At 37.4% G+C, this 57,671-nt stretch carries 41 protein-coding genes and 2 pseudogenes (1 of these 43 cut by a window edge); 24 read left to right on the top strand and 19 right to left on the bottom strand.

Translation table 11 applies throughout. The features are described from left to right. The 9 genes from recO to rpoZ form a co-directional block, all read right to left on the bottom strand. On the bottom strand, positions 1-102 hold the beginning of the coding sequence (gene recO / locus ACFILY_RS01945; protein ID WP_273791097.1) for a DNA repair protein RecO. It extends 645 nt beyond the left edge of the window; the window shows 102 of its 747 coding nt (coding positions 1-102); it begins with the start codon at positions 100-102; its stop codon lies off the left edge, out of view. A gap of 26 nt (positions 103-128) precedes the next feature. Next, positions 129-1,034: a GTPase Era gene (gene era / locus ACFILY_RS01940; RefSeq protein WP_273791098.1), complete on the bottom strand. Its 906-nt coding sequence runs from the start codon at positions 1,032-1,034 to the stop codon at positions 129-131. Beyond that, positions 1,027-1,734 carry a ribonuclease III gene (gene rnc / locus ACFILY_RS01935; protein WP_273791099.1) on the bottom strand — a complete coding sequence of 236 codons (708 nt, stop codon included), beginning with the start codon at positions 1,732-1,734 and terminating at the stop codon, positions 1,027-1,029. Before rnc ends, era begins: the two co-directional genes overlap by 8 nt. Further along, positions 1,715-2,527 (bottom strand): signal peptidase I, encoded by an 813-nt coding sequence (lepB, locus tag ACFILY_RS01930; protein ID WP_273791100.1) that lies wholly within the window; start codon positions 2,525-2,527, stop codon positions 1,715-1,717. The genes rnc and lepB overlap by 20 nt, the downstream gene beginning before the upstream one ends. A gap of 80 nt (positions 2,528-2,607) precedes the next feature. Further along, positions 2,608-3,009, bottom strand: a complete 402-nt coding sequence (gene acpS / locus ACFILY_RS01925; RefSeq protein ID WP_273791101.1) for a holo-ACP synthase — start codon at positions 3,007-3,009, stop codon at positions 2,608-2,610. A gap of 27 nt (positions 3,010-3,036) precedes the next feature. Next, positions 3,037-3,645: a DUF2062 domain-containing protein gene (locus ACFILY_RS01920; protein WP_375630786.1), complete on the bottom strand. Its 609-nt coding sequence runs from the start codon at positions 3,643-3,645 to the stop codon at positions 3,037-3,039. Between the two features lie 95 nt (positions 3,646-3,740). Next, positions 3,741-4,319, bottom strand: coding sequence for an orotate phosphoribosyltransferase (gene pyrE / locus ACFILY_RS01915; RefSeq protein WP_273791120.1), 579 nt, complete (start codon positions 4,317-4,319; stop codon positions 3,741-3,743). Between the two features lie 16 nt (positions 4,320-4,335). Next, on the bottom strand, positions 4,336-6,561 hold the full coding sequence (locus ACFILY_RS01910; RefSeq protein WP_375637391.1) for a RelA/SpoT family protein: 2,226 nt from the start codon (positions 6,559-6,561) through the stop codon (positions 4,336-4,338). Positions 6,562-6,689: 128 nt separating this feature from the next. Further along, on the bottom strand, positions 6,690-7,088 hold the full coding sequence (gene rpoZ, locus ACFILY_RS01905; RefSeq protein ID WP_273791104.1) for a DNA-directed RNA polymerase subunit omega: 399 nt from the start codon (positions 7,086-7,088) through the stop codon (positions 6,690-6,692). A 568-nt stretch (positions 7,089-7,656) separates the two neighbouring features. Between rpoZ and ACFILY_RS01900 the strand changes: the two genes are divergently transcribed. Next, positions 7,657-8,325, top strand: a complete 669-nt coding sequence (locus ACFILY_RS01900; protein ID WP_375637435.1) for a uracil-DNA glycosylase — start codon at positions 7,657-7,659, stop codon at positions 8,323-8,325. Between the two features lie 48 nt (positions 8,326-8,373). Here the strand turns inward: ACFILY_RS01900 and smpB are convergent, their stop codons facing one another. Continuing rightward, on the bottom strand, positions 8,374-8,850 hold the full coding sequence (smpB, locus tag ACFILY_RS01895; protein WP_012231306.1) for an SsrA-binding protein SmpB: 477 nt from the start codon (positions 8,848-8,850) through the stop codon (positions 8,374-8,376). An 18-nt stretch (positions 8,851-8,868) separates the two neighbouring features. Then, the gene (gene dapA / locus ACFILY_RS01890) at positions 8,869-9,753 is read right to left on the bottom strand and encodes a 4-hydroxy-tetrahydrodipicolinate synthase (RefSeq protein ID WP_273791105.1); all 885 of its coding nucleotides are present in this window, start codon (positions 9,751-9,753) and stop codon (positions 8,869-8,871) included. A 250-nt stretch (positions 9,754-10,003) separates the two neighbouring features. On the opposite strand from dapA, the gene ACFILY_RS01885 reads away from it, so the two are divergent. Further along, the gene (locus tag ACFILY_RS01885) at positions 10,004-12,094 is read left to right on the top strand and encodes a lytic transglycosylase domain-containing protein (protein ID WP_375637392.1); all 2,091 of its coding nucleotides are present in this window, start codon (positions 10,004-10,006) and stop codon (positions 12,092-12,094) included. A 1,040-nt stretch (positions 12,095-13,134) separates the two neighbouring features. On the opposite strand, the gene ACFILY_RS01880 is transcribed toward ACFILY_RS01885, so the two are convergent. Then, entirely contained in the window at positions 13,135-13,905 is a 771-nt protein-coding gene (locus ACFILY_RS01880; protein WP_273791122.1) for an energy transducer TonB, read from the bottom strand. 244 nt (positions 13,906-14,149) lie between these two features. On the opposite strand from ACFILY_RS01880, the gene ACFILY_RS01875 reads away from it, so the two are divergent. From ACFILY_RS01875 to ACFILY_RS01855, 5 genes are all read left to right on the top strand, one after another. Next, a complete protein-coding gene (locus tag ACFILY_RS01875) occupies positions 14,150-16,330 on the top strand; it encodes a TonB-dependent hemoglobin/transferrin/lactoferrin family receptor (protein ID WP_375630794.1) in 2,181 nt (726 codons plus the stop codon). A gap of 271 nt (positions 16,331-16,601) precedes the next feature. Further along, positions 16,602-17,645, top strand: coding sequence for a hemin-degrading factor (locus ACFILY_RS01870; protein WP_273791108.1), 1,044 nt, complete (start codon positions 16,602-16,604; stop codon positions 17,643-17,645). A gap of 18 nt (positions 17,646-17,663) precedes the next feature. Beyond that, a complete protein-coding gene (locus tag ACFILY_RS01865; RefSeq protein ID WP_273791109.1) occupies positions 17,664-18,566 on the top strand; it encodes a hemin ABC transporter substrate-binding protein in 903 nt (300 codons plus the stop codon). Between the two features lie 5 nt (positions 18,567-18,571). Then, a complete protein-coding gene (locus ACFILY_RS01860; RefSeq protein WP_375630798.1) occupies positions 18,572-19,669 on the top strand; it encodes a FecCD family ABC transporter permease in 1,098 nt (365 codons plus the stop codon). Beyond that, entirely contained in the window at positions 19,666-20,499 is an 834-nt protein-coding gene (locus tag ACFILY_RS01855) for a heme ABC transporter ATP-binding protein (RefSeq protein ID WP_375637393.1), read from the top strand. The genes ACFILY_RS01860 and ACFILY_RS01855 overlap by 4 nt, the downstream gene beginning before the upstream one ends. Positions 20,500-21,626: 1,127 nt before the next feature. Here the strand turns inward: ACFILY_RS01855 and ACFILY_RS01850 are convergent. After that, positions 21,627-22,601, bottom strand: coding sequence for a tail fiber protein (locus tag ACFILY_RS01850; protein WP_375630802.1), 975 nt, complete (start codon positions 22,599-22,601; stop codon positions 21,627-21,629). A 3,322-nt stretch (positions 22,602-25,923) separates the two neighbouring features. Here ACFILY_RS01850 and thiC point away from each other — a divergent pair. The 9 genes from thiC to ACFILY_RS01805 all read left to right on the top strand — a co-directional run bounded on the left by thiC (position 25,924) and on the right by ACFILY_RS01805 (position 37,629). Continuing rightward, a complete protein-coding gene (gene thiC, locus ACFILY_RS01845) occupies positions 25,924-27,759 on the top strand; it encodes a phosphomethylpyrimidine synthase ThiC (RefSeq protein ID WP_375637394.1) in 1,836 nt (611 codons plus the stop codon). Further along, complete coding sequence (locus tag ACFILY_RS01840) at positions 27,756-28,706, top strand: FAD-dependent oxidoreductase (RefSeq protein WP_375637395.1); 951 nt, start codon at positions 27,756-27,758, stop codon at positions 28,704-28,706. Before thiC ends, ACFILY_RS01840 begins: the two co-directional genes overlap by 4 nt. A 3-nt stretch (positions 28,707-28,709) precedes the next feature. After that, on the top strand, positions 28,710-28,907 hold the full coding sequence (gene thiS, locus ACFILY_RS01835; RefSeq protein WP_273791115.1) for a sulfur carrier protein ThiS: 198 nt from the start codon (positions 28,710-28,712) through the stop codon (positions 28,905-28,907). A 4-nt stretch (positions 28,908-28,911) separates the two neighbouring features. Next, positions 28,912-29,685 (top strand): thiazole synthase, encoded by a 774-nt coding sequence (locus tag ACFILY_RS01830; protein WP_273791116.1) that lies wholly within the window; start codon positions 28,912-28,914, stop codon positions 29,683-29,685. Next, the gene (locus ACFILY_RS01825) at positions 29,682-30,287 is read left to right on the top strand and encodes a thiamine phosphate synthase (protein WP_273791117.1); all 606 of its coding nucleotides are present in this window, start codon (positions 29,682-29,684) and stop codon (positions 30,285-30,287) included. Before ACFILY_RS01830 ends, ACFILY_RS01825 begins: the two co-directional genes overlap by 4 nt. Then, on the top strand, positions 30,278-31,036 hold the full coding sequence (locus ACFILY_RS01820) for a hydroxymethylpyrimidine/phosphomethylpyrimidine kinase (protein WP_273791118.1): 759 nt from the start codon (positions 30,278-30,280) through the stop codon (positions 31,034-31,036). The genes ACFILY_RS01825 and ACFILY_RS01820 overlap by 10 nt, the downstream gene beginning before the upstream one ends. 445 nt (positions 31,037-31,481) lie before the next feature. Continuing rightward, a complete protein-coding gene (locus ACFILY_RS01815) occupies positions 31,482-32,321 on the top strand; it encodes a uracil-DNA glycosylase family protein (RefSeq protein ID WP_273791211.1) in 840 nt (279 codons plus the stop codon). Between the two features lie 73 nt (positions 32,322-32,394). Continuing rightward, the gene (gene pepN / locus ACFILY_RS01810) at positions 32,395-35,022 is read left to right on the top strand and encodes an aminopeptidase N (protein ID WP_273791212.1); all 2,628 of its coding nucleotides are present in this window, start codon (positions 32,395-32,397) and stop codon (positions 35,020-35,022) included. A 285-nt stretch (positions 35,023-35,307) separates the two neighbouring features. Then, entirely contained in the window at positions 35,308-37,629 is a 2,322-nt protein-coding gene (locus ACFILY_RS01805) for an ATP-binding protein (RefSeq protein ID WP_375630809.1), read from the top strand. Here the strand turns inward: ACFILY_RS01805 and ACFILY_RS01800 are convergent. Continuing rightward, positions 37,626-38,150: a methylated-DNA--[protein]-cysteine S-methyltransferase gene (locus tag ACFILY_RS01800; protein ID WP_273791214.1), complete on the bottom strand. Its 525-nt coding sequence runs from the start codon at positions 38,148-38,150 to the stop codon at positions 37,626-37,628. The two genes, ACFILY_RS01805 and ACFILY_RS01800, sit on opposite strands and share 4 nt — an antisense overlap. Positions 38,151-38,968: 818 nt before the next feature. Here ACFILY_RS01800 and carB point away from each other — a divergent pair. The 3 genes from carB to ACFILY_RS01785 all read left to right on the top strand — a co-directional run bounded on the left by carB (position 38,969) and on the right by ACFILY_RS01785 (position 44,431). Further along, the gene (gene carB, locus ACFILY_RS01795; protein WP_273791215.1) at positions 38,969-42,454 is read left to right on the top strand and encodes a carbamoyl-phosphate synthase large subunit; all 3,486 of its coding nucleotides are present in this window, start codon (positions 38,969-38,971) and stop codon (positions 42,452-42,454) included. A gap of 245 nt (positions 42,455-42,699) precedes the next feature. After that, a complete protein-coding gene (locus ACFILY_RS01790; protein ID WP_012754908.1) occupies positions 42,700-42,909 on the top strand; it encodes a cold-shock protein in 210 nt (69 codons plus the stop codon). Positions 42,910-43,228: 319 nt separating this feature from the next. Beyond that, a complete protein-coding gene (locus tag ACFILY_RS01785) occupies positions 43,229-44,431 on the top strand; it encodes a pyridoxal phosphate-dependent aminotransferase (protein WP_375637396.1) in 1,203 nt (400 codons plus the stop codon). Between the two features lie 1,158 nt (positions 44,432-45,589). On the opposite strand, the gene ACFILY_RS01780 is transcribed toward ACFILY_RS01785, so the two are convergent. Next, positions 45,590-46,495, bottom strand: coding sequence for a LysR family transcriptional regulator (locus ACFILY_RS01780; protein ID WP_273791217.1), 906 nt, complete (start codon positions 46,493-46,495; stop codon positions 45,590-45,592). Positions 46,496-46,537: 42 nt separating this feature from the next. Beyond that, on the bottom strand, positions 46,538-47,494 hold the full coding sequence (gene trxB, locus ACFILY_RS01775) for a thioredoxin-disulfide reductase (RefSeq protein WP_375637397.1): 957 nt from the start codon (positions 47,492-47,494) through the stop codon (positions 46,538-46,540). A gap of 310 nt (positions 47,495-47,804) precedes the next feature. On the opposite strand from trxB, the gene ACFILY_RS01770 reads away from it, so the two are divergent. Continuing rightward, positions 47,805-49,199, top strand: a complete 1,395-nt coding sequence (locus ACFILY_RS01770; protein WP_375637398.1) for a TrkH family potassium uptake protein — start codon at positions 47,805-47,807, stop codon at positions 49,197-49,199. A 1,221-nt stretch (positions 49,200-50,420) separates the two neighbouring features. Here the strand turns inward: ACFILY_RS01770 and ACFILY_RS01765 are convergent. Beyond that, a complete protein-coding gene (locus ACFILY_RS01765) occupies positions 50,421-51,479 on the bottom strand; it encodes a glycosyltransferase family 4 protein (protein ID WP_273791220.1) in 1,059 nt (352 codons plus the stop codon). 17 nt (positions 51,480-51,496) lie between these two features. Continuing rightward, complete coding sequence (greA, locus tag ACFILY_RS01760; protein ID WP_007347010.1) at positions 51,497-51,970, bottom strand: transcription elongation factor GreA; 474 nt, start codon at positions 51,968-51,970, stop codon at positions 51,497-51,499. 338 nt (positions 51,971-52,308) lie between these two features. On the opposite strand from greA, the gene ACFILY_RS01755 reads away from it, so the two are divergent. The 3 genes from ACFILY_RS01755 (at position 52,309) to ACFILY_RS01745 (ending at position 56,606) form a co-directional block, all read left to right on the top strand. Next, positions 52,309-52,623, top strand: coding sequence for an SH3 domain-containing protein (locus tag ACFILY_RS01755; RefSeq protein WP_375637399.1), 315 nt, complete (start codon positions 52,309-52,311; stop codon positions 52,621-52,623). Between the two features lie 257 nt (positions 52,624-52,880). Next, a complete protein-coding gene (gene uvrB, locus ACFILY_RS01750) occupies positions 52,881-55,190 on the top strand; it encodes an excinuclease ABC subunit UvrB (RefSeq protein ID WP_273791222.1) in 2,310 nt (769 codons plus the stop codon). Positions 55,191-55,817: 627 nt separating this feature from the next. Beyond that, positions 55,818-56,606, top strand: coding sequence for a BA14K family protein (locus tag ACFILY_RS01745; protein WP_375637400.1), 789 nt, complete (start codon positions 55,818-55,820; stop codon positions 56,604-56,606). 69 nt (positions 56,607-56,675) lie between these two features. Here the strand turns inward: ACFILY_RS01745 and ACFILY_RS01740 are convergent. Continuing rightward, a pseudogene (locus ACFILY_RS01740) lies at positions 56,676-56,987 on the bottom strand (MBL fold metallo-hydrolase); the annotation flags it as partial. A gap of 4 nt (positions 56,988-56,991) precedes the next feature. On the opposite strand from ACFILY_RS01740, the pseudogene ACFILY_RS01735 reads away from it, so the two are divergent. Then, positions 56,992-57,612: pseudogene (locus ACFILY_RS01735) on the top strand (sensor histidine kinase); the annotation flags it as partial. Between the last annotated feature and the right edge of the window lie 59 nt (positions 57,613-57,671).

The raw sequence follows: 57,671 nt of genomic DNA, 5'->3' as shown, positions 1-57,671 counted from the left end.
TCCCATATAACGACCATGTTCACGTGTCATAATCTCAAGAATAACACTTGTTTCACCATATTGGCGCGTACCAAGAATAACGGCTTGTTCTTTCCACTTCATTTTACTTTAATTATTTTTTAAAAATCTTATTTTAAAAAATCCAATCCCATTTCGCGATAACGTTCTGGATCGGTATCCCAATTATCGCGCACTTTCACAAAGAGAAAAAGATGAACCTTTTGATCCATAATTTCCATGAGTTCTTTACGTGCTGCTTGTCCAATCGCTTTAATTGTATCGCCTTTTGCTCCTAAGACAATTTTTTTCTGACTCTCACGCTCGACATAAATAACTTGATTAATTTTAACGGAACCATCTGAACGCTCTTCCCAGCTTTCTGTTTCAACCGTTGAGGAATAAGGAAGTTCATCATGAAGACGAAGAAAAAGTTTTTCACGCGTAATTTCAGCAGCAAGATGACGCATGGGCATATCAGAAATTTGATCTTCCGGATAATACCATGGCCCCTCCTGCATCATATTACTCAACGCATGAAGTAAATCCTTGCAACCAGAACCGTTTAGAGCAGAAATCATAAATGTTTGCGCAAACTTTACACGTTCATTTATTTTAGTGGTTAACGCTAGAAGAGATGATTTAACAACTGTATCAACCTTATTAAGAACAAGAACTTTTTCTTGTTTCAGATTGTTTACAATATCTAACATCATATCAACTTCATCCGAAAGACCATTTTGAGCGTCGATTAAAACGAGTAGAACATCAGCGCTCTTAGCCCCTCCCCAAGCAGCAGAGACCATGGCTCGTTCTAAGCGCTTATGGGGACGAAAAACACCCGGTGTATCGACCAACACAATTTGCACATCATCATGAATGACAATACCGCGGATTAAAGTTCGTGTTGTTTGTACCTTATGCGTTACAATTGAAACCTTTGTTCCAACCAATTGATTAACCAGTGTCGATTTACCGGCATTAGGCATCCCAATAAGCACAACAAATCCAGAACGCGTTTTCATAACGTCACTCATGATCATTTTTTCCCACTGTTTTCCATACACCCTCTCGTCGCAAAATTTTTTCAGCTGCCATTCTTTCGGCATATCTTTTGGAGCTTCCCTGCCCAATCTCTGAAGCAAACCCAGAAATACTGACCTCTACCATAAAAACAGGATCGTGATCGGGACCTGAACGTTTGATAACCTGATAATGTGGTTGTGCATTGCCTTGGATATGCGCCCATTCTTGTAATTCTGTCTTGGCATCACGTCGACCAGCATCCATTTTCTTTGCCCGACTTTGCCAATATTTTTGAATAAAAGGGCGAACACTTTCCAATCCTCCATCGAGATATATCACGGCAATCAAAGCTTCCACGACATCTGCATGCATATTGATAAGTCGACGCCCCTCGAAATTTTTCATCTCAAAACCAACACGGATCATATCAGGAAGCCTCATTTCACGCGCAATATCAGCACATGTCTGCGCATTGACAAGATGATTCAAACGGACTGATAATTCACCTTCACTTGCCTGAGGAAAAAGTTGATACAGCATTTCCGCAATCAAAAGCCCTAAAACCCGATCCCCTAAAAACTCTAGTCGTTCATAATTTCCCTGTTCCGAATCTTGTACACTCGAATGTGTTAATGCCTTCGTTAACCTCTCTTCATCTTTAAAACGATGCCCCGTCAGCTTGAAAAGCTGATCAATCATGAGACGTTTCATCGTTGTTTCCTTGCTTGATAAGCGGCAAATCATGAACCGTATTTATGAAAGAAAACAAACGTTTCCAACGCACATCAAATGGCCAGCGCCAAATCTGCCAAGCACTTGAACCGTTACTGATAGAAAAGAAAATCACGCTCGCGCGACCAATAAGATTTTCTTCTGGAACATAGCCTACATCTAAACGACTATCATCTGAATTGTCGCGGTTATCTCCCATCATAAAGTAATGTCCTTGAGGAACTTCAAAAACTTTTGTATCATCAACTTTCGGGATGAAAGCTAAATCAAGTGTATCATAACTGACACCGTTAGGCATTGTCTCGCGATAAACCTCAACAGGATAGTTAACCTCTGTTATATCAGAATTATTAATCTCCCCCATAAAGTGACGTGAAACAGCCTCATCATTAATATAAAGAACACTTTGACGGACTTGTATACGATCACCTGGTAGCCCAACAACGCGTTTTATATAATCAATCTTCGGATTACTTGGTAAGCGAAAAACGACCACATCTCCACGTTGAGGTTGAGATGCCCAAATCCGTCCAGAAAAAAGAGGGGGAGAAAAGGGGATGGAAAAATGAGAATACCCATATGCATACTTAGAAACAAACAGATAATCTCCCACCAACAAAGTAGGACGCATTGAACCGGAAGGAATACTAAACGGCTGAAAAAAAAGTGTCCGAATAAACGCTGCTAAAAGCAGAGCCTGTACTAAAACAGAAATAAATTCACGAATCCCACCTTTTTTTTCTTTTTTATGCACTTTATCTTTTTGGATCATCACCAACTGCCTTCTCATCACAGATATAATTTTTTTTCATCATAATATTCAAATAACAAAAGCACAATCTCTCACGCCATCTATCCACGTGGAAGTGCTTCGATAATAATAAATGCCTGTGCCCAAGGAAAATCATCTGTTATGCTAAGATGAATAACTGCATCATGATGAGGAGGTAATAACTTTTGAAGTTGCATTTGCGCACGATTTGTTAATTGCATTATTGGTTTACCAGATGGCAAATTAACTACCCCCATGTCTTTCCAATTGATACCACAAGCGATTCCCGTTCCTAAGGCTTTAGCACATGCTTCTTTAGCAGCAAATCTTTTTGCATAGGAAGAGGAGCTTTTTTTGAGATTTTCAGATCTATTTTTTTCAATATCCGTAAAAATACGTTGGATAAAACGCTCACCATAACGAACCAACATTTTCTCAATACGTCGTATATCAACCAGATCATTTCCAAGACCAATAATCATAAGATATTAACCCGATCTTTCTCAAATTTATTTCTGTTTTAATACAGGCGATGAACGCTTCTTTAAACGCCTTTTTTTTATAATCTTTTGATATCGCTTTTGTTTAAAACGAACCGTTGCTCTGTAAACACCTATATAAGATAAACCACCAAAAACAATACCTAAAAGAGTTCCACCTAAAATCATAGGACTCATAATTGTGTCCCATGCGCCTTTAAAGAGGAGAGAGAGATTTGACAATGTCAAACCATTAAATAGAGCACGAATTTGCGAAAGAGAAATCTCTTTGACATCGCTAAAAAGTGATAAACAAAAGTACCCTACTTTATAATCAGCCATGATAATCAATAAAAATGTGAGTGGATTAGAAAAAATCGTCCCAATGATTGCGGCAGCAAAGTTTGCACGCAAAAGCCAAGAAAAAAATATTGCCAAAATAATATGCAGCCCAAAGAAAGGGGAACAAGCTAAAAAAATGCCAACAGCAACCCCTAATGCTACCTCATGCGGTGTTGCTGATATACGCAAAATACGTTTATATATGTAGCAAAATGAGCGAGAAAATGAACGACGTGGCCATAACCAAAGTCGAATACGCGTTACAAAATCTATTGGTTCTCGACGACGAAAAAGCATATGACTCTCAATATACATCTTTTGATAATGAAATAACCTATATCATCCAAATTAATCTTTTTAAGCTTTTGCACAAAAAAAAAATAGAAAGACAATTAAATATTTCGACTGCCTGGTTTAATCGCTGGAAGAACAGAAAGCTCTGCAGGAAGAGCATCACTAGCATAAGAGGTTATCTCGTATTCAGCAAGCGCAATCAATGGAACTCCAACATTGACCTTACCACCAGAACGATCAAGAATACATGCACTGGCCAATACCTCTGCTCCTGCTGCAACAAGCGCTTCAACAGTCTCACGAATGGAAAGACCCGTTGTCACAATATCTTCAACAATAACAACCCGTGCACCCTTCTTGATTTCAAAACGACGCAATTCAAAGATGCCATTTACACGCTCTACCCAAAGAGAAGGAACACCAAGGTGACGTGAAGTTTCATAGGAAGGAATAAGACCGCCAATTGCGGGCCCAACAACATAATCAATTTTTTCCTCGATAGATTTTTTGATTTTTTCAGCCAATCCACGACATAACTTTTCTGTCAAGTCAGCATGCATGAATACTTTCGCTTTTTGCATATAAGTCGCACTATGGCGCCCCGATGTTAAAATAAAATGCCCTTCTAGAATAGCATCTGCTTGTTTAAAAATATCAATGACATCTTGTGTATTCATTGCTAAATCTTTCTTTTTATCCATGAACCCGCCGTACTGTACTTACTGAACCTGCCTTTTTTAATTGAGAAAAAATACGATTCAAATGTTTTAAATCCCACACTTCCAAATCAATCATAATTTCTGTAAAATCTGGTGCTGTACGGATAAAAGATAAATTTTGGATATTGGCATCGTTAGCAGAAATTATTTGTGTAATTTCAGCCAAAGAACCAGGACTATTTACAACCAAAATATTCATCCGTGCAGGAAAACGTTCATTCATTTGGGCATCAATATCCCAGCGAACATCAATCCATCGTTCTGGCTGATCATCATACGCCATCAAAGCTGAAGACTGTATTGGATAAATAACGATCCCAGCTCCTGGCTGCATAATACCAACAATCCGATCTCCAGGTACTGCTCCTTCCGGTGAAAAACGTACGGGTATATCTCCACGGGTTCCTCTAATAGGCAATGCTTTAGATTGATGATTCTCGACCTTTGCATTCTTTTCATTTTCTGGAACTTTAAAAATCATACCTTGAGCATTTTCAATATTAAACCAACCTTCTTCCCCAGGCCTAAAAGATGACTTTTGTACCACACGGTGATCTTGATAATCAGGATAAACCGCTTTAATCACATCAGCGGAAAACAGCTCTCCACGCCCAACAGCAGCCAATACATCCTCTACATCTTTACGTGCTAAACGTGGCAAAACTTTCTTCAAAAGGTCTTTTGAAAATTGCTTTCCCATATATTCAAATGAACGCTCGAGAATACGATATCCTAAACCCGAATATTGTTTACGTACCGCTGCACGACTTGCTCGTCGAATAGCTGAACGTGCTTTACCTGTGACAACAAGAAATTCCCATGCTGCTGGCGGAATTTGAGCGTGTGAGCGAATAATATCAACCTCATCACCATTTTTTAATTTGGTCATTAAAGGCATAATACGACCATTGATTTTTACACCCACACAAGAATCACCGATGTCTGTATGGACGGCATAAGCAAAATCAATAGGCGTAGCTCCTTTAGGAAAAGCAATTAATCGACCTTTCGGCGTAAAACAAAAAACTTGGTCTTGAAAAAGCTCAAGTTTTGTATGTTCTAAAAACTCTTCTGGATTATCTCCATCAGACAAAGATTGTATCGTTTGACGCAACCATGCATAGGCATTCGTTTCACTTGATAACTTCACAGTCGAATAATTGGAACCGCGCTCTTTATATATGGAATGAGCAGCAACCCCATATTCAGCAACTTCATCCATAGCAGCCGTTCTAATTTGCAACTCAACACGTTGTCTTGAAGGGCCAACAATTGTTGTATGAATAGAACGATAATCATTTTGCTTTGGTATAGAGATATAATCTTTGAAACGACCAGGAACCATTGGCCATGTCGTATGAATGACACCAAGAGCACGATAACAATCATTCACGGACTCAACAATCACACGAAATCCAAAAATATCCGATAATTGTTCAAAAGATAATGCTTTACTTTCCATTTTGCGAAAGACTGAATAAGATTTTTTCTGACGGCTTTTAACATCTGCTTTAATGCCATGCTCCAAAAAAAGTTTTGTCAATTCATTTTCAATTGTGGAAAGCAAATCACGGTTGTGTTTCAATAATTCAGAAAGTCGATTGGTAATCGTACGATAGCCTTCTGGATTTAAATAAAAGAAAGAGAGATCCTCTAATTCCTCACGCATATCCTGCATACCCATACGGCCTGCAAGTGGCGCATAGATATCCATCGTCTCTTCAGCAATTCGCCGACGTTTATCATCACGCATAACACCAAGGGTACGCATATTATGAAGACGGTCAGCAAGTTTGACTAAAAGAACACGAACATCATCAGAAATAGCAATAAGAAGTTTACGAAGATTTTCTGCCTGTACGGCTTTCTTTGATACAAGATCAAGCTTATTAAGCTTTGTAAGCCCTTCAACCAACTTCCCAATTTCAGAACCAAAAAGCTGATCAATTTCTGCTCGTGTAGCGCTTGTATCTTCAATTGTATCATGCAAAAGAGCAACAGCAATCGTTGCCTCGTCCAACCGCATATCTGTCAAAATAGCAGCAACTTCTAAAGGATGAGAAAAATAAAGATCACCTGACGCACGCTTTTGATGCGCATGCTTTTTCATTGCATAATCATAGGCCCTGTTTAAAAGAGCCTCATCTACGTCAGACTTGTAACGTTGAACACGTCCAACAAGCTCACACTGACGCATCATACGAGCATATCCTTTATCTTTTCACACCCCTAATCTTTATTGAACACGTCCTATTAATAAAAGACACGAAAAATAATTGCTCCTCACATGACAAAGTATCTTTACTCCTGTAACATAAATTGCTGCAATTAATAATCGTCACTTTTTTCTGGAACAACCAAACCTTCAATACCCGCTAAAAGCTCTTCTTCTGACATATGATCAAATGAAGTACCTTCTTCTTGCGATGACGTATTAAAAACACTTTCAGCTTCACCTGAATGGGTAATAAATTCACTTGCCATTTCTGGCTCATCTACTTCCACATGCTTTTGCAGCGAATGAATAAGGTCTTCCTTTAAATCAGCAGGCGACAATGTTTCTTCTGCTATTTCACGCAAAGCAACAACTGGATTTTTATCATTATCGCGATCAACCGTAATCTGCGCTCCTTGTGAAATCTGACGCGCCCGATGACCTGCTAAAAGTACCAACTCAAAGCGGTTGTCAACTTTATCAATACAATCTTCTACCGTTACGCGGGCCATTTATGCCTCTTTCTCAAATAAAAAAATTTAATAGCGGATAAAGGAGTATATACAATAATCAAAATAAAACACAAGAAAAACAACACAAACTTTTATATTTTTTGATTAAAGAACTTATTTAAGAAAATTCTTGGAAAATTTATAAAAATGTATAACCTATTCATGCTCGTTATCAAAGTTTCTCGTAAAAGCATTCCAATAGATTGACTTCAAACAAAGGACGGTCTTTCTTGATAAAATGTTTGTCTGGAGTATTCATCCTTTTAAAAGGAATACCAGCTATTTAAAATCCTTTGCAATAACGGCAGCCTTACGCATACTTTTTATGATAATATCTTTATCTAAAGAGAAAACTTTTTTTCTTTGAACATCATGTGTATTGCACTCTTATTCATCGAATAAATTACTGAAAGATGACCTCTTACACAATAATTAGCAATAAGTTTATATTAAACTTTCTTCTAAAAAAGTTTATTTATATTCATTATAGATTGTTTATCAAAACATAACCCGTCATATACGCTATAAAAGACTCAAAAAAATAGAAAAACGATTGATGCCTAACACCATGAATAGCCAATTAACATCACTTTGCCCAGAACCACCCCAAAATTGCAATTTATGTCCTAGGCTTCATCAATTTATCGCTGGCTGGCGTGTAAAAGAACCAAGTTGGTATAACGCACCGGTGCGCCCATTCTTTCCTCATAAAGGGCCCGACACAACACGCCTTCTTATTGTTGGGCTTGCTCCTGGATTGCGCGGAGCAAATCGAACTGGACGTCCATTTACTGGTGATTATGCTGGGCACTTACTTTATTCAACTTTAAAAAAGTTTGGTTTTGCCCAAGGAGCCTTTGAAGAAAGAGCAGACGATACTCTTGAACTTATTGATGCAGCAATCGTTAACTCTGTTCGTTGCGTTCCACCAGAAAATAAACCCACCGGTGCAGAAATTAACACGTGCCGCTATTTCTTCTCACCTCTTTTAACAAATCTTCCCAAACTTAAAGCCGTTATCACCTTAGGCACCATTGCGCACCATTCAACGATACGTGCCCTTAATGCAAAAGTTTTATCTCACCCTTTTGGACATGGTGAAATCAATAACATCGGCAGATTACGCATCTTTTCGAGCTATCACTGTTCTCGTTATAATACAAATACTGGGCGCTTGACAGACGCCATGTTTCACCAAATCTTTCAAGCAGCAAAAACATACTTAGATCAATGCTAAAACTGTTTTAAAAAGTGCTATAAATAAAGAATATCGAAATTGCATCCATCATCCATATCTTTTTAAAAGTCTTGCTTTTTCACGTCCCCAATCACGTTTTTTTTCCGTTTCGCGCTTATCATGAAGCTTTTTCCCCCGCGCTAGAGCGATCTCCAACTTAACGCGCCCTCGTTCATTAAAATAAAGTTTGAGAGGAACAAGTGTCATTCCTTCACGAGACGTTGCATTAAAAAAACGTGCCATCTCACGTTTTGAAAGTAATAATTTGCGCAAACGTCGTGGTTCATGATTAAAACGATTAGCCTGCGTATATTCAGGAATATAGCTGTTTACTAACCATAATTCCCCATTCTCAAAACTCGCATAGCTTTCAGCAATATTGGCATGATTAGAACGTAAGGACTTCACTTCCGCTCCCTGAAGGACAAGACCAGCCTCGAGATTATTAAGGATTTCAAAATTAAAACGTGCTTTACGATTGTCAGCAATTATTTTCCGTACGGGCGCGTTCTTTTTTTTATTCATGGCTTTGTCAATATCATTTTATGCTTTTAAAAGACCAGCATGACTGAGGGCTGCATCAATAATCTTCTTTGTTCTTTCTGTTAATGGAACAATAGGAGAACGCACAGTATCACCACAAAATCCTAATTTTGCAGCAGCATATTTAATACCTGCTGGACTAGGTTCAATAAACACAGCACGATTAAGAGGCATCAAGCGATCATTTAATTCTCGTGCTGTTTTATAATCACCACGAAAACAAGCTGCTTGAAGTTCTGCACAAAGCTTCGGAGCAACATTGGAGGAAACTGAAATACACCCCATACCTCCATGTGCATTAAAACCTAACGCCGTACAATCATCACCGGAAAGCTGCACAAAATCTTTTCCACACTTTTCACTTTGTTCACTAACGCGCTCAATTCTGCTCGTTGCATCCTTAACACCAATGATATTGTTAAAATCTTGATAAAGGTCTTTCATCGTTTCTACAGCCATATCGATAATAGAACGACCAGGAATATTATAAATTATAATCGGAATAGAAACAGCTTTGGCAATGGAAGAAAAATGCTTGTATAAACCAGATTGATTTGGTTTATTATAATAGGGAGTGACAACCAAAACTGCATCTGCACCCGCTTTTTGCGCGTATTGTGCAAGCTCTACAGCCTCGCTTGTGCTATTTGATCCCGCTCCAGCAACAACAGGAACACGCTTTGCAACCTGCTCAACACACAATTCTATAATCCGCTTATGTTCTTCATGACTTAACGTTGCTGATTCACCTGTTGTCCCAACAGGGCTTACACCGTTAATCCCTTGTGTGATCTGCCATTCAACAAAATCACAAAACGCCTTCTCATCAATTGCGCCCTTGTTATCAAACGGTGTGATAAGCGCAGTTATAGCTCCCTTGAGCATGATAAACTCCCTATAATGTTTGCTTTTATTTTTTTATAATCGCCTTTTATAAATTTTAAATAGAGCATAATCTTGCTCTATCATTGAAGCAAGATGAATTTCAAAAAAAGCCCTCATAAGATGAAAATGCCCCTCCTTAAATGTTGAACAGTTCTTTAAAATAAGCCGTCTATATTAACGCGTTTTTCACGCTTGTGTTCTATAAATCCTTAAGTTTTTACAAAAAGCAAGGTCTCAAGGTCTTTTCTCTATGCGTGTATTCTCCACCTCTCTTTTCGTATCAACCTTTACTGCACTTATACTGGCAATAAGAATTTTATTTTCAAGTGCATACGCGCAAACACCCCTTTTGCAAGGGAAAGCGCCAATCCCTTTGGTTCGCCCTACTCCCTTTACCACAAAAGAAGCTCAAGAGCCTCTTCAACAGATACACACGACATCACACAATACTGCTACACTTCAGCAACTGAAAGCTGGGCTAGATGCACTAGCAAACAACAATATTGCAAAAACAATAAATCTTCGTAATTCAATGGAAAAACATAGCCTTGATCGTCATATTTTGACATGGGCGCTGGGGGTATCAAACCAAGCGAATATACCAAGTTCTGAAATATTTAATGCAATCAACATGCTAAAAGGATGGCCAGGTATAGAAACGATGCAACGCAATGCTGAACGTGCTTTTCTTAACGAAACCAACGTTACACGCGCAATCATCCAAAAATTTTCTCATCACCCGCCCCAAACAGCACAAGGGATGGCTCTCTTCGCTAAAGCACTTATCGAAACCAGACAAACCACTCGTGCTCAACACATTATTGCTCCATGGTGGCATAAAACACAACTCAGTGCAAAAGAAGAAGTATTTGTTCTTAAAAATGCAAGCGCTGCATTAAAACCTATTGATCATTTGAAACGCATGCAGTTTATGCTGTATGCACATCGTTTTGATTCAGCAGCACGCGTTGCAAAATTAGCCCATGCTCAATCTCTTTTTAATGCTTTTGTGGCCGTTGAAAAAAATGATCCTAGAGCTACACAAAAATTAAAAGCTGTAGAGAGATCATGGCAAAAAGATCCTCTTTTTCAGTTTGCTCGAATACGCCATCTTCGACGAACAGAGCAATATGATGCGGCCGCAGCACTCATGATGAAAACATCAAACGATGCATTTCGCCTTATGAACCCTCATTCATTGTGGAAAGAACAACGCGCCCTTTCTCGTGAAATGCTCGATTTAAACAAACCAAAAATTGCTTATCAACTCGTTGCAACGCACACTGGTATAACATCTGCATTAGCCGTCGATGCTGAGTTTCATGCAGGATGGTATGCACTACGGTTTCTTCATAACCCTAAATTAGCAATGCAGCATTTTTCACGTATTCCTCAACTCTCTTCTTTACCTTTTTATGCATCACGTGGATATTACTGGATGGGACGAACAGCAGAAACGCTAAAAGAACATCAAAATGCCCAGCAATACTTTCATCGCGCTGCTCATTTTGGTGCAACTTACTATGGTCAATTAGCCGCTGAACGACTCAACCAAAAAAAGCTTAAAGTTTTCTTTCCCAAACCAACAACCGCTGAGCGACAACATTTTAGTGCACGAAAAGCGATCAAAGCAATTCAACGTCTTGAAGCAGCCGGCTATGCTGATTTTGCTAAAATTTTTTATAGAGAGCTCGGAAAAAGAATAGAAAGCCCCGGTGAATTAGCTCTTCTGGCTGTTATGGCAGAAAAAAATGGAGACTATTATACCAGCCTCAAAATTGGAAAAATGGCTGCTTTTCAGGGAAAAAATGTTGGTGCACTCTCTCATCCTCTGGGAGCTATACCAGCTTCTGCTAATATTTCTGTAGAAGAAAAATCGCTTATCTATGCCATTGCACGCCAAGAAAGCGAATTTAATCCAACAGCCATATCAAAAGCAGGTGCACAAGGTATACTCCAATTGCTTCCTACAACAGCAAAAGCACTGGCAAAAAAATACTCAATCGCATGGTCTCCTAAAAAATTTAGCAGTGATGCTCATTATAATGCAACATTAGGTGCCCATTTTCTCAATGAACAATTAGAACGTTTTAATGGATCCTATATACTAACTCTTATTGGCTATAATGCGGGTCCCCGTCGAGTCAATGAATGGATAAAACGTTATGGCGATCCTCGAGGACAATCTCTCGATAACGTCATTGATTGGATTGAACGTATTCCTTATACAGAAACACGTAATTACGTGATGCGTGTCATGGAAAATTATGGTGTCTACAAAGCAAGACTCACTGGGAAAATAGATATAAAAACCGACCTGCTTTCTGGTCGACGGAAATAATATGCCTTAACTTCCCAAATAGCATTTGAAAGCATTCATAAGAAGTGTTTTTATTCCTTTTTAAATAGTACCCACATACCAGCCTTCTTATGATGTATAAGCAAGTAATTTTAATTGATTCAGTATCAATAAATTCAAAATAAGAAAACCCTGCGCTATTCGGGTCTTTTATTCTAAATACAAAATGATGAATTATCATTATAAATCAACATGTCATACAAATAGTTCATTTCTTCTCAACATAAACGACAATATCATAGAGATTACAAATATAAGAGAAGAGTGAAACAAATAGCTCATCCTTTTACTGTTGCTTATTAGTCAATATTCAAATCTTGTGAAACAGCATATTTTAAAACTATTTTTTTCTGCTTATAACATTTCTATACCAAATAGAGAGTAGGTTGTTATATATATCGTTTGGATTATCTCTGATAACAGAAAGACAGACTCATTGAGTTAGAAAGCCTTAAAGACAAACAATTTTCTTCTGCCCCTTCCCTTTCATTCGGTTTTACGACTTTTAAATATGTCAATATCTTTTAATGATGAAGATGAAGCTTTGCTTTTTGTTTTTCTCATTTTTACATATAAGTTCACATCCTTCACACAAAAACAGAGCATCCCAAAATAGTATGTTTTTCTTATTGATATTCTTGTTTTATTTTAATGTTTCTAAGTCTATTTCACAACGGTGTATCTGGAAAGTACTTACGAAAATCCTCTCACGAACGGTATAAAAATCGATTAGACACGATTAACCTTTACTTAATTACTTAATAAAAGCTATAGCTCTATCATCCCATAACTCCCAATGTTGCAACAACCCTTTCATTTAGAGTATTCATAAGAAGTATATTCGCTGCTTTTTAGAAGTTTTTATTCATGCTCCCCCCCTCAACTTATATCATAAGTAAGCGAATGGTTTTGATTAATTCAACGTCAAAAAAATTAGAACAAACTATATTTTAACTTTCATTAAAATTATAAACAATCATTATAAATCAATATATTATAAGAAAAGCGCCCCGCATAAGAAATCAGCTAAATATTAGGGATACTCTGATTGTTTTATTCACTTTTGATGGTGGTGGTGGTGGAAAAGAACCAATGCGTTGAAGTGCCGCCATCGCTAATCGATCAAGTTCCGGATCACCAGCAGAGACTGCTACACGACTAGAAAAAATACTCCCCTGCTCATGTACCATAAATTCTAACTTCACCGTTCCTTTTGTATGACTGGTACGCTGTCCCACAATATAATTTTTTTGCCTTTCTAATTGTGACTGTACCTTTGCTAACCACTCCATTAACAACATATCTTCAGTCCCTGCTGTACCACCGCCCTTATTGGTGGAAGAAGAACGTACCGCCTTTGTATTGGAGCGCTTTACTACAGCCTTTGGCATCGGTATTGTTTTTTTGATAAACGCTTTATGCTCCACTTTTTGAGGAAGGGGGTCTTCTAAAGACTTTAAGTCATCCTGTTTTACTATATGCTGAGGTTCTTGCGATTGAACTTCATCCACGGATTGCAATCCTTCTAACTCCTGCTCTAGGAGATCAGACTGTAATACTTCTGGCTCTGTATTAATATCCGACTCTGTATGAATATCTGGCAAGTCTGTATCAACATCCGGATATACAGTTTCTTGCGCAAAAGTCAGCATAATCTCCGACGAGAGCAAGCCATTACTTACACCAATACTTTGAAAATAAAACTGCGCTCCCAATAATACATGCAAAAAGAAAGCTCCAACAAATGCACCAATCCAAAGAGTTAATAATTGCTTCGTATTTGCAAAATTCATCGTTTTTTCTGCCACTATTTTAAGCTTAATATTGGTGTTCAATCTCATTAAAACAGGCTATTTTGAAATTGCAACTTTTTTCTTGACTGATTTTGTCATGTTTAATATGGTTTTCCAGTGATTTTGTGTTGTTTTCAAAATCATTTCTACTTGGCTGGCAAGTTTTAATCAGCGGGTCCAGCCTTTTTGTATGTAAATAAAATTTCAAAACAGAGAGGGGACGTTAAAAGGGTTGTGATGTGTTATGCAAATAAGACGAAAAAATATCTATAAAAGCTGTGTGATTTTAAGTGCATTATCGGTCTGTATACCTTCATTTGTTTTCGCACGAAGTAATGATGGAGCTTCTGTCACTGAACTCAAACCAATTGTTATTGAAGAGAAAAAAATAGGGACGGCCTTGGATTCGGTCACTATTTTGACGAGTCGAAAAACCGCGAAAGATATTCGTGAAAAACAAATAACTGATGCCTATGATATTAATCGCCTTGATCCATCCGTATCCTATAACCCAGGGAATAACAGTTTTGTCATTCGTGGTTTAGAGGCAAGCCGTATTCTTACAACGATGGATGGTATCGTTCTTCCATGGTTGGACGATATATTCCGCGGAAATAGTGGTAACACAACGTTTGATTTTGGTGCACTTTCCACACTTGATATTATTCAAGGATCGGATTCTAGCCTTTATGGATCTGGTGCGCTAGGAGGAATTGTTGCTTTGCGTACCCTTGATCCTGAAGATCTTATCACAGAAGGAAAAAATTGGGGTGGTCTTATAAAAGGTGGTTATCATTCTGTTGATAATAGTTGGCACGTAGATCAAGCTGTTGCAATGCGTGCTCAACAAACGTTTTTGCTTTTCCAGGGTTCTTATGCGGAAGGTCATGAGCGCAAAAATATGGGAACCTTAGAGGGCTATGGAGAGCGCACACGTAAAAACCCTGCTCATTTTGATCAAAATAATTTGCTCTTTAAAATTCACCAATACCTTGATGATAATCACCGACTTGGTTTTACCGCCGAGCGTTTTGGTCACACCATTGATACACATTCATTGAATGCTTCTGAGAGATATTATGCCCCTAGTTCTGTTTATGATAAGGACGACAAACTCCGTGAACGCCTTTCTCTTTCTTATGACTATAATGGCAATGAAGATGCACTTTTTGATGCATTTCGTGGGCAGATTTATTGGCAAAGACAGTCAAATCGTCATATTCTGACCGGATTTCGTGTTAGGGCCCCCAAAGGGGATTTTTTGAGAGATAATTTTTTGCGTAATACTAATTATGGTATCAATGCTAACGCTCTCAAGAAAGTTCATATTGGCACTGTAGATCATACGTTAAAGATTGCCACTAATGTTTTATCATCTAAATTTCATCATTATTTGTTAGGGAAAGATAATTGTCATTTGGCGGAAAATGCACGGGGCTGTCTCTTTGTACCCGCTAATCGGTCAGATTCACCAGATGCGAATGGCTATAATTTGGGTTTTGTTTTCGAAGATGAAATTGGCTTTGCTGATAACCATTTCCGTATAACACCTGGAGTTCGTTATGATTGGTTTAAATATATCCCTCAAAAAACGTCCTCTTATGAGAAAGCTCTGATTTCTGACAAATTTCCTCCAGAAAGAAATGGTTCACGTTTTTCTCCCAAATTACGTATGGAGCTGGATGTTCGTAATCAAGTAACACTTTATGCTCAATGGGCGCAAGCTTTTCGTGCACCACGTATTCCAGAACTTTATGTCTCTTATATAAAACCCTCTGCTTATTATGTGAAGGGAAACCCTGATCTTAAAGCAGAAACAAGCAATGGATATGATGTTGGTATAAGGTATGGAAATGGAAATTTCGGCGGTTCAGTCAGTGCCTTTTTTAATCAATACAAGGACTTTATAGATACTATAGATAAAGGGCCATCAGAGGAATTCAAATTTGCGCGTCGCCATTACATAAATCGTGCGAATGTGCGTATTTATGGTGCTGAAGCCAAAATACATTTGGCTCTTAATGGTGGATTCCATAGCAATTTTGCTCTTGCCTATTCGCAAGGAAAAGATCTTGATAAAGATGAATATCTTAACTCAATTCCAGCTTTAAAAGCGATTGTTGGGATCGGATATGCAAAAGAAATCTGGGGAGCAGACGTTGTTCTTACCTCATCTGCCAAACGCGATAAAGTTGCTAAGGAATCGGACTATCAAAAAATTCCAGGTTATAATATTATTGATGTGTCAGGTTGGTTGAAGCCATTTGGTGAAAAGGGTCCTGTTATAAGGGCTGGTGTTTATAATCTGTTCAATCAAAAATATTGGAATGTATCAGATCTTCCTTCCGGTGAAAGCTCAACGCCGAAGGATTATTATACTCAGCCTGGTCGCAACTTTAAAGTTTCGTTCGTGCAAAAATTTTAGTTACTTTTGTTAACCATTAGATCAATTAAAAAGGTTAGATCGATAAAGAATAAGTCATTGTGTTTCTGTTCTTCTTGTTCTCTAAACAACAGATTTTGAGGTTTACGCTTTAGCTTTTTGCAATTTATCGGTTTTTATTGTTCTACTGTTAATAAAAAAAGGGCTTATTTGGTAGTAGGTTGAACCATTAGTTGATAGTGGTTCGACTTACTGTCTTTGAGTTGAAAAATTAAACAATTAACCCTCAAACAGGTAACATAAGGATAAGCCCATGTCATACACAGCCGAAATGATTATTCGCTTGCGTGAAGAAAAAAAAGAGATGCGTAACCGCGATTTCGCGGACTCTATTGGTATATCTGAAGCAGAACTCATTGCGGCTTATTGTACAATTGGAAAAGCAAAAAAACTACGCGCTGATGTCGCTACTCTCTTGGAAAATGCTCCTAAACTTGGCACAGTTATGGCATTGACACGGAATGATAATGCTGTCCATGAAATAACAGGATGTTTTGAGAAAATTGTTCAAAGCCAGCATATCCCGATAACACTCGGTGAAATTGACTTGCGTGTTTTTTCAAAAAAATGGAAGTTTGGTTTCGAGCATGATGTGATTATTCTCGGAACACCTATGAAAAGTTTGCAATTCTTTGATCAATATGGCATTGCCATTTTCAAACTCTATTCTAAAGACGCAACAAATATGGAAGAATGGGCTGCACTTGTTGAAAAGTTGCTTCATGACGATCAATCACCTGTACTTGATATTTCTCCCGTTCTTACTCCAGTACAATGTGATACGACAAAGCTGGATGTTGAAAAGTTCCGAGATCGTTGGCGCCAGATGACTGATGTGCATCAACTTCATGAGATTATTTCTGAACTGAAAATTAATCGACATGATGCTGTAAAACATGTCGGAAATGAGTTTGCCGATGAGTTAAAAATAGAAGCTGTTGAAATGATGCTCAGACAAGTTGCACAACAAGAGTTACCAATTATGTGTTTTGTTGGTAATAAAGGATGTATTCAAATTTTCACTGGGCAAGTAAAGAACATTAAGCAAATGGGACCTTGGCTTAATGTTCTCGATCAGAAATTTCACCTCCATTTACTCGTTTCTGGATTTTATAAGGTATGGCGTGTTCGCAAGCCTACGATTGATGGGTATGTCAGCTCACTTGAAGTTTTCGATAAAGCTGATGAGATGGTTATTCAATTCTTTGGCGTACGCAAGGAGGGACAAAAAGAACGTGACGATTGGCGCTCTTTATTGAATAGTTTGCCATCATGCCAAGAAAACAGCAGTAACTAAGATAAGGTAAGGTTGGACATGTTCATATCTCTTTTACATAGGTTATCAAACCTTTTTCTTATGTGTTTACTGCTCTCTCTTACTTGTTTTTCTAAACAAGTAATTGCTGAACCTGCAACGCGTTTTCCTGAAAATGCTCGAATTGTTTCTATCGGCGGAGCACTTACAGAAATTGTCTATGCATTAGGAGCCCAAGATCAACTTGTCGCCCGTGATAGTACAAGTGTCTACCCACAAGAAGCGCTCAAGCTTCCTGTGCTTGGATATATGCGTGCTCTTTCACCTGAGGGTGTTTTATCACTTGCGCCAGAGGGTATATTGCTTGTTGAAGGAAGCGGTCCCGCTTCAACAATTGATATTCTCAAAAAAACATCGATACCTCTGGTGATCATACCAGAAGACTACTCCCGTGAAAATGTGATAGAAAAGATTCGCCTCGTTGGTCAAGCCATTCATCGGGAAGTGCAAGCCGCGGCGTTAATTGAGAAATTGAAGCGTAATTTTTTAGACAACGATGCGCTTTTGGCGAAAGTAACAAGACCAAAGCGTGTTCTTTTTGTTTTCTCTGTGCAAAATGGACGCGTCATGGCATCTGGAACAGGTACTGCAGCTGATAGTATGATAAAACTTTCAGGCGCTATCAATGCTATCACCGATTATAAAGGATATAAACTTCTCAACGGCGAAGCGTTATTGAAATCAGATCCCGATGTTATCTTACTTGTAAAACATGGTGCAAGATCAACCAGCATTGATAAGATTTTAGCCATACCGGCAGTTCAAGCAACAACTGCAGCAAAAAATCATGCCATAAAACAGATGGATGCCATGTATTTTTTGGGATTTGGTCCACGCACTGCAGACGCATCAAGAGAGCTTATTGAGATACTTTATGGTGCAAATCAAAACGGTAAGAGCTGATAAAAATGGTAGACGGTACATCCATGATGCATTTACCTGAAGCAAAAGAAGGTAAAAAAATAAGCCGTTCAAAGCAGGGGAAGATTTTATTATTAAGCTTAATAATCTTCCTTATCTTCAGTATTTTTGGTGGGCTCTTGAATGGTGCTGCAAAAGTTTCTTTCGTTGATCTCCTCCATGTGATGCTTACACAAGATTTTTCGGTAAGTAGTAAAACGCGTGATTACCTCGTGCTCATAGACATAAGGCTTCCCCGTGTTATCTTGGGATTATTGATTGGAGCAGCTTTAGCTGTCTCCGGTGTTCTTATGCAAGGGCTTTTTCGTAATCCTCTTGCAGATCCCGGAATTGTAGGTGTATCAGCAGGTGCTGGACTTGGAGCAGTCTTAGCAATTGTTGTCGGCATTGCTTTTCCTGTTTCATTTGCACCTTTTCTAGAGCCTTATAAAGTTATCATAGGTGCTTTTTTTGGTGGACTTTTATCAACGATTATTCTCTACATAATAGCAACGCATAATAGCTTTACCTCTATTGCAACCATGCTGCTTGCTGGTATTGCTCTTGGTGCATTAAGCAGTGCAGTTGTCGGAACATTGATTTTTGTCGCAAATGACCAACAACTGCGTGATATCACTTTTTGGAGTCTTGGCTCTCTTGCGGGCGCTACATGGTTAAAAGTATGGCTCGTTCTTCCTTTTATCGTTATTGGTCTTCTTTTCTCTCCCTTTTTATCACGAGCACTTAATGCCCTTGCTCTTGGAGAAGCTGTTGCTGGCCATATTGGTTTCCATATTCAACGCGTCAAAAATATTGCTATTCCCCTTGTTGCTCTTATGTGTGGTAGTGCTGTTGCTGTCAGTGGTGGTATTGGTTTTATTGGTATTATTGTTCCTCATATTTTACGTCAGCTCATAGGTCCTGATCATCGCTATCTCATTCCTTGCTCTGCTCTCCTGGGAGCAGCATTACTTATTTTTGCTGATATGTTTGCACGCTTAATTGTTGCCCCCGCAGAATTGCCGATTGGGATTGTAACAGCACTTTTTGGTGCACCTTTCTTTCTATGGATCCTTATATGCAAACGAGGAACAGACTTTTCATGATTGAAGCGACAAATATTTGTGTTCAGCGCGGAAAGAAGAAGATTCTTAAACACATTAATCTTCAAGCTAAAAGTGGCGCTTTTACCATTATTATTGGTCCTAATGGATCAGGAAAAAGTACTTTTATCAAAGCTCTGAGTGGTGAAATTCCTTACAGTGGAAAAATAACCTTAAATGGTTATAATGTATGCCAAACAAAAACTCATGTAATGGCAAAAATGCGCGCTGTACTACCACAATCAACAACGCTCGTATTTCCATTCTTAGTCCATGAAGTTGTAGGACTTGGTCTTTCTGTAAACCAATTTACCTTTGCCACAGCCGAATTGCAAAATCTTATCCAGAAAGCTTTAGAGTGCGTTGACCTTTCTGATTATGGCAACCTGTATTATCACCAATTATCAGGCGGAGAACAAGCTAGAGTACAACTTGCCCGTGTACTTTGCCAAGTCTGGAAACCTGTTCATAATGGGATTCCTCGCTGGATGATATTAGATGAACCTATTGCTAGCCTCGATATTCAACATCAAATCATCGTTATGGATATTGCTAAACAATTTTCCTATTCTGGTGGCGGCGTTCTTGCTGTTCTTCATGACCTCAATCTCGCGGCACATTATGCAGATAACATGATCTTGCTCAAGGAAGGTGAGATTTATTGCGAAGGAAATGCAACTAATGTTTTGACAACACAAAATCTCCGCAATGTTTATCATTGTTCTTTAAACGTTTCTGAATTACCTAAAGAAGATATCCCTTTTATACTCCCTCAAACGGCATCCTCCTATGAAATTAGATCTCTAAGCTGTCGGCTTCAATCTAAAAACTAAAGTCCATAGCAAAATAAAACACGCAAATATTCAAGAATCTTTTTTATTTTTATATGAACTCCTTTTTGTCATCTATCATTAAAAAAGAAGACCAAGCACCCTAAAGATATTTTTTGAAAAAACTACCAGTTTAAAATCTTTCAAGATTTTACGTAACTAAAAACATGTGAAGTTTTGTTTTGCTATCAAACTGTTAGATAATACGAATTTATACAACATAAATATGCGTTTTCCTACTCTTTCTATCACTTTTATCTTTATAAAAATGATTCAAGAAATGCGTACAAATGCCTTTGTTATAATAACGGGTGTATTATTTATATCTTCTAAGGACCATATAGAAATCAAGTACTTTTCTCCCCTCCACAAAAGATTTGTTTGTAGCTTTAATAGTAACATCTTCTTTATAACACATATACTTTAACTTTTTTTATAAATAAATATTAATTTATACTAATATTTTTTACTTTTCTCTTTCTATTAAAAAATTGTTTATTGGCATATCACAAAGAATTAACCTATTGAATAAAAACTTTAAAATAAACTCAATAACGCTTCTTGTAAGCCCCCCTAATGCAAAAACAATGCGAAATATAGGGATGAGGAGAGAGTATAGAAATAGCGTTTGTCTTCTGCTTCACAAGCATAATGATGATTCCACTCAAGGAGTACTATCATTTACAGATAAAGCCTCCACCATGGCAATGCAAAGAAATGAAATCGACAACAAGGTGAGAGATATCTTTATAAGATGAATTAACTCATACGGGGGTATGCTGTTTTTGCACAAAAAAACGTTAAAATATTGTACTTTATTTATGCCTCAGGTTGAATAATTTTATCACCTTACCCCCTATCAAAACACCTTATGAAAAAATGTATCTCTAGATCACTTCACGGTACAGTTTAAATGATTTTTACATATTTTCCCTATATTATCATACAATTATAAAATAAATTATATCCTCAACTCTTTCTTTCAATCATTTTTAAATTGTTTTTTGACTCTCTCAAGTATCCTATTAACAATATAGATTTCCTCTTCATATGCATAGAAAATAACGCGGAATTGCTCCGCGTTAACAAAATTATCAAGGTCTATAGATTATTTATGGACCCGACCATACTCATGATTTTATAGCATAGACAACGGTTGTATTAACAGGGCGCGTTTCTGCCTCACCTGTATGGGAAAGAGTTACCTTGTGTGTATGTGCACCAGCAGAAGCTGTTCTCCCTTTCAGGGTCGTATTATAAGTATAATGATTCGGGAGTCTTCCAATATCACCAACGGGCCAGCCTACCCCTTGATACTCAAAATTGTGTGCATGCTCGCCTGCGTTTTCAATGCTCCCAATATGCGTATGCGATTTTATGCTATCTTGTTGTTCATCCGCAAACTTTCTACCACCATCTAAACCCCGACCATTATCAAAGCCGCGTAAAAACATGCCTCTAAAATCAGGAACTTTAAAAGTTTTATTGCTGTCTTTTCCCCATTTATCACCTATTGCATTGAATAACAGCGGATAATCTTCACGCTTATAGGCCTTACCATCACATAAAAGCCAACCATTTGGCACATTTTGCATAGCAAATGTTGCAATGAATCCAGCGGGAAAACTTTCTATCTTTGGTGGTGTAGGATTTAATAAATACCAACCCTCATGCTCTTTTATTAAAACACCATTATTGTATACCATTTCATAAATGCCATCTGTTTGAAATTCTCCACCTTCTAATGGTATAACCCCCACATCAGTGGCTTTATAGATAAGCTTTTCTCCTATATTATTAACAGTTATGGTTGTCGCGCCAATATTTACACCACAAGCTTTAAAACGTATGACGATATCATTGTTGTATTTCTTTATAGGCGAAACTGTCTTTAAAGTAATTAATGTTGTTTTATCATCCACATTTACTGTAAAGCTTGAATTAATAGATCCTCCATTATCTGCAAGATATTCACGTACGCGCTGCATCATCGCCCGTGCACTATCATTAACAGAACTAGGCGGCTGACCTTCTGCCCAATTAATGATACTATCTGAATAAGCATTTTCATCAGCCTTTAGAGACCAATCGTAAATATTAGACATTTTAAATCCCCCATTATTTTCATAGTTTTTCTAACAATTTCTCGTTCTGTGCACTAAAATGTGCGGCCGCTGTTGATTGGTACATCATAACCACTGTACCATCCGTATTTACGCATTTTATCTCTCTTCACTCCTTCCAATTTTATAACCTAAATTCACCAGACGCTTTTCATAACATTAGTATTAATGCTTTCTCTTCTAATGTGTAATGTAACCACCTCATTTGAGGTTACTCAGTATCTTGTTTTGTTGTTTTGCTGTTGTTATATAATTATTTCTCAAATCTTGCATCTTGTTGCAAAATTTATAAATACTGTTCAAAATTTTTCTTATTATGGATTTCATATAACCATTACTGAATGTAATAACTTATCACCCACATAGAAAGTTTCTGACTTAAACATTATCTTTTTTTATTTTTTCAATAGTTTAAATCTATCTCGTCGATATTTTATACCATATATTTTAAACAAAGAAATTCTATCTTTTAGCTATCATTTGTATTAAAATTTTAAAATTAGCTTCAAATTTTTTGCATGCTTCATTATGTTTTTATTCACATGCAGATACTTTGTTCTATTTTATTCAATTTATTCCTGAAATTGTGTTACAGGATTATCACCAATGTTTTTTTGAACAAGCTTTTGTTCAATCTAAATACATCATAGAGAATATATTCAATATGGCTATTTCCTCACGCTTTCATTGAACTGAAAAGAAATACTTTGAAATACTAAAGAAACACTACACACCTTCACAAAATTTGAAGGTTGTATCCGATCCGGAAAAAATTAAAAAGCATAACCTAGCACCCTCCCCCAATTTTTATGAACAATATCCTTGTTTTTTAAACGCCCCATAACCAACTTTTCCCCTCCCACACTTAGCACATCTGCCTCTATATATTATTATATGTATATCTTTTTTGCAAGAATAATAAATCATTCTAAACAACATCTTGCAATTATTGGTGTTCTTCTTAATTCATGACAATATCAAAAAGCATTCTCTAAACTGTTTTTCTAACTCATCTGCTTCATCAATCCAAACAAAAAATACGCTCCATCGATTTAACACTTGCTATACCCTTAACTATCAAAGAAAACACCTTACAAAATCTTGCATAAGTAGCCAGACAATTGGACTATCCATGGCTTGTCTTTTCCAAATAAAATATCCCCTCCACTCATTACCGACTTTATTTTCAGTGTTCTCTGCACCTTGAACTTCTATCTTCCCTTTAAAATATACATCATTTATTAGCTACACCCTTTACCAGCTCTCGATGGGGTTATTTTTACTGTTTTTGAAGTTATTGCTATATTTTCTAATGTCAGAAACATTTTCTTTAGGTAATAAAAAACTCAGAAATTCCAGACTTTTTACATACATAACGCTAATATATAACCTTACAATACATGAATAAAATGTGATCTATTCTACAAAAATATAATACGTATTGATGAATCAACAAAACCAACACTCAAAAAGAAAGATGGGAATATGAGTTTTGGAGATCTTATCGTATGCAGTATATTAGGATTTTTGTTTACAATCTTTTCATTGGGGGGGGGATGCTTAAAATCGTTACAGTAGAATTAAAAAAAGAATATTTTAGGTGTCCTTTTCTATTCCTTCCAGCATTTACCTCACTATTTAGTATAATTGCACTACTTAAATATGATCTTTTTAACAAGATTTAAAAGATAAGCTGTTTTTATATCATTCATAAGGTGCATAACGAGTTTTATGATGTGAGTAGGGTAATGCAAAGCGATTATAGAATGCTATGATACTGCAGATAAAGAATTCACTAACGAATTTATTTATGAATCTCTTGTCAACACATTTGTCTATCTTTGGGGTGCACCAATCATCACTGGCTGTATAGCTGCAGCTTTTATATGGCTACCATTTATAATACTGTTAATAATAGTAATATTTGGTGGGAATTTGGTTACTCTTCCTCATAATTCCCTACTTATTCAAAAATTGGTTTTCGGCTTTATTAATCATCATCATAATAATTATTTGTTTGCGTTTATTTTAATTATTAATAACCATTTATAAAAAAATACTGTAGCGTTTCATATGGAATTTATTGTCTATAAAAATATTCTATTTTGTTTATTTCCTCTTTTATTGTTTAAAAATTGTTTTTCCGTAAATTTATTCAATTTTTATATTGTTTCATTATAATAATTATAATAGAATTACATTACAAGTAGTATTTTTTATTGCATATAAAACATAATTAGTTATTTTTTATATGTAAATATTGTTGCACGATATCATATGGCTCTTAAATGAATTTACGTATACTTTTGTGCTGAGATACATCCTTTTGCTTTCCTCTCTCTTCCAACTATTTAAAATTGTTGATGAAATTTCAAGATAAAAAGCCTTTGTTCATTTTCATCATCATTTTTTAATTCAGCTTACGATTTTCAAAACATTCAAAACAATATTATTTTTAATAATAAAGATTAGGTATTGTTTCACGCTTTTGTTTATCGCATTCTTAATGGGAACATCCCCCTCATGAAGAATAGAATGCTCCAAACAAAATATAATGATATTGCATATTACGCACTTTTTAAAGAAATATTGCTCAAAATATACTCCTTTTATTTTACGACAGCGCACGTCAATAATAAAATAGTAAGCCATTATAGATCATCAGCGTTAAGCTTTTGAAGATACAAGCTGGAACCCATTATACATTTTACTGTCCCCCACGTTTTGACAGCCTCACATCTTAGAATGTTCATTAAATGACATTTGGCTTCCTTTCTTCAAGTGTTTTGCCCCATACGCCCCCACTTATGACGTGCAAGGAAGTGATTTTATATGAAAAGATGTATGATGAGAGAATCTTATGGTATTCTGAGTTATTATTTTAATATGAAAAAAATCTCAATCAGAGCCATAAACTATCTACTTTTTCCCTGATAATCCGTTTTTAACTTTATTCTGGTTTATAAAAGCTTCAATATCATAGTTTATCACTTCATAATATCTATTTACACTCTTAAAAACACACCAAAATCGTTTAAAATATATTTTTATGATTGACAATATAGATATTTAAGCCAACCATATTCGTATTAACAAAAATACTTCAAGTGGGAGGAGGCATGAAAATATTAGAATAGATATTGTATCAATTTTCAAAATAACTTTTCTTGAGCTGTATTGGATTTTCTTTGCTACAAAGCAATATTATTCCTATTCACCCGAATGCTCGTGATTGATAATTTGAATACATCTCCATTAACATCGCAACCTATTTTTGAACTCTGTGTCTATAAGGAAAAAGTTTGTGCAGAAAAATACTCCATCAATCAGTTGTAGCCCCTTTCCCTCTTCACGCAAAATTTATCAACAGAGCCTTCTCTTTTCTGATGTGCGCGTACCATTGCGTGAAATTTCACTGACTGATGGCAGTGGTGAAAAACCTTTAAACGTCTACGATACTTCTGGCCCCTATACAGATAAAGATATGATCATTGATATTACAAAAGGCTTGCCAGCAATTAGCTTACCTTGGCTCTCTAAGCGGGATGATACTGAAACTTATCCTGCACGATTAGTTAAACCTGAAGATAATGGATTGACTTCTGATAACAATCTTACACCAGCCTTTAAACAAAAACGTCCTATTTTACGAGCAAAAAATGGCAAAGCAATTACACAAATGGCTTACGCACGCGCAGGCATTATTACCGAAGAAATGGAATATGTGGCTATACGAGAAAATGAAGGATTAGCAGTAAAAGAACGGCAGAATGTACCATCAAATGAAACATTTTCTGGATCAATACCAGAAATTTATACTGCCGAATTTGTTCGCAATGAAATTGCTTGTGGACGCGCCATTATTCCACAAAACATTAATCATCCAGAGTGCGAACCCATGATTATTGGGCGTAATTTCCGTGTTAAAATTAATGCCAATATTGGTAATTCAGCAGTAACGTCATCTATGGAAGAAGAAGTTGATAAAATGGTTTGGGCCATTCGCTGGGGAGCAGATACAGTTATGGATCTCTCTACAGGACGAAATATTCACAATATTCGTGAATGGATTATCCGAAATTCTCCTGTGCCCATCGGAACAGTCCCTCTTTATCAAGCACTCGAAAAAGTACAGGGTATTGCCGAAAACTTAACATGGGATATTTTCCGTGATACCCTTATTGAGCAAGCAGAGCAAGGTGTTGATTATTTTACCATTCATGCAGGATTAAGATTACCATTTATTCCTATGACCATTGATCGTGTAACAGGTATTGTTTCACGAGGCGGTTCTATTATGGCAAAATGGTGTCTCCATCATCACAAAGAAAGCTTTCTCTATGAACATTTTGATGAAATTTGTGATGTTGCAAAAACATATGATATCTCTCTTTCATTGGGGGATGGATTGCGCCCTGGCTCTATTGCCGATGCCAATGATGAAGCCCAATTTGCAGAGCTTAAAACTTTGGGAGAATTGACAAAAATTGCTTGGAAAAAAGATGTACAGGTTATGATTGAAGGTCCTGGGCATGTCCCAATGCACAAAATTAAAGAAAATATGGAGCAACAATTAGATCTTTGTCATGAGGCGCCTTTTTATACTTTGGGACCTCTTACAACGGACATTGCTCCTGGTTATGACCATATTACATCAGCAATTGGTGCCGCTATGATTGGATGGTTTGGAACTGCTATGTTGTGTTATGTAACACCTAAAGAACACCTAGGACTCCCCGATAGGAATGATGTAAAAACTGGTGTGATCACTTATAAAATTGCTGCTCATGCCGCTGACCTTGCTAAAGGTTTGCCTAGAGCACAATTGCGCGACAATGCTCTTTCGCGTGCACGATTTGATTTTAGATGGCACGATCAATTTAACCTTTCTCTTGATCCAGAAACAGCTTGTGCCTTTCATGATGAGACAATGCCTAAAGAAGCCCATAAATTAGTGCATTTTTGTTCCATGTGTGGACCAAAATTCTGTTCTATGCGTATTTCCCATGATATTCGTGAGGCAGCTGCAATAAGAAAAACAAAAGGGGAAGGTATGATCGCCATGGCCGAAAAATATCAGAAAAATGGTGACCTTTATATGGAAACTGTTCCTCCTCAAAAAAAGAAAGTAAACAGTTGAAGAACATTCTTATCAAAGGTGCAGGTGTAGGCGGCTTAACAGTTGCCTTTATGTTACAGCAAAAAGGTGCTTCTGTTACTGTATCGGCCCCCCCTCATTCACCTATAGGAAGTGCTAGTTGGTATGCAGGAGGAATGCTTGCACCTTACTGTGAAAGGGAAAGTGCAGAACAAATTGTTGAAGATCTTGGTGTACAAGCTATACAATGGTGGCGTAAAACGCTCCCCAACCTTGTCATACAAAAAGGCACTTTAGTGGTTGCACCTACACGAGATAGAGGAGAGCTTGAACGATTTTCTGTGCGTACGCATAATCACAAAACCGTAGATAATACAGAAATAGCTCATCTTGAACCAGATCTTGCGGAACGTTTTAACTGTGCGCTCTTTTATGAAAATGAAGCCCATATTGATCCTCGCAAAGCACTTATGGTTTTAAAAGAAAAGCTTCTCAACAATGGAGCCTGTTTTGTTGATGTAGAAATAGCTGAAAAAAATTTTGATATTGTTATTGATGCGACAGGAATAGCACGTTTAGGAAAAGATAAAAATATACGGGGCGTACGTGGTGAAATGCTTCTCGTGCGCTGCACCGATATTAAAATTTTGCGTCCAATTCGTCTTCTTCACCCACGGTTTCCTCTCTACATTGTACCTCGACAAGATAATATTTTTATGATTGGTGCAACGATGATTGAAAGTGACTTTGATGGTGCAATCTCTGTAAGATCAATGATGGAACTGCTCAACGCGGCTTATACTTTACATCCTGCTTTTGCTGAAGCAGAAATTATTGAATCTGGCGTTGGTGTTCGTCCATGTTATCCTAATAACTTCCCTTCTGTGTATAAAGATGGTAACTTTATTTCTATTAATGGATTTTATAGACATGGTTTTCTGTTGTCTCCAGAAATGGCAAAACGAGCAATGGAATTGGCATTGGAATAAAACATGCAAATATTTGTTAATGGTGAAACAGTCCAAACAGAAGTTATGACTCTCGGTCTCTTGCTTGAAGAATTGGGGTATGAAGGAAATTGGCTTGCAACTGCTGTTAACGCTGAAGTTGTTCCCATAGATGCACGAAGCCAATTTGTCTTGCATGAAGGAGATAAAATTGAAATTTTAAGCCCAATGCAAGGAGGCTAAAATTATGCTGAATCTTTATGGACGACAATTCTCTTCCCGTCTTCTATTAGGTACAGCGCAATATCCTTCACCAGCAATCCTTCGTGATGCTATTCATAAATCGAATACGGAAATTGTAACTGTTTCCTTGCGCCGTGAAACTGCAGGTGGAAAACAAGGTGGACAATTTTGGAAATTTCTTCAAGAACTTGGGGTAACAGTGCTTCCTAATACTGCTGGTTGTTATACTGTTAAAGAGGCCGTAACCACAGCCCAATTAGCAAGAGATCTTTTTAAAACGGCTTGGATTAAACTCGAAATTATCGGTAATTCAGATACCTTACAGCCAAATATTTTTTCCTTAATCGAAGCTGCTCAAATTTTAAACAATGAAGGTTTCAAAATTTTTGCCTATACAACGGATGATCTCATTGTTGCTGAAAAACTTTTTGACATTGGTTGCCGTGTTATTATGCCTTGGTGTGCTCCTATTGGTTCTGCCAAAGGACCTCATAATACTGATGGATTGCGTTCTATCCGTGCTTACCTTCCTGATGCTACTCTTGTTATTGATGCCGGCATTGGACGCCCATCACATGCCGCCATTGCGATGGAACTCGGTTATGATGCAGTACTGCTTAATACCGCAGTTGCTAAAGCAGGTGATCCTGTCTTAATGGCTGAAGCATTTTCTAAAGCTGTTCAAGCAGGACGTATGGGATATAAAGCTGGCATGATCGAAGCACGCAGTGTAGCAGTCCCTTCAACGCCAATCATTGGAAAAGCAGTATTTTCATGAAACTGGATCCATTTTACCTCATCGTTGATAACGCTGATTGGATTGAACGTTTGCTTCCTCTTGGTATCAAGCTCGTACAATTGCGTATGAAACATGAAAATCAACAAATAATCCGTCAACATATCAAGCGTGCAAAAAACATATGCAATAAATTGGGAGCACAATTAATTATTAATGATCATTGGGAAATAGCAATTGATGAAAAGTGCAATTTTATTCATCTGGGACAAGAAGACCTGAGCAATGCTGATCTTCACGCAATTCGTAAAAGTGATATAAAAGTTGGTCTTAGTACACATGATGAACATGAATTGGATACCGCACTCTCTGCTAATCCTGAGTATATTGCACTTGGTCCTATTTATCCGACAATCTTAAAAAAAATGAAATGGATGCCGCAAGGATTAGAGAAAATCAAACAATGGAGAAAGCGGATTGGTGCTTTACCTTTGGTGGGTATTGGTGGTTTAACACCAGAACGCGCAGTTGGTGTTTTAAAAGCAGGAGCAAATAGTGCTGCTGTTGTGACTGATATTATCCTCCATAAAAAACCTGAAGAGCGTGTACAGCAGTGGATAAAAGTGACACAAACATGGCGTTGATACCTTCCATTCTTATTGTTGCGGGCACTGATCCAACAGGAGGTGCTGGTATTGTTCGTGATATAGAAACCTCTGCGCATTTTCAAATAAAAGCAAATTTAGCAATTACTTGTGTTAACGTACAAGATGATAATCGCGTTGTCGAAATCATTCCAATGCGTGGAGACCTCGTCGCTGCGCAAATGCGTGCTGCCCTAGAAGCAAATCCAATAAGCGCAATAAAAATCGGTATGACGGGGACAAAAGCAATTATAGCAGCAATCTGTAATGTACTCAAAGACTATCCCCATGTTCCAGTTATTTTGGACCCTGTACTTGTCGCTTCATCAGGAGGAAAACTAATAACGGAAACAATCATCGACACTATGATCGATAAACTGCTTCCTCATGTTGATCTTTTAACACCGAATAGAGAAGAACTCGCTCTTCTTAGCCAAAGTCCATTGGCATCTCATGATAAGCAAGCAATACAACAAGCAAAAAAACTTTTGTCATTGGGAGCTCGCTCTATTTTAGTAAAAGGGGGACATGCGGAGGGGCCTCTTGCAATTGATAGCTTCATTGACAAAACTGAAGTCATAAATATCTCTACTCCACGTTTAAAAGGAACAATGCGAGGAACAGGTTGCATTCTCTCAAGCGCTATTGCAGCGCATTTAGCATTAAATGAACCTCTCATTTCAGCTGTAAAAAAAGCAAAAGAATATATCCACACATTGCTTTTAACCCATTGTAAAAATAGTTTATAACGTCTTAGTATTTTTCTCATATAAAATTAATATTTATATATTCATTAATATATTTATTTTTTAATAAAAATTATTTAAAAAATATAATAATAAAAAATTTATACTTTATTTTATAAATAAAATACTACAAAAGTAACTTTAATTAAGTATTAAATATAGAATACAATGATAACAAATATTATAACACCACTTGCATTCAATAAAAAAATCTTTTATTATGAATGAGTTTAGTCTGTTTAAAAAGTTGAAATAGCGCAATTTAAACAAATTGTACATTTAAAGATGTATATAATCGCGAACACTCGCATTTTACGATTTGCCTTTTTTGTGAAAAGAGAGAATCCTATCAGCGTTCTTATACATTAATGGCTAGCGAATACATTTAATAAAACTTGAAGGATAATTTTGTTTGATCTATAATCGCTAGATCATTAGAAAAAGTAAAATGTTAAATCAAACGCCGTGCTCAATTTCCTATGAAGAACTCTTAAACTTTTATAAAGAAAGTGGTGCGGATGCCGTTCTGACGGATTTCCCTATTGATCGTTTTAAGCAGTCTGCTTGTTCAGAGAGAAAATTAATATCTGTCGTGAACATTTCTCATAATCAACAAGCATCTCCCAAAACATCTCCAACCGTAAAATTAGATCATCATCAGCTGCATAACTCTAGGACTATACAAAATGAATCCACAGCTATAGAGAGTGCAAAAAGTGCCAAGACACTTGATGAATTAAAATCTGCTCTCCTTGCATTTAATGGCTGTTCATTAAAATTGACAGCAAAAAATACCTGTTTTTCAGATGGAACAGCAGGAAGCCCCCTAATGCTTATAGGCGAAGCACCAGGACGAGACGAGGATATACAAGGAATTCCTTTTGTGGGAAAAGCCGGGATGTTGCTTAATAAAATCCTCGCATCAATTGGCTTAACAAGAAATAATGTTTACATTGCCAACACTATTCCTTGGCGTCCACCAGGAAATCGTACACCAACACCAAGAGAAGTTGCCTTGTGCCGCCCTTTTATTGAACGGCACATTTATTTAGCGCGTCCTCGTGTTCTTATAGCACTGGGAGGTGTTGCTGCACAGTTTCTTACTGGATCTCAAAATGGGATTATCCGAACAAGAGGGAAATGGCATATCTATGAAAGCGAGGATAATATAAAAATACCTGTTATGCCAACTTTCCACCCAGCCTACCTTCTTAGAACCCCTAGTCAAAAGAAGCTTACATGGATAGACTTCTTAGAAGTAAAAAATCGCCTCGACAGCCTTTTGTAATTCTTTAATCCTATCTTGCTTCTAAAATTAACACACCCTTCTTTAACTCTTAAAATACAAATGGGAAAAAACTATGAAACAGCCAATAACATCTATTTATCGTTTGGAAGACTACCAACCAACACCTTACGTTATCCCTAAAACACAACTTTCTTTCCAATTAGCACCGACAAAAACCTATGTTACAGCCATATTGTCTATTGAATCCCGTCACGATACAAAAGAATTAACACCTCTTGTTCTTTCTGGTGATGATCTTACTTTAATTTCCGTTTCTATTAATGATGAGATATTAGCCCCAAACACTTATAAAGTGACGCCTTCACGTTTAGAAATTACAACGCCACCAACGGCTCCTTTTACATTGAAATTGGTTACAGAACTGAATCCTGAAAGCAACCGCCAACTTATGGGGCTTTACCTTTCAAATGGTGTTTATTGCTCACAATGCGAATCGGAAGGTTTTCGTCGTATTACTTATTTTTACGACCGCCCAGATGTTCTTTCTACCTATAGAGTGAAAATTGAAGCAGATTCCCAAACAATCCCAATCTTGCTTTCCAATGGTAATCTGGTGGAAACAGGAACTTTAGAGAATAATCGCCATTTTGCCATTTGGGAAGATCCTTATCCCAAACCATCTTATCTCTTTGCTTTAGTAGGTGGAGATCTTGATAAGTTAGAAGACCATTTTACAACTGTATCTGGACGACGTATCGAGCTTGGTATCTATGTAGAAAAAGGAAAAACCGAACGCGCAACCTATGCAATGGATGCTCTTAAACGTTCCATGCGTTGGGATGAACAATGTTTCGGACGCGAATATGATCTTGATGTTTTCAATATTGTTGCTGTGTCCGACTTTAACATGGGAGCAATGGAAAACAAAGGCCTTAACGTTTTTAATGATAAATATGTTCTTGTCGATCCTGAAACAGCAACCGATCAGGATTATAGAAATGTTGAACGTGTCATTGCACATGAATATTTCCATAATTGGAGCGGTAATCGTGTTACCTGTCGCGATTGGTTTCAACTCTGTTTAAAAGAAGGATTCACTGTTTATCGTGATCAGGAATTTTCATCAGATCAAAATGTACGCAGCCTACAGCGAATTGAAAATGTAAAAGCATTAAAAGCAACGCAATTTGCAGAAGACGCAGGACCTCTTGCGCATCCTGTACGTCCTCGTCAATATAGCCAAATTAATAATTTTTACACCACAACTGTTTATGAAAAAGGTGCTGAAGTTGTTCGCATGATACGAACTATTTTAGGTCCTACTCTGTTTCGTAAAGGCACTGATCTTTATTTTCAACGTCATGATGGACAAGCTTGTACAATTGAAGATTTTATTACCTGTTTTGCTGAAGTGTCTGGTCAAGACTTCTCCCAATTCATGCTATGGTATGAACAGGCAGGAACACCCAATGTAGAAATCGATAGTCATTATAGCGATGGTGTTTTAACAATTCATGCAAAGCAACATATTCCCGCAACCCCACAACAAAATACAAAAAAGCCCATGCTTATCCCTATCGTATTTGGCTTGTTAGGACCTAACGGAGAAAACCTCACCTATGAAGCAGATACAGATATTCAATCAGATGTTATGCTTTTATCCAAGGAAAGCCAAACGTTTACATTAAAGGGACTGCGTGAAAAACCCGTTTTATCACTGCTGCGGGACTTTTCAGCACCAATCATTCTACACACTCCATTCAATGAAAGAGAACTTATTTTTCTTGCACAACATGATGACAATCACATCAATCGCTGGCAATCTCTTAATCATTTAATGACGCAAGCTTTGATTCAAAGCATTCAAGATAAAACACAAGAAAAAGCAACACTCTCTTCTGCTTTGCTAAAGCTGATTGAAACGATCATAACAGATGAAACCTTAGAGCCTGAATTTCGTGCCTTCTGTTTAAATTTACCTAGTGAAGTTGAGCTTGCTCATACAATCGGTAAAAATATTGACCCAGATCGTATTCATTATATCCGCAATCAGTTTTTAGCTTCACTTGCACAAACTCATCAAGAGCTCTTAACAAAATTCTATGGACAAATGCAAACCCAAGAGCCCTATTCACCAAACACTGCACAAGCTGGAAAACGAGCATTAAAGAATATCATACTGGATTACCTTTCCATTGCTGAAGCCAATCCAAATCGAGCTGCTATACAATATGCAACAGCTGATAATATGACTGACCGTATGGCTAGTATCGCTGTTCTCGTAAAGCGTTTTAATGAAAGTGAGCAGGCACAAAATGCCTTAAATGATTTTGAAAACCGCTATCGGCATGACCCTTTGGTCATGGATAAATGGTTTTCTATTCAAGCAATGGTTGCTGGCACATCAACACTCGAGAATGTTCAAAAGCTCATGCAACATCCGCTTTTTTCACAAGATAATCCTAATCGTGTACGTTCCCTAATCGGTGTTTTTGCCTCTAACAATCTCACGGGCTTTAATAGGATGGATGGAGCGTCTTATCATTTTCTTTGCCAAGTCATTTTGGAAATTGACAAAAAAAATCCACAGCTTGCTTCACGATTATTAACAATGATGCGCTCTTGGCGACAATTAGAACCTATTCGACAACAAAAACTTGAAACTGAATTAAAAATGATTGCTGTTGCGCCAAAATTATCAAGCGATGTTGCTGATATCATTAATCGTCTGCTCACTTAAAACAAAAAATTATTTTAAATCAATATGCTATAATATTTTTTAAAATAAATTCTATAAACTATTCGATCATCATTAAACCTATAAACAGGTAATCTAAGCCTGTTTATAGGTCACGTTTAAAGTGCTTTTTTCTTTTCATATTCCAAAATTATAAAAGTAAAATTATTTTTTTAAAAAAAAGACTGGACAGAAGACTCCTGTTTTGATTCATTGCACTCGATGGGGTTACTATGAATATCGAAGCAGTTTTTAAATCACATTATTCCAGAATTAAAGGAACGCGAGATGGCTAAATTGGACGCATATAATGCGCCAAGGGAGGTGTATGCTGATTCAAAATCAAGCGCTCAAAGTCGCAAGGAGCGGACAGAGCGTACCAATCTGTTTTCTGGTCCTGCCTATCAAAAACTTCTTTTTATTGAACCTTGGCTGCGACGTTCACTCCCATTTGTAATTCTTGCATTTCTTGTTACGCTAGCAGCGATCCGTTTCCTATCAATCTATGATTGGCGCAACACAATTGATAAAAACACGCATTCTACCATCACTCTCTTAGCTTCTCATATTACCAATACGATTGACCGTGACTTACTTGCAGCCACTCGACAAGGAAAAACTGCTGTTCTTTCTCATAATCATTTACAAAATATCCTGACTAATTTTCGTAACAAAGGTCTTATAAAAACCAGCGCTGTTATTGCTATTGTCGATCAAAAAGGCAATGTCCTAGCTTCATCAAGTTCCGAGATTGTCTTAGGAAAACCCTTACAGGATTTTACCTCTGAAAGCATTGCTTTACAAGCTCTAGGAAAACATGCTGGAATCATGAAAATTACAATAGGAAAAGATATTCCTGCTCTCGCTTCCTTTCAGCAAACAGAAAATGGACAATATGGGGTATTCATCAGTGAAAAAATGCAACATATTTACATGGAATGGCGGAAAGCTCTCTCGTTAAATATAACCATGTTTATTGGAACTAGTGGCGTTATCCTCGCTCTTCTTTATGCTTATTACAACCAAATTGTACGAGCACGCAAAACAGATCTTGTTTCAGAAAAAATTCAAAACCGTATTGATATGGCAATGATGCGTGGACGCTGTGGACTATGGGATTGGAATATGGCAAGTGGACGTGTCTACTGGTCACGAGCAATGTACGAAATGCTCGGCTATGTCCCTCAAGATGCACTGCTCTCAATTTCCCAAATTAGCGCCATTATCAATCCAAATGATGCGAATTTTTTTGATCTTGCTCAGGAATTAATGAGCGGTAAAAAGAAGCATATCGATATTAACGTTCCTATGCGTCATGCTGATGGTCATTATGTATGGATGCGCATTCGTGCCGAAGTTACTGAAGAAGAAGAACCCCATTTGGTTGGTATTTCCTTCGATATTAGTGAACAGCAACAATTGGCTGAACAAACAGCGCAAGCCGACCTTCGTATCCGTGATGCGATTGAAAACATTTCAGAATCTTTCGTCTTGTGGGATGCTGAAGGACGTTTAGTCATGTCCAACAGCAAATTTTGCGAATATGCCGCTATTCCTAAACAAATTCTCCAATCAGGTATCCAACGTGCAACGGTCGAAGCCATGGCACGCCCTGCACTCAGTGAATATCCCCTTAAAGATGATGGTACTGGTAACTTAACCAGTATTCGCCAAACGGCAGATGGTTGTTGGCTCAAAATTAACGAACGACGAACCCAAGATGGAGGATTGGTTTGTATTGGTACTGACATTTCTGAGCTTAAACAACAACAGGAAAAATTTGAAGACAGTGAAAGGCGTCTTTTTTCTTTCATTCAAGAACTCAAGCGCGCGCGAGGGAGTGCTCAACAACGCGCAACAGAAGTTGAAAAACTTAATAAAAGTTTGAAAGCAGAAAAAGAACGCGCCGAAAGTGCTAATAAGGCTAAATCAGAATTTTTAGCCAATATGTCTCATGAATTGCGCACGCCTCTGAATGCTATTCTTGGTTTTTCAGATATCATGTTGCAATCGACTTTTGGTCCTCTTGGTTCACAACGCTATAAGGAATATATGCATGATATTTACAATTCAGGAACCCATCTTCTAACCCTTATCAATGACATCCTTGATATGTCAAAAATCGAAGCAGGAAGATTTACGCTTGATTGTAAAAATACCGATCTTGAGCCCATCATTAGTGAAGCAGTACGAACACTAACACCTCAAGCTCAAGAAAAAAATATTGTTGTTACAACAAACATTACCCCAGAACTTCATGCTGAAGTTGATGGTCGTGCAATGAAACAGATTTTCCTTAATCTCATCTCTAATGCCGTTAAATTTACGCCTTCTGGCGGAAATATTGATGTCTGCGCTTTCAAGAAAAAAAATAACCTTATTTTTAAAATTACAGATACAGGCGTTGGTATTCCCCAATCAGCAATTAAAAAACTTGGGCAACCTTTTGAACAAGTCGAAAATCAGCTCACTAAATCTCATACGGGCTCAGGTCTTGGATTAGCCATTTCACGCTCCTTGCTAGAACTCCACAAAGGAAAACTTGAAATTACTTCAAAAGAAATGAAAGGAACAACTGTAACGATTATAATGCCCATCACACAAAGTTAAATTTTTCCATTTTGTTCCCGTTGTAGTAAAATCTGTTTCCGTTTTTCCCCCCAACGATACCCTGAAATAAAACCATTTTTACGCACAACACGATGACACGGAATGATAATAGCCAATTCGTTACGTGCACAGGCATGAGCAACGGCACGAAAAGCTTTCGGCATACCAATACGGCATGCTAAGATCTCATATGAAATTGTTTCACCACATGGTATATCACATAATACTGCCCATACTTGTCGTTGAAAAACTGTACCATTTATATCTAAGGGAAAATTATATTTTTTTACCAGCTTAGGTGTTTCTATCATGGCTATAATATGGGCAACTTCTCTCTTAAATGTATTGTCACCTACAACTTGTTGTGCATCACCAAAGCGTATCGTAAACTCCTGTAATAATTGCTCTATAGTGTCTCCTAACGCTATATGACAAATCCCTTTTTGAGACCTAGCCACCAAAAGCTTTCCTATTGATACATCTTTCAGACAGAATACTCTCGTTTGGGAAATATTCAGCATTTTAGTCTTCTTTATATTTTAAAAAGTTTTGAACATCATCCATAAAGTAAAGGGAGAGTATTCACTATCTTTTAAAAACAAACAAAATCATTCTGAAATTATATCCTTAGCCATTGTATTAAAATACACTCTCACCCTTTTATGAAATGGAAAGATACATAGATTGACTGTCTTCCTACCCTAAAACGGAAACTTCGACCAGAACCGGATCTATCAACAATCTTGCTTTTTATATAACAGATTCCAACTGAACCCATTTGATATGGTTTATTTCATAAGCTCTCTACAGACAAATCCTGCTCTGAATTCTATCATACACTCTAACAAAAACACCTTAATGTGGTAAATTTTCATACCTTATATCACAACTCTAAACGGCAGTATTTTACGGAACAACACGATAAGCTTCCCATTTTATTTTACGAAATCCCATCGAACCATAAATAATAGCTTATGTTTTACAAGCAACAGAAAAAGCGCGTGCTCTCTTAAGCAAAAAACGTCATAAAACACAAAGAAAGTATGCCGGCAATGGATTGGAAAGATGTTCCGGCTTTTTATGCTCCACAGTATGCTTGAATATTCTAATTTGTTGGAGCACTGTTATTATTTTTTATCAAAGGTCATACTTTTGATAAACTGACGAGATGACTCAACTCAAAAAAGAAATTTATCTTCAATTTTATGAAAAAAAGCATGGAAAAGGTATTTTAATGCTTACTTTCTTTGTCACTTAACTTATAAAATGACGGTAGCCTCAGAACTAAAATATTTTGCCCGCAACAATCGCACACAGATATTTGTCATAGGAAAAAGTCATGCCCAAACGCACAGATATAAAATCTATTCTTATCATCGGAGCAGGACCTATTATCATTGGTCAGGCATGTGAATTTGATTATTCAGGCACTCAAGCCTGTAAAGCATTAAAAGAAGAAGGTTACCGAATTATTTTGGTAAATTCTAATCCTGCCACGATTATGACAGATCCAGATCTAGCTGATGCAACTTATATAGAGCCCATTACTCCTGAAATAGTTGCCAAAATTATTGCTCACGAGCGTCCCGATGCCCTTTTGCCCACTATGGGAGGACAAACAGCCCTCAATACTGCTTTATCATTAAAGCGTATGGGTATTTTAGACCGCTACCATGTTGAAATGATAGGAGCCAATGCTGATGCTATTGATAAAGCTGAAGATCGTGCTTTATTCCGCCAAGCGATGGCAAAAATCGGTTTGGAAACGCCACGCTCTATGTTAGCCAATGCAACAGAACTGAAAGAAGAAAATCGCCAACAACACGCAAAAACGTGTGCTGAACTTAAAGCAAAGCTTTCTGGTGCTGCGCTTGACAAAGCACTCGAAGAACTTGAGCGCAACTGGCGACATACCGAAGCTGATCGCAAACAACATTATATCGCTCATGCAACAGCAAAAGCAGTTCAAGCTCTTGATGTTGTTGGGCTTCCAGCTATTATTCGTCCTTCATTCACCCTTGGTGGAACTGGTGGTGGAATCGCTTATAACCGCTCTGAATTCTATGAAATTATTGAACGTGGGCTTGAAGCTTCACCAACAACAGAAGTATTAATTGAAGAAAGTGTTTTAGGGTGGAAAGAATATGAGATGGAAGTTGTTCGTGATAAGAACGACAACTGTATCATCGTTTGTTCTATTGAAAACATTGATCCAATGGGGATTCATACCGGTGATTCGATCACTGTAGCACCTGCTCTCACCTTAACCGATAAAGAATATCAATGTATGCGTAATGCTTCGATTGCTGTTTTGCGCGAAATTGGTGTTGAAACGGGAGGATCCAATGTACAGTTTGCTGTCAATCCTGAAAATGGGCGCCTCATTGTTATTGAAATGAATCCGCGTGTTTCTCGCTCTTCAGCGCTTGCCTCAAAAGCAACGGGGTTTCCCATTGCCAAAGTAGCGGCTAAACTGGCTGTTGGTTATACACTTGATGAATTAAAAAATGATATCACGGGTGGTGCAACACCAGCATCATTTGAACCTTCTATTGACTATATTGTGACAAAAATTCCTCGTTTTGCGTTCGAAAAATTTCCCGGTTCATCACCTGTCCTCACAACTGCGATGAAATCTGTAGGAGAAGTCATGGCAATTGGACGCACTTTTCAAGAATCGTTACAAAAAGCACTCCGTGGACTTGAAACAGGGCTTACGGGTCTTGATGAAATTGTGATTCCAGAGCATGCTGAAGGTGATGAAAAAAGTTCTATACGCTCAGCCATTGCCATACCAAGCCCTGATCGTCTACGCTATATTGCTCAAGCCATGCGCACAGGCTTACCCTTAAATGAGATTCACCAAATTAGCAAAATTGATCCGTGGTTTTTAGAACAAATAGCCTCCATCATTGAAATGGAGCAGCGTATCCGCATTCATGGATTACCCCAAGATGCAGATAATTTACGTATGTTAAAAGCTATGGGCTTTTCAGATGCGCGATTAGCCTCCCTTACAGGGAAAGAACCCGATTATATCGCAGCTTTACGTAAATCACTGAATGTTAAACACGTCTTCAAACGGATTGATACTTGTGCCGCTGAATTTTCTTCTCCTACAGCCTATATGTATTCAACATATGAAGTTCCCTTTGCAGGTGTAGAGCACTCGGAAGCACACGTTTCTGAACGCAAAAAAATTGCTATTTTAGGCGGTGGACCAAACCGCATTGGGCAAGGTATTGAATTTGATTACTGTTGCTGCCACGCTGCTTTTGCACTGCGTGATGCAGGATTTGAAGCGATTATGATTAACTGTAATCCTGAAACAGTTTCAACCGACTATGATACCTCTGATCGCCTTTACTTTGAATCTTTAACAACAGAAGACGTTATCGCTATTTTAGAAGCAGAACAGGAAAAAGGAGATTTGGTTGGAGTCATCGTCCAATTTGGCGGACAAACACCCTTGAAATTGGCAAGCGCTCTAGAAAAACACAATATCCCCATCCTAGGTACTTCACCTGACGCTATCGACTTAGCAGAAGATAGAGACCGCTTTCAAAAACTGTTATTTAAACTTAATTTAACACAACCTCAAAATGGTATTGCCCACTCCATTGAACAAGCACGCCTCATTGCCCACGAACTAGGCTTCCCTTTGGTTGTACGTCCCTCTTATGTTTTAGGAGGACGTGCTATGCAAATTATTCGTGATGAACGTAGCTTACAAAATTATTTACTTGAGAGTGTCCCTGAATTAATTTCAGAAGATATCAAAGTCCGTTATCCTAACGACACAACAGGACAAATCAATATATTGCTTGGTAAAAATCCGCTTCTCTTTGATACCTATTTAACAGAAGCAATTGAAGTAGATGTTGATTGTCTATGTGATGGTAACGAAACACTAATCGTTGGTATTATGGAACATATTGAAGAAGCTGGTATCCACTCTGGTGATTCAGCATGTTCTCTACCAGTCCATACGCTCTCAAATAAAATAGTTACTGAATTAGAGCGCCAAACCAAAGCATTAGCACAAGCACTTCATGTTCGCGGCTTAATGAATGTACAATATGCTATAAAAGATGACACTATTTATGTCTTAGAAGTCAATCCCCGTGCTTCACGTACTGTCCCATTTGTTGCAAAAACGATTGGTCGCCCTATTGCTAAAATGGCTGCACGTATTATGGCAGGAGAAACGCTTCATGATGCTCTTCAGGCTTATGGTGGATTACCTTCTTTGCAAAAAAAACAACATATTGCCGTCAAGGAAGCCGTATTTCCTTTTGCTCGTTTTTCAGGTGTTGATACACTTCTTGGTCCAGAAATGCGCTCAACCGGTGAAGTTATGGGACTTGACTATGAATTTTCGCTTGCTTTTGCTAAAGCCCAACTTGGAGCTGGTGTAAAACTCCCTAAAGAGGGAACTTTGTTCGTTTCTGTAAGAGATGAAGATAAAAAACGCATCTTAAATCCTGTAAAACGTTTAACTGAGCTTGGCTTTTCTGTTGTCGCCACAAGTGGAACACAAAAATTTCTCACCGAACACCACGTTGAAGCAAAAAAAATTAACAAAGTTCTAGAGGGACACCCTCATATTGAAGACGCTATTCGTAATCGCAAAATTCAATTGATTTTTAATACAACTAGCACGGCCAGTGCCATCTCAGATTCAAAATCATTACGTTATGCAGCCCTCATGCAAAATGTTCCCTATTATACAACAATAGCTGGAGCCGAAGCCGTTGTAGAAGCGATCAAAGCACTCAAAAAAAGGCGCCTTGAAGTACGTTCACTACAAAGTTATTTCAGTTGAATTTTTCTACTTAACAAAATGTACACTGTTTTCTTATTTTTTCTTTATATAAAAATTGATTAAGACTTGCTTTTTGTTCCAAAAACTTTTATAGAGGTTTCATCGAATTTTCGGTTACGTGACTTTCTTTCCTGTGCAATCTGCACTTTCGACGAAACTTCTCCCACCTAATTTCGATCTACGACCGTATTGAAGAAATGAAAGCTTCAATACTCAATATAATTATATATTCTAAGGAGTTTCCTATGTCTACAGGAACAGTTAAGTGGTTTAATACAACAAAAGGTTTCGGATTCATTCAACCTAGTGATGGTAGTGCAGATGTATTTGTACACATTTCTGCTGTCGAGCGTTCTGGTCTAAACAGTCTTAATGAAGGGCAAAAAATTTCTTATGATGTTCTTCAAGATCGTCGTTCAGGAAAATTTGCCGCTGGTAACCTTGCAGCCCTTTAAAGTTTAAATTCTGCAATATTTTATTTAAAAATCTTCGTCTGTAATGACGAAGATTTTTTTTATTTTGTATAAAGCATCATTTTACCTTGTTAACATAAAAGACTGCTTATCTCCTTTGCACAATTTATCACCCCCCCTTATACTTCCTCAAAACTTTCATAAAATCTACAAAGAGATTATCTTGTGAAATCTCAAAAAAGAAGAATATAAAGCCCGTGTAAGAGTATTTTAGAAGTTTTTTATTGCATACAATATAATCTCTTATAGAATATCCTTAAAGCAATAACCATTTGTTGATATAATATAAGGATTTAAAATTATGGCTTTTATTGCCGACAAACTGTCTCTTATCAAACCTTCTGCAACAATAGCTGCTTCTCAAAAGGCCCGCCATTTAAAAGCATTAGGGCGCAATGTTATTGCTTTAAGTGCTGGAGAGCCAGACTTTGATACCCCAGACAACATCAAAAACGCGGCTATTGAAGCTATTCGAAGAGGAGAAACAAAATACCCTCCCATATCTGGAATTCCAGAATTGCGCCAAGCAATTTCTGCAAAGTTTAAAAGAGAAAATAACCTTCTTTACCAACCAGAACAAATTATTGTTGGTACCGGTGGAAAACAAATTCTCTTTAATGCATTCATGGCAACTTTGAATAAAGGAGATGAGGTCATCATTCCATCCCCTTATTGGGTTAGTTATCCAGAAATGGTCGCACTCAACGATGGTACGCCTGTCTTTTTAGAAACAAAAGCCGAATTTTCTTATAAACTCCAACCCCAAGAGCTAGAAGCTGCCATTACCCCCAAAACCAAATGGTTCATCTTTAACTCTCCTTCAAATCCATCAGGTGCTGCTTATACACATAATGAATTGAAAAAACTCACAGATGTTTTAGTAAAATATCCTCATGTTTATATCCTTTCCGATGATATATATGAACATCTCACATATGAGGGTTTTACCTTTGTTACTCCAGCTCAAGTAGAACCAGCGCTTTATGAGCGTACACTCACAATGAATGGTGTTTCTAAAGCCTATGCGATGACGGGATGGAGAATCGGCTATGCAGGCGGACCACAAGAATTAATTAAAGCCATGGATACCATTCAAGGACAGCAAACATCTGGAACAAGTGTCATTTCACAATGGGCTGCGGTTGAAGCACTCAACGGGCCACAAGACTTTATTGCTAAAAATAAAAGTATTTTTCAAACACGCCGTGATCTCGTTGTCTCCATGCTAAATCAAGCTCCTGGCATTCACTGTCCAACGCCTGAGGGTGCTTTTTATGTTTATCCTTCTTGCTCCGGAATTATTGGAAAGAAAACACCTAACGGCCAATGTATTACCAATGATGAGGACTTCGCCATAGCGCTTCTAGAAACAGAAGCTGTTGCTGTCGTCCAAGGATCTGCTTTTGGACTTGGATCAGCTTTTCGTATTTCTTATGCAACATCAGAAGAATTACTTGAAGAATCTTGTATACGTATACAGCGCTTTTGCAACAGTCTAATTTAAAATTTTTAAATATCATCTCTTGTGATTGTTTTTACCGAATGTCAGTATATCCGAGAAAATATCGGAAACTGTGTCATGGTCTAAATCTATCGATTCAGCAAAAATATCTATGAATAAACACAAAAATAGAGGCTGTAGATAAAGATCAAAAAAATCTAGCTATCAAATAAATGAATAGGTCTATTATCATAAGAGATGAAAAACCTATTCTGCTTTCTCCATTCAATTTATAACTCTAAAAAAGACTGAGCGCTTTTAAACACAATTGCCCTTATAATCAAAGGCCCTTACAATAAAATCTCTTCTATTTCTCGGCTTCTTCTTCGTCCTAAAATGAAGAAGAAGCCACCTCCCATCGTTGTGTAAGCAATCCAGTTTCCTTTAAGTTCTATCTAATAACTACTTGATTTACTTCATAGGCTTTATGAACAAGACCTGCCTTAAATATTCACCTCACACTCTAATAAAAAGCACTTCATGTATAAGGTTTTAAATATTTTATATCACACCCCTAAAAGACAGACTTTTATGGTATAACAGGATAAATCTCTCTTAAACTCCTCATTGAATTTTAGTATTCTTAAAAAATTGTTGGATATCCACAAGTTTCAAAATTTTTTCCTTATCATCTTCCCATATATTGCAATTTCTAAGGACTCTTTCAAAAATAATAAAAAAAAAAGCCGGACATATTGTCCGGCAAATTTGGAAAATCTTCAGAGATAAAATCAATCTGATAGATCTTCGTAAGGGAACACTCAAGAAAACGCACTGGGAGGCAACATAATCAAGAGATAGCATTCTATGTCATTTTATAAGAAAAAGCACAATAAAGACTTAAGCGTATCTGCTATGCAATAAACACATAGCTTTAAATTTGTCTCCATTATGTAGCACTCTCTTTAATTAAATATAAAAATGTAAGCTACACCATCACACGATTGTCCATTATATAATAGCTCTCACGTTTGCTAGCATTTGTAAAAAAACATTTATCCCTTTTTTCAAAAATATTTACCCGCGCAGACTCCCTCCACTTTTAATGTGCAACGAATAATTTTAATTGATTCAATATGAGCAAGTTTGAAACGAAAGAATATTACGGGAGTCTCAAGTTGCAAAACAGCTAATTGTTCCTTATAAATTAAGACATTAATATTAAAAAGACCACTGACGAGCTTTTAAAAAAATATAATCTCGAAAAGCATTTAACCTTGCCAAATTCTTTAAATTATAAGGATAACAAAAAAAAGTATCAAAAGAAGGAATATCAACCATATCAGGAAAAAGACGCACCAAATGCTCATCATTATTGACGATATAATCAGGAAGCACAGCAATCCCAAGATCACGCATAAGCGCATTCTTTATTGAGATGATATTGTTGATTTGTAGAACTGAAACGCGCAATGATCCATCACTTCTACCAGCCTTTTCCAACCAATTTAAACCAGACAAATAAGGTGGAACAGGTTCACCGAACGAAATAATACGATGCTCATCGAGATCAGATAATTTTTCCGGCTTTCCATAATTTGCAATATACTTTTCCGAAGCATAAACATGCATATGAATTGTAAAGAGTTTTCTTTGTATAAGATCAGGTTGTTTGGGTTGATGTAAGCGAACAGCACAATCCGCATGACACATTGTCAAATCAAGCTCTTCATCGGAAAGCAAAAGCTGAACCTGCATATCAGGATAAAGACTAAGAAATTCTGGCATACGCTCTGCAATCCACCCTGCCCCCATTCCAAAGGTCGAGGTCACACGCAAGTGCCCCGTTGGTTTTGCGTAGCTTTCACTTAATTGCAAACGCACACTTTCAAGCTTCATCAAAACATCATGAGCTGTACGATAAAGAGTTTCTCCCTGTTCTGTAAGAATCAAACCACGCGCATGACGTTGAAATAAGGATACCCCAACCTCTTGTTCTAAAGCCGAAACCTGTCGTGAAACGGCTGATTGAGATAAATGAAGTTTTTGAGCAGCATGCGTAAAAGATCCCGCTTCTGCTGCAGCGTGAAAAACCCTTAACTTATCCCAATCCAACGGTGGCGCCACAATTAATTCTACCTCTATATTCTCTATTTTCTCAATGAGTTACTAACGCTTGGATATATCCAAAAACCGTTCTGCTTCCAACGCTGCCATACATCCTCTTCCCGCAGCTGTTACAGCTTGGCGGAATGTTTCATCTGTCACATCCCCAGCAGCAAAAACACCAGCAATGCTTGTTGCTGTTGAGTCCGGTGCTGTCCATAAATAGCCGCCTCGTTTTTGTTTCAGCTGTCCTTCAAACAGAGAAACAGCAGGATTATGCCCAATGGCAATAAATATGCCCTCTGCATTCACTTTCATCTCATGACCTGTCTTAACATTTTTCAGACGTGCCCCTGTTACAACAGCGCCCATTGCCCCCTGTGCTGGCAGCCCCACAATTTCTTCGACCACATGATCCCAAAAAACACGCACATTATTACAAGCCAGCAACCTATCTTGCAAAATTTTTTCTGCCCGAAACTGCCCCCGCCTGTGAACCACGCTTACACTCTTAGCCAAATGCGATAAATAAAGTGCTTCTTCAACAGCCGTATTTCCTCCTCCCACGACAATAACGTCCTTATCACGATAAAAAAAGCCATCACATGTAGCACAAGCGGAAACACCTCCGCCCATAAAGGTCTGTTCACTTTCTAAACCAAGCCAGCGTGCTTGAGCTCCTGTTGCAATAATCAGTGCATCACAAGAATATTGTGTTCCTGAATCCCCATATAAGACAAAAGGATACTTCAACAAATCAGCCTTTATAATTGTATCATAGACAATTTTTGTCCCCATATTCTCAGCTTGTTTTGCCATTTGTTCCATCAACCATGGTCCTTGAATGGGATCTGCAAAACCTGGATAATTCTCAACATCAGTTGTAATTGTTAATTGTCCACCCTGCTGCAAGCCCGTCACCAAAACCGGCTTAAGCATTGCTCTTGCTGCATAGATCGCCGCTGTATAACCAGCTGGACCTGAGCCAATAATCAGCAGACGAATATGCGATTGCACCATTAAATCCCCTTCACTTTATTATAAATTAATTATTCTATAAATGATAACGGAATGCAGCTTTTTAAAAAAATATTTTTCAAGAGCCCTAATTATGTTATGTATACTTCTTTTCAAGTTTTATGAAAAGGTCTGATTACTAATTCATCAAGGCACGCTAATGTTAAGAATTAATCCTTATCCTATAAAGAGAAAAATGTAACTTCTTATGAGCACAAAACCATAATAAAAAGAGATACAAAGATAGGGAACGATCATTTTTCAATTTATTATCAATGTCTGTGCACGTTTTGCCTTAATCATGGGAGGAGCAATGCTTTTGCCAATTTTTGTGGATTTGCACGACAACAATCGTAATTGGATAAGCTTTCTCTATTCTTGTGCCATAACCACCATGTTAGCAACGCTGATTCTTTTAGCAACTAAGGGAGCTACTTGTCGCTTTTCAGCACGGCTTGGCTTTATGCTCACTGTTTGTCTTTGGCTTACAGGAAGCATCGTAGGTGCCTTACCTCTTTATCTTTCTCCTCTTCCCATTTCTCTAGCAGGAGCCATTTTTGAATCTGTTTCTGGAATTACAACAACAGGCTCCACAGTCCTTTCTGATCTTGATAATTTATCGCGAAGTATTTTGTTATGGCGTTCCCTTATATGCTGGATTGGGGGCATTGGTTTTATCGGTTTAGCCCTCTTGCTTTTGCCTTCACTGCGTGTGGGTGGCGTGCGACTTTTTCATATGGAATCATCTGATAAATCTGAAAAAATATTGCCTCGCATCAACCAAATTGCTAACGGAATTATCATCGCTTATGTTGGGTTAACATTGGCTTGTATGCTTTCTTATTTTGCTGCAGGCATGAATTTATTTGATGCCATTAACCATGCAATGAGTACAGTAGCAACAGCTGGTTTTTCAACGCATGATGCTTCTTTTGGCTATTTTTCTGATAAACCAGCCATCTTAATTATTTCAACAATCTTCATGTTGCTTTCTGCTTTACCCTTCGTACTTTATGTTAAATTAGTCCTTCCTGGACACTCCAAACGCTTCCTTGACCCACAAGTGATTGTTTTTCTCCATATCGTTCTCCTTTTCAGCTTTGCTTTAGCGGCATGGCTACGGTTTTATGATCATCGCGCGTTCCACTTGATTTTCCTTGATGTCATTTTTCACCTTTCATCCATTATTAGTACCACAGGTTATAGCGCTGAAGATTATCAACTTTGGGGACCGTTTGCGCTTGGAATTTTCTTCATTGTTTCTTTTACAGGCGGATGTGCTGGTTCTACTTCTGGTGGCATGAAAATCAATCGCCTCATTATTCTTTGGCGTATTACACAAACAAATATAGAAAAACTTCTTTCTCCTAATGTCGTTGTAAAAGCGCGCTACGATCACTCAAATATATCAAATGATGTTGCTCAAGCCGTTTTGTTTTTTGTCTGTCTTTATATGTTTTGCCTTGTTATCGGCACTGCACTTTTGCTTACAACCGGTCTTGACTTTACCTCTGCCTTTACGGGGGTCTTAACCGCACTTTCAAATGTTGGTCCAGGCTTTGGAGATATTATTGGCCCCACTGGTAATTTCTCTACAATCAACGACCATGCTTTATGGATTTTAAGTTTTCTAATGTTAGCTGGACGCCTTGAAATCATAACAATATTCGTCCTTTTCATTCCCGCTTTCTGGCGTGAACAATTCTAATGCAGAGAGTATTTTATTCTACCATGATAAAAAATTTACAAGATAAAAAGGTGTGAACAGTATGCATCATAATATTCACCCCTTACTCAATCCACTGAAGATTTTCTAAAATTTCCATACAAATCATCATATCAATGATATAAAAATAATTCAACAAAAACAATCAAATACCAATATTTTCAAAGCCATAACATATAAAACTTCACTTTATTGATCTTCTTTATCAAATAAAGTGGACGCATAGAACATTCTTTTTTACGAATAATCTCTCATGCAAAAAATATGAATATTTGCTGATAAAAGTGTTTTTTCTCTTTAATAGAGTTACCTCCTTATAGAAAAAAATGCTATTATATTACGAGCTCACAAGCTTATAAAAAAACATCTCACAGTACTCATCACCCCCATTCCACGACAGCCTTCATGAAAGATATAAAATGGGCACCATCATTTTTACTTAAATAATAATAAGGTGCAAGTCGGTACTACAAAATAAGATATAAATTAGTACCACCATATTATTTTTTTTCTGTTAATGTCGTAACAGCCTGCATTTCAGACAATTTATAAGAAATCTCCTTACACCTTGTCTTCAATAGTTTTTATCCACCACATGCCTTCTTCCGATTGTGATGTGCTAGAGGATAGCTCTCCTTGATTTAATATCAACAGATTTGACATAAGAAAATCTTACGCTACTCAAAGCTCTTATTCAAATTGAAAAGGTAAATTATCTATAAAAATCATATATATATATATATATATTGATCTTAAATCCATCTTATCATGAATTTATTGAAAATATGTACGACTATTTTATCCATGGAGATAGCATCATTATCTTTTTAAGACAAGAAAACGTTTTTTTTGCTATCTATTTAAGTCTTACAAAACGAACAATATCAGTACGACACCGTATAAGATAGTGCATAAATCCCCAGACTTGAGTTAAAGCATTATTTTCTTATTCTAAAATATCAATGAATAAAAGTAGCTTTCCTCTCTCCTAGTATGCTTTATCATAAACTACATATCGCTCTCAAGCGTATACATTTTTAATCTTTTATCCAAAATTTTGGGAACTTTTTATAGTGTTCTACTAAAGACAATATAAATTTTGTAAAATAACATTTATATCATTGAGCTGTTTTCTTGATGACTATGAAAAACCTTTAAGGAAAATACTTTTTATCATCCCTCAAGAAGATTTTTGATATCATATCAAAGTGTTTTTTCCGCAAACAGTTCTTTGTAAACACTTTCAATCTTGCTTGCCTCTTTTTCCAAAGGAAAGTGAGTACGAACATGGGTTAAAGCTTTCTTTCCGGCTGCCAATGTTTTTTCCACATCAGAAAAATAAGGTTCAATTGCTGCGGTTAAAGCCGAACCATCTCCTGCTTTTACAACTGTTCCTGTCGCTTCTACAACCAATTCTTTATAAGCTCCTGCATCACTCGTTACAACCGCAACCTGTGATGCCATTGCTTCTAATGGCGTTAAACCGAAACCTTCTGTACGAGAAGGTGCAACATAAAGTGTTAAACGACGATACCACAAAGGGATGTCCAGAATCTCACCAAGAAAAATAATGCGATCATCCAGACCAGCTTTAGCAATCTTTTGGCGTAACTCTTTTTCAAAATGATAATATTGCTCTGTCGTACGACCAGCGATAAGTGCTGTCCATTCGGGGTAATCAGGCAATAATGCTATCATGGCATCAACAAATAAATCTGTTCCCTTTGAGTAGCGCAGACGCCCAAAACATCCTACCGCATATTTTCCTGGAAATCCTGTCGAAGAAAAGCAATCATCAAAAGTCTGTGGTGGAGTAAAACGCCTCACATCCACCCCATGCATAATAACCTTATGAGGCACTTCTAGATAAGCGCCCGTACGTGTACTGGTAGCTATAACCCTATCCATACAGCGAATCAACCATTTGGTAAAAGGCTTATGATGACGTTGTGAAGCCGAAGTAAAGATGAGTTTAAGCTTCATTCGCAAAACATCGCGTAAAAAGATCCCACAAAGCATCTCAATATTGCGTCGTGCATGCCAAATACGAAATGGCTTCCCTTTCGGACTTTTCCAAAGTCCGAAAAGGTCCCTAAAGGCAAGAGCCGGTAAAGTTTGTGGTAAACCAAACCCCAAAGTGGATATACGCATACCCTGTTCGCGTTGCATTGGAATAAGCTGAATAATCGTAGATGTTACTCCCGACAAACGCCTTTTAAAGTGAGGCGCAATAACCTCAGTTTCGTCCAAAGATACACGCATAATAATCCATATGTTATTTAGATGTACTGAACCTTAATGATCTCATAATTATGCGCACCACCTGGTGCATTCACCTCAATCACATCACCTTCTTGCTTGCCAATAAGTGCACGTGCGATAGGCGAAGAAATAGAGATTTTACCAACCTTTACATCAGCTTCTTGATCTCCTACGATCTGATACACTTTTTTTTCTTCAGTGTCCTCATCCAAGAGTTTAATGGTTGCGCCAAATTTTATTTTGTCACCTGAAAGACGCGAGACATCTATAACTTCTGCTCGCGCGATATAATCTTCAAGCTCATTTATACGCCCCTCATTATGACTTTGCGCTTCTTTAGCTGCGTGATACTCAGCATTTTCGGATAAATCACCATGCGCACGCGCTTCAGAAATTGCTTCAATAATTCGCGGACGCTCCTGTTGTTGACGCCAACGCAACTCTTCTTTAAGACTCTCAAAACCAGCTGTAGTCATCGGAACTTTTTCCATAATCCGTCCCTTTCTATTACACGGAAGGTTTAATAAAAATACAAAAAACGGCTTCCAAAATTACTTTTGGAATCCGAAAACTACGATCTTTTTTATTATATAGTACAGTATCGCTGTTTTCCATACAAAAATAAATAAAGGAAACAAAACATGCACAAATAGTGATTAAAACATCTCATTTTGGTGTTTAAAACGTTAAACTTCACTCTTCTCTTTAAAGTGTCCTAAAGAAGAAAGAATTGTATTTTTTTCTGTTTTATCATAATCTAGTAAAAGAAATCATATGGGATATGAAGAGAAAAGGATAGAAAATCTCTAAAGAAATTCTTTACAGAAAAATGAAAAGAATCGTCATTTTTTTTATGTTTGGCTCTTTATTTTTAGCCACAACAATATCAGAGGCAGCAGATGCTTTTGTTACGAGAAATCTTAATTTTAGAACAGGTCCCAGCACTCAGTATGCGCTTTGCGGCTTAATCTCTGCTGGAGAATTGGTTTTTGTTAAAAACTGTGAAGGAAATTGGTGCCATATCCGATATAACACTCAAATAGGTTGGGTGTCATCTCGTTATCTTTCATTTAAAGATGGAAACGATCTTTATCACACATATACAATGTCTTTAGTGCCCAAACATACCGATTATTCTCCATAACAGCCATAATAACTTATGCCCTCTTGAATATCATCATGGCAAAAATGCAATAGTGTCCACGAACAACCACAAATATACCCCCTCCAAAGAAATACTTCAAAGAACTCTTCTCATGAAAAACTTGATCAATATCCTAATGAAAGCTCTAATAAACCAAAATAAATCTGTTCAATAACGTTTTGCTGTTGTCGTAATAAATTTGTAAAATTAGTATTTTCTTTAAAATCACCAACACTTTTCTATCAAAGGATACAACAATGAAAAATGGTGTTACTGCAACAGTAGAAGCTCTTTCTGCTCTCATTGCTTCAGGTAATCCTCTTTTTAAGAATGGCGCGTTATGGACACCTCACCGCCCTGTTCGTCCTGAAAAGTCTGAAGGTGGTATTCCATTTCAACTCGAAACATCTTTTAAACCCGCGGGAGATCAACCTCAAGCCATAAAAACTCTGGTTGAGGGAATTCAAAAAGATGAACGTACACAAGTGCTTTTGGGTGTTACCGGCTCAGGAAAAACCTATACAATGGCCAATATCATTGAAAAAACACAGCGTCCAGCTTTAATCTTAGCACCAAATAAAACGCTAGCAGCGCAGCTTTACGGTGAATTTAAAAGTTTTTTTCCCCATAATGCCGTCGAATATTTTGTTTCCTATTATGACTATTATCAGCCAGAAGCCTACGTTGCACGCTCTGATACCTATATTGAAAAAGAATCCTCAATTAATGAACAAATCGACCGGATGCGTCATGCTGCAACACGCGCCGTCTTAGAGCGTGATGACGTTATTATCGTCGCCTCTGTCTCCTGCATCTACGGAATTGGTTCCGTAGAAACCTATACGGCCATGACCTTCCAAATAGCAAAAGGGGACAAACTCAATCAACGAACACTCTTGGCTGATTTAGTCTCTCAACAGTATTATCGACAAGATATCAATTTCATTCGTGGTTCCTTTCGTGTACGAGGGGATACAATCGAAATTTTCCCTGCCCACCTCGAAGATCGTGCTTGGCGTATTTCGCTCTTTGGCGATGAAGTGGAAACAATTACGGAATTCGATCCTCTCACCGGACAAAAAACAGGCGATCTTCAATCGATTAAAATTTATGCCAATTCACACTATGTAATACCGCGACCAACACTCAATCAAGCAATGAAAGCCATCAAAATGGAACTCGTTCAACGCCTCGATGAGTTGAACGCAGCTGGACGTCTTTTAGAAGCACAACGTTTAGAACAACGTACAATTTTTGATTTAGAAATGTTAGAAACCACCGGCTCATGCGCCGGAATAGAAAATTATTCACGTTATTTAACAGGACGAAAACCCGGAGAACCACCACCAACCTTGTTCGAATACATTCCAAATAATGCTCTTGTTTTTATCGATGAAAGCCACGTAACCATTCCCCAAATTGGGGGCATGTACCGAGGTGACTTTCGTAGAAAAGCAACACTAGCAGAATATGGTTTTCGCCTCCCTTCTTGTATGGATAACCGTCCTTTGCGCTTTGAAGAATGGGATGCTATGCGCCCACAAACGATTGCTGTCTCCGCAACACCTGGACGCTGGGAAATAGAACAATCTCACGGCACTTTTGCGGAACAAGTTATTCGCCCAACAGGGCTTGTTGACCCACCAACAGAGGTTCGTCCAGCCAAAAATCAAGTCGATGATGTTGTGAATGAAATTCGTAAAACAATTCAAAAAGGCTACCGTACATTGGTGACAGTTCTCACAAAGCGTATGGCTGAGGACTTAACTGAATATCTCCACGAACAAGACATTCGTGTACGCTACATGCATTCTGACATTGATACATTAGAACGCATTGAAATTCTACGCGATCTTCGGCTTGGCACCTTTGATGTCCTCATCGGTATCAACTTGCTCCGAGAAGGCTTAGATATTCCAGAATGTGGTTTTGTTGCCATTCTAGATGCCGATAAAGAGGGCTTTTTGCGCTCTGAAACTTCCCTCATACAAACAATCGGACGTGCTGCACGTAACGTAGATGGCCGTGTTATCCTCTATGCAGATACGATCACTGGTTCCATAGAACGAGCCTTACAGGAGACACAAAGACGTCGACAAAAACAAATAGCCTATAATGAAGAACACCATATCACACCGAAAAGTATCAAAAAAAATATCGGAGATATTCTCAATTTAGGCGATGAAAACAACCATGTTCGTACAAATATCCCTGATGTTATCGAGAAAAAAAATATAGTTGGCAACAATTTAGCATCTCATATTAAACACCTTGAAAAATTAATGCATGAAGCAGCTGCTGATCTTAATTTTGAAGAAGCAGCGCGACTTCGCGATGAAATCAAACAATTACAAAAGATAGAACTAGAACTCGCAGAAAATCCCTTAACACATCATAGCGAACAATCCACCCATGAGCCCGTGTTACAACAAAGTCTTTTCTCCAAACCAGACCTTGCACACATGGGACCAACCATGGACACTGGTATTTTGGAAAATCAAAAAGGAAAATCTCGTAAAAACACCCCTAATCAAGCAACAATAAAACGAAAAAAACGCAATCAATGAAGGAGTAAGAAATTTCAAACCGCATAAAATAATCTTCAGCTCTTCTAAAAAAGACTAAGGTTCAAAAGCAAACAGCATTATCCGAAAAATAGACAACCTCCAACATCAAGGGTGCTCCAATTTGTCTAAAACAACATAAGAAAGAACATTTTACAAAAAATTCCAAAATATATTATTTTATACAGTTATACTCTGATATTTAACTCAATATTATCGATCCTTACAAAAAAATATTCAAATAGGTCACTGTTCTATAACACAAATAAAGTAAAATAAGACTTTCTCATAGAACCATAAGACTATGATAAAAAATGATAACTTTGTATTCATACACCTATTGTTCAATTCATATTGTACCAAACAATAAAAAAGTACCAATAAATAAAGATTTTATATCCCATAGTAAAAAATCGGGTACTCTCAATACAAATTTATTAATTAACCTCAAGCAGAGTACATTAATTGAAATCAAAATTCTGTTATGATTTTATTGTACTGTCTCCGTGGTAGATTTAACTAAATGAATTTTTATTTTTTTGTCACAATAAAGTCCAAAATTGTTCAGGCTCTATTCAGTTTGAAACGTGTAGGATGTGAAAAATACGAATTTACACAAGGAGCATCATTATGAAAAAAGTGATCAGGTTAGCGGTATTATCAGCAATGTCAACTGTGACCGTTTTGATGCCGCTAAATGCAACGCTTGCGAATATGGCATGGAATCGTAGTGACTCTATCTCGAGAGAAATAGATGATATGATGAGGAAGATGCGTAAAGAAACAGATGATGCGATAAGGGAAATAAGGAAGAAAGCTGATATCCCGCCTTGCGGTTTTTCTCGCTCCCATTGTTCTGATAGAAAACGTGGCTTTTTTTCTGATGATTTCCAAAAGTTTGTTGATGATTTCCACAAGAGTTTTGAAGACGGCAAAAGAAAATTTAAAGCCGAACATGAAAGGTTTGTAGCCAAACATAGTAAGACGGAACAACAACACCATCATCATCACCACCACCACCACCATTATCATTATATTGAAAACAAAACGTATCATTACGTCGAGCGCAAAAAAACAAAACACCGTAATGTTCATATAGAAAACTCAGGAGATGCTGTAGTAATGGGTATTCTTGGTCTTGCAACAGGTACGATTCTTGGTACAGTTTTAAAAAAACCAGAACAGCCACAAGTTGTTTATCAAATAGTACCACAAAATCAAATTGTATATCAACAGGTTCCACAAGAACAGATAATTTATGAAGCTCCGCAAATGGTGAAATATGAGCCAGTACAACAATCATGGGAATCTGATTGGCTTAACTATTGTAAGAAAAAATACCGTTCTTTCAACCCTAAAACAGGAACTTTCCGAGACCGTAATGGTTTGGAACACGTTTGTTATGCCCCAATAAATTAACTTCTGTTCCGCCCTACTAAAAAGTCTTAAATGGCACAAAAAAACGCTTCAAAGCGTTTTTTTGTTTGCTCATATATTAAAATCTTGAAGAAAAGGATTATTTTGGCGCTCATAGCCTATGCTACTTTTAGGACCATGCCCACAAATAAAACAAACATCATCGCCTAAGGGTAAAACTTTTTCTCGAAGAGATTGTATCAATTTTTCATAGGAACAGAAGGGGAAGTCCGTACGTCCAATAGAACCACAAAAGAGAACATCACCCAAGAGGGCTAAGCGCTCTTTTTCATTGAAATAAATAACATGACCAAGGGAATGCCCTAGTGTATGCAAAACCCTAAACTCATGTCTAGCAAAATACACACACTCACCATCTTCTAACTATATCGAACAACGCACCATAATGCTTTCGGGTGTAAGCCATGATTTAAGAACCATTCTCACCCGTTTTAAACTTCAACTAGCGTTAGCAAATACTGACTTTGATATTAAGCCGCTTGAGCAAGATGTGAGCGACATGCAAAATATGTTAGAAAATTACCTTGCTTTTGCCCGTAGTGAAGGAAGTGAGTGTATTAAAACTTTTGATTTAAATGCTCTTATGCAAAAATTCTCTACCGATGCGCATCTTCACAAACGTCAATTTTCCTACACCATTGAAAGCCCTACACAAATACAAGTACGCCCCCATGCCTTCACGCGTCTCATCAACAATCTTGTATCAAAAGCATTTTGTCATGCTAATACTGTCAAACTAACAGCCATATCCCAACAAGAATCTTTCATCATAACTATTGATGATAATGGACCTGGGATTCATAAAAATATGCGCACAGAAGTCTTTAAGCCATTCTTTAAACTTGATAAAACACAAAATCAAGATGCGAGTAGAGCAGGACTCGGCCTTTCTATTGCTCAAGATATAGCACGTAGCCATGGAGGCAATATTCAATTGGATGATAGCCCTCTAGGGGGCTTACGCGCTATTATTGATGTCCCCCTTTAGCAATTTTTCTTGTTAAACCACGTTATAAAAAAATCCCTAAAACTATCAAAACATGCCAA

It is taken from the genome of Bartonella sp. CL25QHWL, from assembly GCF_042195335.1.
GTDB lineage: Bacteria > Pseudomonadota > Alphaproteobacteria > Rhizobiales > Rhizobiaceae > Bartonella.
Note: the sequence above shows the minus strand (reverse complement) of the source record. Positions and strands in the feature narration are given on the sequence as shown.

Excerpts from the sequence above, each read along its gene's own strand:
- ACFILY_RS01880 (WP_273791122.1), bottom strand. The coding sequence starts at position 13,905 with ATGAATTTTGCAAATACGAAGCAATTATTAACTCTTTGGATTGGTGCA.
- ACFILY_RS01790 (WP_012754908.1), top strand. The coding sequence starts at position 42,700 with ATGTCTACAGGAACAGTTAAGTGGTTTAATACAACAAAAGGTTTCGGA.
- ACFILY_RS01785 (WP_375637396.1), top strand. The coding sequence starts at position 43,229 with ATGGCTTTTATTGCCGACAAACTGTCTCTTATCAAACCTTCTGCAACA.
- pepN (WP_273791212.1), top strand. The coding sequence starts at position 32,395 with ATGAAACAGCCAATAACATCTATTTATCGTTTGGAAGACTACCAACCA.
- rnc (WP_273791099.1), bottom strand. The coding sequence starts at position 1,734 with ATGAAACGTCTCATGATTGATCAGCTTTTCAAGCTGACGGGGCATCGT.
- rpoZ (WP_273791104.1), bottom strand. The coding sequence starts at position 7,088 with ATGGCCCGCGTAACGGTAGAAGATTGTATTGATAAAGTTGACAACCGC.
- acpS (WP_273791101.1), bottom strand. The coding sequence starts at position 3,009 with ATGATTATTGGTCTTGGAAATGATCTGGTTGATATACGACGTATTGAG.
- ACFILY_RS01805 (WP_375630809.1), top strand. The coding sequence starts at position 35,308 with ATGGCTAAATTGGACGCATATAATGCGCCAAGGGAGGTGTATGCTGAT.
- uvrB (WP_273791222.1), top strand. The coding sequence starts at position 52,881 with ATGAAAAATGGTGTTACTGCAACAGTAGAAGCTCTTTCTGCTCTCATT.
- ACFILY_RS01755 (WP_375637399.1), top strand. The coding sequence starts at position 52,309 with ATGAAAAGAATCGTCATTTTTTTTATGTTTGGCTCTTTATTTTTAGCC.
- ACFILY_RS01825 (WP_273791117.1), top strand. The coding sequence starts at position 29,682 with ATGAAACTGGATCCATTTTACCTCATCGTTGATAACGCTGATTGGATT.
- ACFILY_RS01885 (WP_375637392.1), top strand. The coding sequence starts at position 10,004 with ATGCGTGTATTCTCCACCTCTCTTTTCGTATCAACCTTTACTGCACTT.
- ACFILY_RS01870 (WP_273791108.1), top strand. The coding sequence starts at position 16,602 with ATGTCATACACAGCCGAAATGATTATTCGCTTGCGTGAAGAAAAAAAA.
- ACFILY_RS01815 (WP_273791211.1), top strand. The coding sequence starts at position 31,482 with ATGTTAAATCAAACGCCGTGCTCAATTTCCTATGAAGAACTCTTAAAC.
- ACFILY_RS01820 (WP_273791118.1), top strand. The coding sequence starts at position 30,278 with ATGGCGTTGATACCTTCCATTCTTATTGTTGCGGGCACTGATCCAACA.
- thiS (WP_273791115.1), top strand. The coding sequence starts at position 28,710 with ATGCAAATATTTGTTAATGGTGAAACAGTCCAAACAGAAGTTATGACT.
- ACFILY_RS01910 (WP_375637391.1), bottom strand. The coding sequence starts at position 6,561 with ATGATGCGTCAGTGTGAGCTTGTTGGACGTGTTCAACGTTACAAGTCT.
- ACFILY_RS01855 (WP_375637393.1), top strand. The coding sequence starts at position 19,666 with ATGATTGAAGCGACAAATATTTGTGTTCAGCGCGGAAAGAAGAAGATT.
- smpB (WP_012231306.1), bottom strand. The coding sequence starts at position 8,850 with ATGAATAAAAAAAAGAACGCGCCCGTACGGAAAATAATTGCTGACAAT.
- ACFILY_RS01850 (WP_375630802.1), bottom strand. The coding sequence starts at position 22,601 with ATGTCTAATATTTACGATTGGTCTCTAAAGGCTGATGAAAATGCTTAT.
- greA (WP_007347010.1), bottom strand. The coding sequence starts at position 51,970 with ATGGAAAAAGTTCCGATGACTACAGCTGGTTTTGAGAGTCTTAAAGAA.
- ACFILY_RS01770 (WP_375637398.1), top strand. The coding sequence starts at position 47,805 with ATGCTTTTGCCAATTTTTGTGGATTTGCACGACAACAATCGTAATTGG.
- ACFILY_RS01865 (WP_273791109.1), top strand. The coding sequence starts at position 17,664 with ATGTTCATATCTCTTTTACATAGGTTATCAAACCTTTTTCTTATGTGT.
- ACFILY_RS01860 (WP_375630798.1), top strand. The coding sequence starts at position 18,572 with ATGGTAGACGGTACATCCATGATGCATTTACCTGAAGCAAAAGAAGGT.
- lepB (WP_273791100.1), bottom strand. The coding sequence starts at position 2,527 with ATGATCCAAAAAGATAAAGTGCATAAAAAAGAAAAAAAAGGTGGGATT.
- ACFILY_RS01800 (WP_273791214.1), bottom strand. The coding sequence starts at position 38,150 with ATGCTGAATATTTCCCAAACGAGAGTATTCTGTCTGAAAGATGTATCA.
- dapA (WP_273791105.1), bottom strand. The coding sequence starts at position 9,753 with ATGCTCAAGGGAGCTATAACTGCGCTTATCACACCGTTTGATAACAAG.
- trxB (WP_375637397.1), bottom strand. The coding sequence starts at position 47,494 with ATGGTGCAATCGCATATTCGTCTGCTGATTATTGGCTCAGGTCCAGCT.
- carB (WP_273791215.1), top strand. The coding sequence starts at position 38,969 with ATGCCCAAACGCACAGATATAAAATCTATTCTTATCATCGGAGCAGGA.
- ACFILY_RS01745 (WP_375637400.1), top strand. The coding sequence starts at position 55,818 with ATGAAAAAAGTGATCAGGTTAGCGGTATTATCAGCAATGTCAACTGTG.
- pyrE (WP_273791120.1), bottom strand. The coding sequence starts at position 4,319 with ATGAATACACAAGATGTCATTGATATTTTTAAACAAGCAGATGCTATT.
- era (WP_273791098.1), bottom strand. The coding sequence starts at position 1,034 with ATGAGTGACGTTATGAAAACGCGTTCTGGATTTGTTGTGCTTATTGGG.
- ACFILY_RS01765 (WP_273791220.1), bottom strand. The coding sequence starts at position 51,479 with ATGCGTGTATCTTTGGACGAAACTGAGGTTATTGCGCCTCACTTTAAA.
- ACFILY_RS01875 (WP_375630794.1), top strand. The coding sequence starts at position 14,150 with ATGCAAATAAGACGAAAAAATATCTATAAAAGCTGTGTGATTTTAAGT.
- ACFILY_RS01900 (WP_375637435.1), top strand. The coding sequence starts at position 7,657 with ATGAATAGCCAATTAACATCACTTTGCCCAGAACCACCCCAAAATTGC.
- ACFILY_RS01920 (WP_375630786.1), bottom strand. The coding sequence starts at position 3,645 with ATGCTTTTTCGTCGTCGAGAACCAATAGATTTTGTAACGCGTATTCGA.
- ACFILY_RS01830 (WP_273791116.1), top strand. The coding sequence starts at position 28,912 with ATGCTGAATCTTTATGGACGACAATTCTCTTCCCGTCTTCTATTAGGT.